The following is a 57,671-nucleotide window of genomic DNA, read 5'->3' as shown; positions in this document are numbered from 1 at the left end:
CGACGACGGCCTGCGGGATGTTGGGCAGGTAGCCGCTGACGCGGTCTCCGGGGCGGACACCGAGGGTGCGGAGCTCGGCGGCGAGCGAGCCGACCTGGCGGCGCAGCTCGGCCCAGGTCACGGGGCGTGGCTCGTGGGTCTCGTCGACGTACAGGAGGGCGGGCTGGTCCGCGCGGTCGGCCGCGGCGCGCAGGGCGTGCTCGGCGTAGTTGAGGGTGGCTTCGGGGAACCACTGGGCGCCGGGCATGGCGCGGTCGCCGAGGACGCGCGCGTAGGGCGTCGAGAAGCGTACGTCGAACCACTCGGTGACGGCTTTCCAGAAGGTGTCCAGCTGGTCCACGGACCACTGGTGCAGGGTGGGGTAGCCGCCTTCGGCCGGGGCGCCGTGGTGCTGGGCGGCCCATGCCTGGAACTGGGTGATGCGGGCCTGGGCGATCCGCTCGGGATCGGGCTGCCAGAGCGGCTGAGGGTTCGCGGTCGACATGGGTGCGGCTCCCGGGCTGTGCGCGTCGTGTGCGTCGGTCCGCGCACGGGCTGGGGTGTGCGCGTGACGCGGCTGACAGGGACGATGCCATGTGATCGACTTCTACACCAGGGTGCGCCCCACATAGTCGGTGTCGTGAAGATGTGGTCCTGGCACGGGTGAACGGCAGTTGAACGACACGCGCGCGTGGGGTGCTCAGTGGCAGGGTGAGCAGCATGGACGGTCGTGACCTGGTGCGTTCGGTGAGTGTGGTCGGTTCGGGGAGGGCGGCTCGGGGGTTGCGTACCGTGCGGGCCGCGTGGCGCAGGAGGCGGATCGATGCCGCCGGGCTGCCGCGGCGGGGGGCCGAGCGGGCACGGGTCCCGGGTCAGGTGGCGGGCGTGGAGGCGGGGCCCGGTGGTGGGCTGATCCGGTTCGGCCGGTCCGAGCTGCGGATCATCGTCGCGGTGAACGGGGCGGTGTTCTGGGGGTGGGACGGGGCGGGTCCGCAGCCGTCGTACGCGCTCGCGGTGAGCTGTCCGGAGCCGGATCCGCGGGCGGTGCTGGAGCCGGACAAGGACGGTGGCTGGCGGGTGGTCGCCGAGCGTGTGACGGTCACCGTCTCGCGGCACGGCGCGGTGGAGGTGTGCACGCCCGGTGGGGTGACCCTGCGGCGGGATCTGCCGCCGCGCTGGTGGGAGCCGGTCGGCGGGGGCACGGCACGGTGGATGCAGCGGTCGGAGGTGACGGCGGACGCTCGCTTCTTCGGTCTGGGCGGCCGGGCGTCGGGCCCCCGGCTGCGGGACGGCACGTACCGGCTGTGGAACACCGATCCCGGCAGGGCGTTCGGGCCCGGCGACGATCCGCTGTATCTGACGATGCCGGTTCAGCTGGTGGTGGCCGACGCCGGTACGCACCTGGTGTTCCACGACTCCCCGTGGGACGGCACGGTGGTCCTGCGGGAGGGTGAGGAGGGCGCCGGGTCCGGGCACGACCGGGCGGGGCGCTGCGAGATGCGGATGGACGGCGGTCCGCTGCGCTGCTGGGTGATGGTGGGTACGCCCGCGCGCGTGCTGCACACCTGGGCCTCGCTGACCGGGGCGCCCGCGCTCCCGCCGTCATGGGCTCTGGGCCACCATCACGCGCGGTGGGGCTTCGGCAGCGAGCAGGAGGTGCGCCGGATCGTCGCGGGTTACCAGGAGCGCGGTCTGCCGCTGGACGCCGTGCACCTGGACATCGACCACTATGACGACCACCAGGTGTTCACGGTCGATGAGGAGCGTTTCCCGAAGCTGCCCCAGCTGGCCGACGAGCTGCGGCGGGACGGGATCCGGCTGGTGTCGATCGTCGACGCGGCCGTGCGGGCCGCGCCGGGCAACGCCGTCTACGACGGTGGCGCGGCCGTGGACGCGTTCGTGCGGGACGGCTCGGGGCGCGAGGTGCGGGGCGTGGTGTGGGCCGGGGAGTCGGTCTTTCCCGACTTCACGCACGCGCGCGTGCGCACGTGGTGGGGCGGGCTGTACGAGGAGCGGCTGGGGCAGGGCTTCGCGGGGTTCTGGCACGACATGAACGAGCCGACGTCGTTCAACGCTTTCGGGGAGCCGACCCTGCCGCGGTCGGCCCGGCACGCCCTGGAGGGGCGCGGGGGCGATCACCGGGAAGCGCACAACGTCTACGCGCTGTGCATGGCGCGGGCGGGTTACGAGGGGCTGCGCCGGCTGTCGCCCCAGGAGCGGCCGTTTCTGTTCTCCCGCTCGGGCTGGGCGGGCATGCAGCGCTACGCGGGCACCTGGTCGGGGGACGTGGCGACGGGCTGGCCGGGGCTGCGGGCGTCGCTGTCGCTGGTGCTGGGCCTCGGTCTGTGCGGGGTGCCGTACTCGGGTCCGGACGTGGGCGGTTACGACGGCAGTCCGTCGCCGGAGCTGTACCTCAGGTGGTTCCAGCTCGGCGCCTATCTGCCGCTGTTCCGCACGCACGCGAGTCTGCGGGCGGGACGCAGGGAGCCCTGGGAGTTCGGTGCCGAGGTGCTGGAGCACGCGCGTGTGGCGCTGCTCGAACGGCGGAGGCTGCTGCCGTACTTCGTCACGCTGGCTCATCTGGCGCGGCGCACCGGCGCGCCCTATGTGCGGCCGTTGTGGTGGGGGGCGCCGGAGGACCGGGCGCTGCGCGACTGCGAGGACACGTTTCTGCTCGGGGACGGTCTGCTGGTCGCCCCGGTGCTGGACCCGGGTGCCGACCGGCGTGCGGTGCAGCTGCCGCGGGGCCTTTGGTACGACACGGTGACGGAGGAGGCCTACGAGGGGCCGGCGCAGGTCCTGGTCGACGCGCCGCTGGAGCGGATACCGGTGTTCGCGCGGGCGGGAGCGGTCATCCCGGTGCGCGGTGCCGACGGGCGCCTGGAGCTGGAGGTGTGGGCACCCGCGCGTGGCCGGACGGGAGGCGGTCTGGTCGTGGCGGACGCGGGCGACGGCTGGGAGGAGACGGAGATCGAGCGCTACGTCGCTCGCCGGCAGGGCGGTGGGGTGGCGGTCACCCGGGAGCGGGTGGACGGTTCCGCCGAGCCGTCCTACCCGGTGCGGGTACGGGGCCTGGGCTGAGCCTGCCCGGGCGGGTGCGAGGACCGCGCTGCGCCGGCCCGACCGGGGTGTCGCTGATCCGCCCCGTGCGAGGGCTGCGCTGATCCGCCCCCCGTGCGAGGGCTGCGCTGGGCCGGCCCCGTGGATCCCGGCCCGGCGGTTCGGCCGGGCCGGTCCTTGGGGTGCGGTGCGCGGCTGGGCCGAGCCGCGTGCCTCAGACGTACCGGCCGCTGAACCAGGCCCGTACGGCCGCGGTGTGCAGCGGGAAGGCGAGTTCCCCGGGCCGGCGCAGCAGCTGCCAGCCCTCGGTCTCGTTCGTGCGAGTGGAGGGCGGCAGTGCCTCCACCGGGCGTTCCGGGAGCAGTCCGAACAGCAGCAGGTGGCCGTCCGGCGAACTCATGGCGTCCACGAGCCGCACATCGCGCGCGGCCGCGTCGATACCGGTCTCCTCCTTGAGTTCGCGTACGACGGCCTGCTTCCAGTCCTCCCGGTCGTCGATGTAGCCGCCGGGCAGCGCCGTGCCCCCGCGCGCGGGGGCGACGGTCCGGGTGATCACGACCAGGGCGGTGCCCTTGGTGTCGTACACGGGCTGGAGCGCGACCGCCACGGGGAGCGGATTGCGGTAGGCGACGGTCCCGCACGACGGGCAGGTGCGCGGCCAGCCGGAAACGCCCTCTCCGTAGGGCGACCCGCAGCTCGAACAGTGGGAGTCCGGTGCGGAGTTGGCAGTGGAGTGCTGAGTTTCGGACACGCGCGGACTGTATCCGATCAGAAGAAGGGCGTCTTCCGCTGTCCGCTCAGTGCCCGCTGATGAGCGACTTCCAGGACACGGGGAAGTCGAAGTACGTGTCCGGATAGGGCTCGGGCTGGTAGGTGAAGTGCCACCACTCCTCGGCGAGGTTCACGAATCCGAGGCTTTCGAGGGTGTTCTTGAGGAGCAGTCGGTTGGTCCTCTGTTCGCCCTGGACGCGCGGGTCCATCGTGTGCGCAAGGGGGTCGAAACAGTCGAAACCCGTGCCCATGTCGACGGAGTTGTCGGGGAAACGCTCGTTCTTGGGCGCGTAGCAGGGGACGAGCGGCTCCCCGGGGTGGTAGGGCCGGGTCGGCCTCGCCGGAAGCCTCACGATCGTGAGGTCCATGGTCGAGCCGCGGCTGTGGCCGGACTTCGCCGCGATGTAACCGTCCTCGAACAGACGGGTCTTGTCGACGTCCGGGTAGAACTCGCCCTTCATCGCCTGGTCGCCGAGGTCCTTGGCCCAGCGGACGAAGTGGTCGACGGCTCGCTGTGGCCGGTAGCAGTCGTAGACCTTGAGGGTGTAGCCCTTGCGCAGCAGCTTCAGCTGGGCCCTGTGGAGGGCGTCCGCGGCCGGGCGGGTGAGGATGCAGATCGGCTGCTCGTAGCCGTCGATGCGCTCGCCGACGAAGTTGTGCGGGGTGAAGTAGCGCATCTCCTGGAGGATCGTCGGGTCCACGGTGGACAGGGCTACGAAGTCCTTCGGCGCTCTGGGCTCCGTCTTCGCCTGGGCCGTGGCGGAGGAGGCGGTGACGGCCAGCAGGGCGGCGAGTGCGGTCACGAGACCGCGGACCGCACGGGTGAGTCGTGTCATGCCCCCTGCATCTATCAGGTGGGCGTGGCGGCCGGGAAGCGATCGGAGGCGATTCCCCCGGAAGCACGGCGGGGCGGCCGGCAACACCGCGGTGGGCACCCTGCCGTTTTCCGGTCGCCCGTGGCACACTCCTGACGCTACGTCAGAAACCTGGCGAGGAGGACCTGTGCCGCACTCACGCACCCCCGCGGTGGCCGGCTGGTTCACCGGCGAGAACGACGACTTCCGGCTCCTGGGCACCCGCTGCCCGTCCTGCACCGCGGTCTTCTTCCCGCGCGAGGACACGCACTGCCGCAATCCGCACTGCGAGGGCGCCTCACTGGAGGAGGTACCGCTGTCGCGAACGGGGCGAATCTGGTCGTACACGGACAGCCGCTACCGTCCACCGTCACCCTATGTGAGCGACCGGGAACTCCCCTGGGAGCCGTACGCGTTGATCGCGGTGGAGCTGCAGGCAGAGCGGATCGTGGTGCTCGGGCAGGCGGCTCCCGGGGTCACCGTCGCCGATCTGACGGTGGGCATGGAGGTGGAGGTCGTCCCCGGAGTGCTCCACGAGGACGCGGAGACCACCTGGACGACCTGGCACTGGCGGCCGACGGAGGTGAGGGCGTGACGAGGGACGTGGCGGTGCTCGGCGCGGGCATGCATCCCTGGGGCAAGTGGGGACGCCCCTTCGTGGAGTACGGGACGACGGCGGCCCGTGCGGCGCTCGCGGACGCCGGCGTCGCCTGGGGCGACGTCGGTTCGGTCGTGGGCGCGGACACCGTGCGTGGCGGCTATCCCGGGTATGTGGCGGGAGCGACGTTCGCCAGGGCCCTGGGCTGGCAGGGGGCCAGGGTCACCAGTGTGTACGCGGCATGCGCCTCCGGAGCCCAGGCGATCGCCGCGGCACGGGCGCAGATCCTCGCCGGCCTCGCGGACGTCGTCCTCGTGGTGGGGGCGGACGCGGCACCCAAGGGGTTCTTCCGGCCCGCCGGCGGGGACCGCCCCGACGACCCGGACTGGCTGCGCTTCCGCCTGCTGGGCGCGACGAACCCGACGTACTTCGGTCTGTACGCGCGGCGGCGGATGGCGGTGCACGGGGACACACCGGAGGACTTCGCCCTGGTCAAGGTGAAGAACGCGGCCATGGGCGCGCTCAACCCGTTCGCGCGCTACCGCAAGCGGGTCACCGCCGAGGAGGTCGCCGCGTCCGCGGTGGTCGCCGATCCGCTGCGGCTGCTCGACATCTGCGCCACCTCCGACGGCGGCGCGGCCCTGGTGCTCTCCAGCCTAGACTTCGCGCGTCGGCACGGTGCGGCCCATCCGGTGCGGATCCGCGCGGTGTCGACGGTGACCCCGCGTTTCCCCAGCACGGTGCTGGACCTGCCGGACATCGCCACCGACCCGGCGCTCGCCGTGCGGCCGTCGGACGAGAGCTTCCGGGCATCCATCGCCCGGGTGGCCTACGAGGAGGCGGGCCTGGGCCCCGAGGACCTGTCCGTCGCCGAGGTCTACGACCTGTCCACCGCGCTGGAGCTGCAGTGGTACGAGGATCTCGGGCTGTGCGGCGAGGGCGAGGGGGCGAAGCTCCTGCGGGAGGGCGCGACGGCCCCGGGCGGCCGGACACCCGTCAACACCAGTGGCGGGCTCGCCTCGTTCGGGGAGGCGGTGCCGGCCCAGGCCATCGCCCAGGTGTGCGAGCTGACCTTGCAGCTGAGAGGCGCGGCGGGCGACCGGCAGATCGCCGGGGCACGGGTGGGAATCTCTGCCAACCAGGGGCTTTTCGGGCACGGTTCGGCGGTGGTCGTGGTGCGGTGACGCGGACCGGGAACCGTTGTGTGACACGAGTGACCAGAGAGACTGTCCACCCTGCGTGATCACCCCGGAATGCTGCGTGAACGTCTTATGAACTGGGCCTGGGGACACGCGGGCGGCGCAATCATGCTCCCGTGCACTCCTGGACGGACACTCTCCGCTTCGCCTTCCAGCCGGTGGTCAACCTGAGGACGGGCGCGGTCGCCGCACTGGAGACACTCGCACGCCCGGAGACCGGTGACATCCTCGCCGAGGCCCGCCGGGACCCCGAACTCGACGGGCACCTCACCGTGTTGGCGCTCCGTGCCGCGACACGCAAGGAAACCCTGCTGCCGCTGCACCTCAACGTGTTCGCGGCCACCCTCGCCGACCTCGGCGGCCTCAGCCCGCTGCACGACGCCGTGCGCGCGGCCGGACGGATGCCCTGGGAAGTGACGCTGGACGTGGTTCCGCCCTACACGCACGTGCCGCAGCAGGCCCTGCTGGAGGCGGTGGCCGCGCTGCGCGAGCAGGGATTCCGGATCAGCGCGGACGGCGTCGGGGACGGCGACGTACCGCTGCGGCTACTCACCGACCTCGCCCCCGACCTGGTCAAGCTCGACGCCCCGCTGCTGGCCCGGCCGGCCGCGGTACGGGCGATGCGCACGCTGTGCGAGGAGCTGGGGGCCCTGGTCGCGGTGGAGGGGGTCGAGACGGAACTGCAGTGTGCGGGGGCGCTGTCGGCCGGGGCGCAGCTGGCCCAGGGCGAGCTGTTCGCGCCGCCGGCCCGGATCCCCGTCGCGGACGTATACGTTCCGCCCCGCTCCCCCGGTGCCGTCGGTGTGCCCCGGTCGGGGCCGTCGGTGCGGGAGTTCGTGCGCCCGGCCGCCGTGCTGCCGGTGACCGCCTCGGCGGGGCAGGTGCGCGCGCTGCTGACCGGCTCACCGGACGTCTCCGGTGTGCTGCTGGCGGACCAGGCAGGCCGGCCCGTGCGGTCGGTGCACCGTTCCCGCTTCCTGCTGTCGATGTCCGGCCGCTACGGGCACGCCCTGTACGCCGACCGGCCGGCGTACAAGCTTGGGGACGCGCCCCGCACGGTCGGGGTCGACGCCACCGCCTGGGAGGTGCTGGACGTCGTCGCGATCGGCTGCCGGGACCGGACCTCGGACGATGTCGCGGTGGTGGACCGGCACGGCCGGTGCGTGGGTGTCGTACGGCTCGCGGACCTGGTGCGGGCGCTGGCCGAGAGCCGGGTCGAGGAGGCGGCCGGGCTCAACCCGCTGACCCGGCTGCCCGGTTCGGACGCGATCACGGGCGAGGTGGACCGGTGGCTCGCGGACGGCCGGACGTTCGCGCTCAGCTGGCTGGACATCGACCACTTCAAGGAGGTCAACGACGGTGCCGGGTTCGCCGCGGGCGACGAACTGATCCGGTCGGTGGGCAGGGCGTTGCAGCGGGCCGTGTCGGGGCACGCGCGCGTGGGGCACATCGGCGGGGACGACTTCCTGGTGCTGGCCGAGGAGCAGGCACTCGATCCGCTGGTCGCCGCCGTGCTCGACGCGCCCTGGTCCGCGGGGGGCCGGCCGGTCACGCTCTCCCTCGCGACCATCGTGTGCGCACCGGGAAGTGTGGGCGACCACCGCCAGGCCGCCGCCCAGCTCGCTCCGCTGAAGAAGGCGGCCAAGGCGCTGCGCGGGGCGAGCTGGGTGCTGGGACGCGCCGGGCTGCCGGGCCATGAGGTCCGGCGCGGCTCGGGTGCGGCCACGGCCCAGGCCGGGTACGCGGCCGCCGAGCCAGGGTGGTGAACTCCCTTCCCGTTTCTGGCCTTCGGCACCCGGCATCGGTGACAGGGCCGCCGGGCGCGTCGCCGTCACCGCTGCCGTCGACAGCCTTGACGCCCCCGTGGCGCCGGTGAACACTTCCCGGTGTCAGCCGACATCGCCGTACATTCTCGGCGTTATCAGGCACTGCGCCACGGGTCTGTCCTGCTCACGGCCCGTCTCTCCTGGCGATACGGCTGCGCCGGCACGCTCGTCACGGACGCCGGGCGGGGCGCGGGGCCTCCCTGCCTCCGGCCGAAGTCGCCACGAACTTTCCTGCACGGAGGCCGGGGCCGAGCGCCCACGGCCGGCGCCAAGGGAGCCGCCATGAGCAATGGAGACATTTTCGTCGGCGAGGTCATCGGAACCGCGATCCTGATCCTGTTCGGTGCCGGTGTGTGTGCCGCCGTCACCCTCAGGTACTCCAAGGCACGGGCCTCGGGCTGGGTCGTCATCGCGTTCGGGTGGGGCTTCGGCGTCCTCGCGGGCGCGTACACCGCCGCTCCCCTCTCCGGGGGCCAGCTCAATCCCGCGGTCACCATCGGCATCGCCGTGGACACCGGGAAATGGGACAAGGTCTGGGTCTATCTGCTGGGCGAGACCGTCGGCGCGATGCTGGGTGCCGTCCTCGCCTACCTGGTGTACTTCGCGCAGTTCCAGGCCAACGTCCGCAAGGAGAGCACCACCGAGGGCACGGCCGACGAACCGGTGCCGACGCTCGGCATCTTCTCGACCATCCCGGAGATCCGGAACCCGATCGCCAACCTCGTCACCGAGATCATCGCGACGATGGCCCTCGTGCTGCCCGTTCTCGCCTTCGGGCTGACGAAGGGGCTCGGCGAGTCCGGCACCACGGTGCTGATCGTCTCGCTGCTCGTGGTGGGGATCGGCCTGTCGCTCGGCGGGCCCACCGGTTACGCCATCAATCCGGCCCGGGACCTCGGTCCGCGCATCGTGCACACGTTCCTGCCGATCCCGAACAAGGGCACGTCCGACTGGGGTTACGCCTGGATCCCGGTGGTCGGACCGCTGATCGGCGGGGCGCTCGCGGGCCTGGTCTACAACGTGGCCTTCTGACCCCAGCGACCGCAACGCGGCCTTCCGGCCATCACGCCGCATGCCCAGCGATCCGACCCAGCGACCCAGCGACCCAGGGACAGCCATGACGGACACCGCCGAGAAGTACGTCGCCGCCATCGACCAGGGCACCACGTCCAGCCGTTGCATCATCTTCGACCACGCCGGTGCCATCGTCGCCGTCGACCAGCGCGAGCACCGCCAGATCTTCCCCCAACCGGGCTGGGTGGAGCACGACGCGACCGAGATCTGGTCCAAGGTGCAGGCCGTGGTGGCCGGGGCACTCGCCAAGGCCGGGCTGCGCGCCGACCAGCTGAGCGCGCTCGGCATCACCAACCAGCGGGAGACGACGGTCCTGTGGGACCGCGCCACGGGCAAGCCCGTGCACAACGCGATCGTCTGGCAGGACACCCGCACCGCGGCCCTGTGCAGGGAACTGGGCGGCGCGGACGGCCAGGACCGCTTCCGCGAGCCGACCGGACTGCCGCTGGCGAGCTACTTCTCCGGGCCCAAGGCGGCCTGGTTGCTGGACCATGTGCCCGGCCTGAGGCAGCGGGCCGAACGCGGCGAGATCGCCTTCGGGACCATCGACTCCTGGCTGATCTGGAACCTCACCGGCGGCCCCGACGGCGGCCGGCACGTCACCGACGTCACCAACGCCGGCCGCACCCTGCTCATGAACCTGGAGACGCTGCAGTGGGATCCGGGCATCCTGAGCGCCATGAACGTGCCCGAGGCGGTCCTGCCCGAGATCAGGTCCTCCGCCGAGGTGTACGGCACGGCGGTCGGGCAGCTCGCCGGCGTGCCCGTCGCCTCCGCGCTGGGCGACCAGCAGGCCGCCGTCTTCGGGCAGGCCTGCTACGACGTGGGCACCGCGAAGAACACCTACGGCACCGGCAGTTTCCTGCTGCTGAACACCGGGAACCGGCCGGTGCCGTCCAAGAGCGGGCTGCTGACGACGATGGGCTACAAGATCGGCGGGGAGGCGCCGGTGTACTGCCTGGAGGGGTCCATAGCGATAACGGGCGCGCTGGTCCAGTGGTTCCGCGACCAGCTCGGGATCATCCGCACCGCCGACGAGATCGAGACGCTGGCGGCGAGCGTCGAGGACAACGGCGGCGCCTACATCGTGCCCGCGTTCTCGGGCCTGTTCGCGCCCTACTGGCGCTCCGACGCGCGCGGTGTGGTCACCGGTCTCACCCGGTACGTCACGAAGGCCCATCTCTCGCGCGCGGTGCTGGAGGCGACGAGCTGGCAGACCCGGGAGGTCGTGGACGCCATGTACCAGGATTCCGGGGTGCGGATCACCACCCTGAAGGTCGACGGCGGCATGACGAAGAACAACCTGCTCATGCAGCACCAGGCGGACGTCCTCGGCGTGCCGGTGATCCGGCCCCGGGTGTCGGAGACGACCTGTCTGGGCGCCGCCTACGCGGCCGGTCTGGCGACAGGCGTGTGGAACGACCTGGACGAGCTGAAGTCGCACTGGCAGCGGGACGCGGAGTGGACGCCGGCGATGGAGCCGTCGGTACGCGACCGCGAGTACCGCAACTGGCGCAAGGCCGTGGAGAAGAGCTTCGGCTGGCTGGAGGAGGACGGCGTGTAGCCATTCACGGCACGCGCGCGTGCGTGCCGCCCTCACCGGACCACGGCCCGTACCCCGGTCGGCGGGGGTACGGGCCGTGCCCGCCGGTCAGCCGAGGGCGGCCTGGCGGCGGTCGGCCGCGTGGTCCATCGCGTGCTGGACCACCCCGATGAGCACGTCCTTCACCGATTCCCGGTCACGCGCGTCGCACAGCAGGACGGGGACGCCCTCGTCCAGGTCGAGGGCCTGCCGGACGACCCCGGCCGGGTAGCGGGACGCTCCCTCGAAGCAGTTGACCCCGACGACGAAGGGGATGGAGCGCCGCTCGAAGTAGTCCACGGCGGCGAAGCAGTCCTCCAGACGGCGGGTGTCGGCGAGGACGACGGCGCCGAGCGCGCCCTCGGACAGCTCGTCCCACATGAACCAGAACCGTTCCTGCCCCGGTGTGCCGAAGAGGTACAGCACCAGGTCCTCGCGGAGCGTGATGCGGCCGAAGTCCATGGCCACCGTGGTGGTGTGCTTGCCCTCCACCCCGCTGGTGTCATCGACCGGACGCCCGGCCTCGGTGAGGAGTTCCTCGGTGCGCAGCGGTCTGATCTCGCTGACCGCTGCGACGAGGGTCGTCTTGCCCACGCCGAAGCCACCGGCCACGAGGATCTTGAGCGTGACCGGCTCGACCGGGGGCTTGCCTCGCTCAGAACGCCCGAAGATCATCGGTCTCTTCTCCTGCTAGATGGGGGTCGGGCGACGGCCGGCCGTGGCCGCCGCCAGGGGGTCCGCCTGGGGTGGCGAGGCCGGGTGAGCCGCCCGGACCGACGTCGGCCCGGCCGCGCGGGCCGGGTCCGATGGCCGTACGACCGGACCGGCGCTCCCGGCCGTCGCCGCCGCTCCTGTGCGCAACCCCCGGCTTCTCGCGCCTGCACGGCGACTGCCGTGCCGGGACTCGGTGTCCGTGCGGCGGGTGCCGGCCTGTCACGGCGGTACTCCGCATTCCGCTTCCGTACCGGTCACAGGGCCCGGAGACCGTTGATCACGTCGCGCAGAATGCTCTCGTCCGGCAGCTCGGCCGGGGGCACCGGACGCGAGACATGGACGAGTTCCGCGTGCACGAGGTCGCCGATGAGGACGCGCACCACGCCGATCGGCAGGTCGAGGTCGGCGGCGAGTTCGGCGACCGACTGCGGTTCGTCGCGGCAGAGCCCGACGATCTCCACATGCTCGGGCGACAGCGTCGGATCCGTTTCCGGATCGCCGGCCTCGGGTTCCGTGACGACCACCGCGATCAGGTCCAGCCGGTGCTGCGCGGTACTCGCCGTGCGGCCGCGCGTCATGGCGTACGGACGGACGACCGGTCCGGCGTCGTCGTCGAACCAGTGGTTTCTTCCCTGACCCTCTCCGCTCATGTCATCCCACTACCCGCCTGCGGGGAGATCGGTGCGGGGCGCCGCGCCCAGATGCACGCCGACCCGCTTGACCAGGAGCGTCATCTCGTAGGCGACCTGCCCGACGTCGGAGTCGGCGTCGGAGAGGACGGCGAGGCAGCTGCCGTCGCCGGCGGCGGTGACGAAGAGGAAGGCGTCGTCCAGCTCGACGACCGTCTGCCGGACGCTGCCCGCTTCGAAGTGCCGGCCCACGCCCTTGGCGAGGCTGTGGAAGCCGGAGGCGACGGCGGCCAGGTGCTCGCTGTCCTCCCTGGTCAGGTCCTTGGACACACCCGTTGGCAGGCCGTCGCCGGACAGGACGACGGCCTTGCGGATGCTGGCGACGCGGTCGACCAGGTCGTCCAGGAGCCAGTTCAGCTCCCCCTTGTTCGTCGCCGTGTGGCCGGTCGCCTTCGGTGCGGTCATCGACCGTCCCCCTTAGTCGTTCCTTGTGCTGTGCCGTTGTGGGCCCCGTCGCCCGCGGCGTTCTCCCGCCGGCCACGCTGCCAGCCACGCTGGAGCGAGGCCATCCGGCTGCGGACCTCCTCGGCGTCGCGGTCGGCGGGCTGCGCGGCGCGTTCGGCGCGCCGTGCGGTGTCCTGCTTGAGCTGAGGGGCCAGGCTGGCCTGGCGAACCCGCCGGGGCAGGGCTCCGGTGGGCGGCTCCGCGCCCGCCCCGGTGCCCACGGGGCCGCCGGTGCCGGTGAGGCCGGTGGCTTCGGTGGGGCCGGTGGCTTCGGTGGGGCCGGTGGCTTCGGTGGGGCCGGTGGCTTCGGCCGGTGGGGTCGTGTCCCGGGTGGTCGGAGGCGCACCGCCGGGCCGGCCCGGATCGGTGCGGAATCCGGCCGCCGGGCCGTCGAATCCCGTCGCGTCGCCGCCGAACCCGGCTGTCTCGCCGGGGGGCCGGACAGGGCCGCCGCTGGGACGGGACTCATAGCCGGTGAGCGCGGCCGCGCCGGCACCCGGCCGGAAGGCTCCCGCGATGGGGGGCTCGGCCGGGTCATCACCCGGCCGGAACCTTTCGCCGGCCGGCTCGGCCGGATCACCGAAGCGGTACCGCCTGCCCGCGGGGTCCACCACTCCCCCGCCGAAACGTCCCTGCTCATCGTGGGGTCCGGCCGCGCCGTCACCGAAACGGACCCGCTCATCGGGAGGCAGCCCCAGGCCCTCGTCCAGCGGCTCCATGAACCCCGGCTCCGGCCACTCCGCGGCACCGGCGGCCGGTCGGCCCGTGACGTCCCCGTCCGGCCGGCCGGTCACGCCGCCGTCCGACCGCGGCGCGGCACCCGCGCCGTCCCCGATGGCCGACCCGGTCCGGGTGCGGCGGGGCAGCGCCGGAACACCGGGGGCCGGGCCGGTGCCGGCGGCGGGAGCCGCGCCGCGGTCCGCGGCGCGATCGGTGAGTTCGGCGGGGCGCCGGGAAACAGTGGTGCGCCGGCGGGCGGGCAGCGGGGCGGGCCCGCCGGTCTCGGGGCGGCGGGGCGCGGCGGCGGCCTGCTGGTCCCCTTCGTCGCGCCGGGTGCGCTGGTCGGTGACGGGCTTGCCGTGCGAGCTGACCAGTTTGGGGGCCTGCCGGCGCGGCAACGGTATGGGGCCGCGCTCACCGGCCTCGTCGCGCGGCATGCGGTCGGCGGAAGCGGAGGCGGACACCGGGTCGTCGGCGCGGGAGCGGGGGCGGGGGCGGCGGGGCCGGAACAGTCCGCCGCGCTCGCTCTCCTCGTCGGCCAGGACGCCGGGGAAGTCGTCGACGGCGTCGAGATCCACGGGCGCCTCCAGCTCGACGGGGCCGTCCAGCAGGGAGGTGGGCCCGCCGGGCAGCTGCGCCGGCACCGCGGAGCGTCCGACGGCACGGTCCGCCGTCTGCCCGGTGCCCTTCACGGGGCGGTCCCGGTCGAGGCGGAAACCGATGCCGTTGGTGTCCGGTACGTCGTCGCTCAGCAGCGCGTCGGGGATGAAGACGACCGCGGTGGTACCGCCGTAGGGCGACGGCTGGAGGGAGACACGGACGTTCTGGCGCTGGGCGAGCCGGCTGACCACGAACAGGCCGAGCCGGTCGGTGTCGGAGAGTTCGAACTCGGGGGTCTCGGCCAGGCGCAGGTTGGCGTCCAGGAGTGCCTCGGCCGTCATGCCGAGCCCCCGGTCGTGGATCTCCAGCGTGAAGCCGTTGGCGACCCGCTCGCCGAGGACCTGTACGGCGGTGTGCGGCGGCGAGAAGACGGTGGCGTTCTCCAGGAGTTCGGCCACGAGGTGGGTGAGGTCGGCGACGGCCGGGCCGGTGACGGCGACGCGGGGCAGGCGCCGGACCTCGATGCGTTCGTAGTCCTCGACCTCGGCGACGGCGGCACGCACGACGTCCATCAGCTGCACGGGGCGGCGCCACTGCCGGGAGGGTGCGGCGCCGGAGAGGATCACCAGACCCTCGGCGTGCCGCCGCATGCGGGTGGTGAGGTGGTCCAGGCGGAAGAGGTCGGCGAGTTCGTCGGTGTCCTCGGTGCGGCGCTCCATGGCGTCGAGCAGGGTGAGCTGTTTGTGCAGCAGCACCTGGCTGCGGCGGGCGAGGTTGACGAAGACCTCGGAGACGCCGGAGCGCAGTTCGGCCTGTTTGACGGCGGCTTCGACGGCGGCCCGCTGAAGGGTGTTGAGGGCCTGGCCGACCTCGCCCATCTCGTTCTTGTCGTACTCCAGGCGCGGCGCCTCGGTCTCGACGTCGACCTGCTCACCGGCGGACAGGCGGCGCATCACGCTGGGCAGCCGGACCCCGGAGGCCTCGTGCGCCTCCAGGCGCAGCTGGCGCAGGTCGCGGATGAGTCCGCGGCCGACCCGGACCGACAGGACGAGGGAGAGCACGAGCGCGACCAGCCCGAGGAGGCCCGCGACGGCCGCCTGCGCGATGACCTCGACGGCCACGGGGCGGGTGCGGTCCTGGAAGCGGTCGCCCACCTGGTCGTCGAGGGCGCCGAGGTCGTCCAGCACGCTCGCGGCGGCGGCGTCCCAGCTCTGCGCCGTGACACCGCGGGGCGTGCCGGAGTCGGTGCCGGCGGCGGCCTGCTCGGCCGCGCGCAGGGGGGCCGTGGTGGCGTTGTTCCAGAAGCGTTCGTAGCGTTCGCGTTCGGCGGCGGGCAGCAGCGGCAGGCTCACGTCGTACAGGACGGTGCGCTGGGCGACGAGGTCGGAGATGTCGCGGGTCTCGTGGCGGGTGAGCCGGCCGACGACGAGGGAGGAGCCGAGCAGGGCGTCCTCGCGGGAGAGCAGTTCGCGGGCGCGGCCGATGTCGACCATCGCGCGGGCCTGTGCGTCCAGTTCGACGTCGTCGATGCCTTCGAGCGCGCCGAGCAGGGTGAAGCAGGGGTCGACGAGGCGGTTGTAGAGGTGCAGGGCCTGAGCGCGGGTGACCGTACCCGCCTCGACGGTGCGGCGCAGGGAGTCGAGGCCGTCGAAGGAGTCGAGGGCGGCGGTGAGGCGTTCGCTGTCGTCCGCGTCCATGGCGTCGAGGACGTCGTGGTCACCGGCGTTCTTCCGGATCCTCGCGATCGCCCGGTCGGTGGCGGTGCGGGTGCGCTGCAGCGCGGAGAGGGCGTCGGCGGCCCGCGGGTCGGCGAGGTAGACGAGGGTCTGCCGGCGTTCCTGCTGGAGGACGCGGACGGCGTCCTCGGCGGGGTAGCCGATGTCCTGTCTGACGTCCGTCACGTGGAACAGCCGGGCGACTTCACGCCCGGTGAGTACCGTTGCGAAGCCCCAGATGGCGGTCAGGGACACCAGCGGCACGAGAAGCAGCGCCACGATCTTCCGGCGGATGGACTTCCCGCGAAAGCGCATGGCCTCCCCCAGCTCGACCCCCGCAGGTCGGGGGTGCACATGTACGTCAACAAACGGCGCGAGCCTACTACCGCCTCACAGTTAACTCGAAGACACGTCCGGAAGGTTAACTTCCGCTCCCGCCGCGAGAGATGGCGAGTTGTCCGGGCATTACGGGAGATTGCCACCGCGATCCGGTATCCACGCCCGGCCCGACCGGGATGTCACGGCCGGGCGGTTGGCTTGTTTTTTTCGCCGGCGGGGAATCTTCCCGTGCTCCCGTGCGTCCTTCTCTACGGGAAATGGGGGCGGAATCGGCCACAGGAGCCGCATCCCGCACCCCGGCGGCGTAAAACAGCGCAAGCCGGGCAGCCACTGGGGAGTCGGAGTCCTGTGACTCCGGGGCGAGCGGTCTGCTGGCGGTGGGGAGTGACACGGTGATGGGCACGGCGGAGCGGCGCGAGGCGCCCGAGGAGAGCGTGGCGGGGCGCTCGACGGCACGGCGGGGTGTGGAGGCGCCGGATCGCGGCATTCCGGCGCCCGGCCGCGCCGGGGAGTTCGCCGGCGAACAGCAGCAGGACCACCGGCCGTTGTGGGTCGAGGAGCCCGCCCGGCGGCACCCGCTGCCGGATCCGGTGCGTACGGCGGCGGTGCGGGCGGTCCTGATCATCGCGGTGACGCTGATCCAGGCGATGGTGGCCTTCCTGTGCACGCTGGCCGGGTCCTGGCTGGCCTTCCCCATGGTGATCAGCGGTGTGGCGAGCACGGTGGTGGCCACCTGGGCCGTGGTCGACGTGTGGGTGACCCGCCAGGTGTGGAGCCAGCGGTATGGCGTGGTGTCCGAGCCGAGCAGCACGGCCCGCGCACTGCGCCGTGAGCGACGCGCCCGCCGCCGCGAGGAGCGCGCGGCCCTGAGCGAGCAGGAGCGGATACGCCGACGGGGCGGCGCCGGGCAGTTGTCGCACCTCTGAGGCGGGGCGCTCAGGCGTGGGGCAGGCATGGCGCCGGCCGCCTGCGCGCCGCGCGATCACGGGCCAGGCGATCACGGGCCGCCGGCGCGGCCCGGCCGGTGCCCGGGCGCCCTACGGGGCGCTCGGGGTCGGCTTCTTGTACATCCTCGTCGCCGTGATCTCGCTGTGCCCCGCTTCTCCCGCCTTGGGCTGCTGGGGCAGGCCGGGCCGGAGGTGTTCCTCCACGCTGATGTACTTCAGGCCCGCCCGCAGGTCGGCGTCGTTGCGCAGGCGGATGACCAGCGGGAACTCGGCCAGGGCGGTCGTGTCGAACAGACCGGTGGTGTAGAGCAGCTGGACGCCCAGCGCGTCGGACACGGCGCGCTGGAGCTCCAGCAGGTACGTGGCGTTGGCGCGGCCGATGGGGTTGTCCAGGAACAGCGTGCCGGCGTGACGGTGCTTGTCCCGCCCCCGGTCGTTCGAGCGCAGCGCGGCCATCGTGCAGTACAGCGCGATGGCCGCCGTGAGCAGCTGGCCGCCCGAGAACACGTCGCCCATCTGTCCGACCGGGACGCGCTCGGCGCGCAGTACGGCATCGGGCTTGAGGATCTCGACGGCCACGCCCTTCGGCTGCAGCGCCGCCGCGACGCCGCGCAGCAGCAGTGACACCCCGTCGCGGCGCAGGTCGGAGTTCTTCTTCACGGCCGCGCGCGTGGCCTCGTCGATGACCTCACCGAGGCGTTCGGTGAGGGTGGCCTGATCGGGTTCCTCGAAGCGGATGCGCAGGAACTCCTGTCCCGACCACTCCCCGAGCCCCTCCGGCAGCCGGGAGAGCCGCTGGGCGGACCTGAGCGTGGCCAGCGCCGACTCCACGAGCCCTCGCAGCCGGTCCACGATCGAGTCGCGGTTGCGCTCCAGCTGCGCCAGCTCGTCGGTCAGGACGCGCAGTCGGGGCGCGAAGGCGTCGGCCCACTTCTGGGCGTGCTCGGGCAGCGCGGACGCGGGCAGCTCGCGGATCTGCTGCCGGGCGGGGGTGCGGACCTGCTCGTAGCGCGTGGAGTTGGCGTGCCGGACGAGTACGTCGCTCGCCTCGCGCACGGCCGCCTCGGCGGCGGACAGGTCGGCGGCGCAGCCACGCAGTGAGCGGCGGGCCTCGGCGGCGGACTGCCGGGCCTCCTCCAGGCTCCCGGGGTACGGCTCCGGTTCCTCCTGCTCCTCCTCGGCGGCGTGTTCGCGCAGCAGGTCCCGGAGCATCGCGGCGATCTCGTCGAAGCCGCCGGCCGCGTCCTCGGCGGCCCGGTGGGCCTCCAGCAGCTCGGCGTGCGCCTCGCGTGCCTCGGCCAGGGCCCCGGTGCGGGCGGCGAGTTCGCCCGTCGCGGTGCGCAGCAGCGCCTGGGCGTGCTCGGCGTCGCGCGGGACGAGCTCCTCGGGCAGCTCGGTGTGCGCCTCGCCGTCCTCGGGGGCGTGCCGCTCTGCCTCGCCGCGCAGCCGGCCGAGCTGCTCGCTGGCGCTGGACGTACGGGTCTCCAGGAGCTGCACCAGCTCCTCCGCGCGTGCGGCGGCCGCCTGCCGGGACGGCCCGTCGGAGCCGTCGGGCGACTGAAGCAGCTGCTCGGCGCGGGTGCGGACCTTGTTGCTGAGACGGTCGAGTTCGGCGCGGGCGGCGCTCTCGTCGCTCTCCGCGCGGGCCTGTTCGGCGCGCAGGTCCGCGCCGACCCCGACCTTCTCGTACACCTGCGAGGCGGCCCGGTAGGCCTCGCGGAGGGCGGGCAGGGACGCCGTGGGGGCGTCCGTGTCCTCGACCGGTACGTCGTCGGGGGCGCCCGCGATCTCGGAGCGCTCGGCCCGCAGGGCACGCGCGGTACGGCGGGCGTCGTCAGCGGCGCGCTGGGCGGCGCGGCGGTCCTCGTCGGCGGCGCGGGCACGCTCCAGGCAGGCCTGGGCACGGGCTTCGGACTCCGCTGCCTCGTCGGCGAGTTCCCGCAGGCGGGCCTGCCAGCCGGCCCGCTCGCGCAGCCGGTAGGCGAGTCCGGCGAGGGCGTCGGCGGCGCGGCGGGCCCTCTGCGCGGCCTCCTGCCGCTCGTCGCGGACCTGTACGGCCTCGGCGGCGACCTCGTCGGCCTCCGCGCGCAGGGTGCGCGCCTCGGCCAGCTCGGCCTCGGCCTCCTCGGCGAACGCGCGGGCTTCCTGGGCGGTCCGGGCCAGTTCGGTGAGGCGTCCGGCGGGGCAGCCGGTGCGCCAGGAGGCGAGCCGGGCCGCCAGTTCGCGGTCCTTGCCGAGGCGGGCGGCCAGGGCGCGGATCTCCTCGTCGCGTGCGGTGGCCCGCGCGCGCAGCGCCTGGCGTTCCTCGTCGGCGGCGTGCTCGTCGTGCATGGCCGGGTTCGGTGGCACGAGGAAGACGTCGCCCGGGGTGGCGTCGGCGGCGGGGGCCGGGGCGAGCAGGGCGGCCGCCGTGCCGACGGCGACGGCGGAGCGCGGCAGCAGGGCGGCGTCGGCGAGTGCGTCACGGGCACGCGCGTGCGTGTCCGGGTCGGTGATGATCACACCGTCGACCAGTTCCGGCCGGGCGGCGAGCACGCGCGCGTGGTCGGCGGGGTCGACGGCCTGGGCGAGATAGCGCCAGCCGGGCAGTGCCGGAATGCCGTGCTCGCCGAGGAACTCCACGGTGGCCAGCACGTCCGGGCCGGGCGGCAGCAGCCCGCCGTCGCCGAGCGCGCCGAGGATGCGGGAGTCGTCGGCGGCGGCGGTGCGCAGGTCGAACAGGTGGCGTTCGGCGGTCGACACGGCGTCGTCGAGCAGCGCGCGCAACTCGTCGGCGAAGCGGTCGAGTTCCTCGGGTGCGAAGGGCGCTTCGGCACCCGTGGTGCCGTCGGCGCCCGGTCCCGTCGGTTCTGCGGATCGCCCGCCCGCGGAGCCGTCCGCTTGCCGGCCGGCGCTCCCCCCGGTCGCGCCGTCCGGGGCCCCCATCGTGTCGTCGGCGCCGGACCGTGGGCCGGGCACCCCGGCGTGCGCGGCCGCGGGCGCACCGGGCAGGCTCAGCAGTTCCGCGAGCCGCTCCTCGGCGGCCAGGGACTCGGCAAGGCGCCGCTCGGCCTCGTAGGCGCGCTCGGTCGCCGTCGCGGCGTCGGCGGCGCGGGCCGCGGTCAGCTCCGCACGGGACTCGGCGGAGGCCGCCTCGCGGGCGTGCTCGGTGACCTTGCGGGCGGCCTCGCGGGCCGCGTCCCAGGCGGTGACGGCGGTCTTCTCGGCGTCGCTGGCGGCGAGCGCGGCACGGGCCGGGTCGGCGTCCGGTGCGCTGTCGTCGAGCCAGCCGGCGCGGACGGCCTCGGCGGTCTCCTGCTCGACCTCGGTGAGCCGCTGGCGCAGATGTCCGGCCTCACTGCGGGCGCGCTGTGCCTCGGTCGCGGCGGTGGTGGAGTCGCGGTAGGCGCAGTCGCTGACCTCCTGGAGCGCGGCGGAGCGCTCCTCCTCCTCGTTGGCGAGGGCCTCGGCGCTCCCGGCGGCCGTGTGCAGGGCCCGTACGAGGTCGACGGCGGCCTTGGCACGCGCGGCGAGGGCGGGCGCGGCGTCCCGCTCGGCCTCCTGGATGGCGGCGGACACACGCGCGACGCGGTCGGCGGCGGCCCGGTGGCGCAGCACGGCCTCGGCGGCCTGCCAGGCGGAGTGCAGGGTGCGCGCGTCGGCCAGCTCGCGCTTCTGCGCGGCGGCGGACTTCTCGGCGGCGGCCAGTGCCAGGGAGGCGTGCCGGTAGGCGAGTTCGGCGGCGATCAGGGCGCTGCGCTCCCGCCCGCCCTCGGAGTGGGTGACGGCGTACGCGGCGGCCGTGACCCGCTGGGCGAGGTCGGCGGCCCGCACCCGCTCCCGCACGGCCCGGGCGGACAGCCGCCGGGCGAGCGTACGGGTGCGGCGCTCGGCGCCGCCGTGCACGTCACGCGCGCGTGAGCGGGCGTCGGCGGCCTCGACGATCCGCCCGAGCAGGTCGACCGACCCGGCGGTGAAGTCCCGCTCGGCGATCAGCTCGGCGCGCCGGCCCAGCTTGTTGCCGAACCCGCTGACGAGATCGGCGAGGCCGTCGGTGTCCCGGGTGTCGGTGACCGCGCGCAGCAGCAGGTCGGTGAAGTCGGAGTCCTTCTTGACCGCGAAGAGGCCGGCCGCCTCTCCCTCGTCGGCGTTCATCTCCCGCTGGTAGCGGAAGAGTTCGGGGTCGAGGCCGAGGTCGCCGAGGTGTTCGATCCAGCGGTCGTGGATCTCCTCCCAGTGCACCTCCAGGTGCGGGTAGGCCTTGCCCGCCTCGGTCAGGGCGTCCCGGAAACCCTTCATGGTGCGGCGCCGGCCCTGGGCACCCGAGGTGCCCTCGGCGGACGGCCGTACCGCGGTGGACTCGGCGACGGGCAGACCGTCCAGGCTGAGCCCCGGGCCGGGCCGGAACGAGTACCAGGCCTCGGCGAACTTGCGGGGGTCGTTGGAGACCTGCCGGCCACGCCATTCGCTGACCTTGCCGACGACGACGCACTCGCCGGTCTGCACGTGCTGCCACTCCAGTGCCACGTGCCCGCAGTCGTCGGCGAGCAGGAACTTGCGCAGCACACCGGAGCTGGCGCCGCCGAGGGTGTTGCGGTGGCCCGGGAGCATCACCGAGAAGATCAGCTTGAGCAGGACGGACTTGCCGCCGCCGTTCTCCAGGAAGAGCACGCCCGCGGGCGCCGGCCGGCGGGGCGGGCCAGCCGGCTCCTCCTCGAAGAACTCCGCCTGGGTGGGCGCCGGGTCGGGCACGGGCTCTCCGACACCCCGCAGGTCAAGCACGGTGTCGGCGTAGCGCGCACCGGCGGGACCGATGGAGTAGAGGCGGACCCGGGACAGCTCGTACATGGCGGACTCTCGTCGTAAGTCTTCGTAGGTGTGCGGAATCGTGCGGTGGTGCGGGGGTCAGGAGTGGAACGGCAGCCCGGCGTCGGCCACCAGGTCCAGGTCCTCGGTGTCCTCGGCGGGCAGCAGGCTGGCCGTGCCGTCGGTCACCGGTACGACGCCCAGCTCCAGCAGTTCGGCCAGGGCGGCGCTGCCGGCCAGGTCGCGGACCTGGAGCTGGTAACGGGCGGTGGTGCGGTACGTGCCGCCGCTGTCCTCGCCGGTGCGCTGCAGAAAGCCCGAGTCGGTGAGGAAGGCGAGGGCCTTGGCCACGATGCCGGTGGTGGAGGCGGCGGGCCGGCGGGCGTCCTTGGTGGCGCCGGTGGCGCTGCGTCTGGCCCAGATCCGCCAGGCGGCCTCAAGGCCGGGCGCGTCGGTCGCCGGGTCGGTGTTCTCGCCCAGTTCCTCGGCGCGCTCCTCCAGGCGCCGGCAGGCCTGCCTTACGAAGGCGTCGACGCCGTTGACGGTGACGCGGCCGATGTAGGAGTCGTCGGCCAGGTCCTCCGGACGCGGGAAGGCCAGTGCGGCCGCGGCGAGATGGGCGAGGCCGTGCAGGAAGCGGTCGCCCGAGTCGGCGGTGGTGCGACGCGCGTAGTCACCCATGCGGACGGCGAACACCGAGTCCTCGGCGGCGGTCACGGCCATGCCCGCGCGCGGGGACACCTCCAGCACGACGAGCCCCAGACCGGCGGCGACGGCGTCGGCGAGCCGGGCGAACGCCGGGTCGTCGCGGTACCGGCGCAGCAACTCGGTGTACTCCTGGTCCCGCGCGGGCTGCAGCTTGGGCTGCAGCCCGAAGGCGACGAGCCGCGCCGCGTCGGCGGCGTCGGCAGGGGTGACGGCGGAACCGGCCGGCGCGGCGGCGGGCTCGGGCTCACTCCGGTCGACGTGCTCGGTCACGGACACAACTCCTTGATCTTGAAACTGAGGGCGGGTGCGGCGTGTTCAGGGGCGCGGGACGGAATCGGGCCGCGGCCGTGCCGCGGGGCCCGGCGAGCCGCGGCGCACCCGCACGCGCCCACCGGCGCAGCCATCACGCCGCCTCCGTCCTGTCCGCGGCCATCCCCACCGCGTCCAGCAACGCGGTCCCCACGATGAGATCCGCCCCGCCGAACTCGGGATCGTCCAGCTCGGTCCCGTCGTCCACGGCGAACAGCAGCTTCTCCTCGCCCTGCCGGTAGGCGGTCCCCACGGCGGGGCTGGCCGCGTGGACGGCCAGCAGCGCGACCAGGTACGCCAGATCGGGATCGCCGGTCCGGCGGGCCTCGGCCAGCAGGCCCGACAGCCTGCGCGGTGCGTCGGCCGGCAGATCCAGCAGCTCCGTCGCGGCGGCGAGCTGCTCCTCGCTGAACCGGCTGTCGTCCGGTGTGGCGATCAGATCCGGCTCCGGCATCTCCGCGCCCAGATGCTCCCGCTCCACCGGTGGGGTCAGCAGTATGTCGACGAGATCGGCCACCCGTACGGACACGGGCGTGCGCAGCCCCGTGCCGTGCGCGAAGAACGCGTCGGTGACGTGGATCGCCTGCTCCAGGGGCAGCGGCAGGACGGGGGCGACGAGGTGGCCGTACAGGTCGATCCCGGACGTCGTCGCCGGGGTGGCGAAGGCCTGCCGGTCCTGCTCGGCGCGGAAGAGCGGGCCCGCCTCCAGCAGCCGCGACTGGAGCTGGGTGTGCCGCCGGATGCAGTCCTTGACGATGTCGACGAGTTCGGCGGCCCGGCGCTTGTGCTCGGGCTCCTCGGTCTCGTCGCGGGCCTTGCGGATGTTGGTGAGGATCGCGTTCTCGTGGCGGTAGCGGTCGGCGACGTGGTCCAGGGCCTCGGCGATCATGTCGGGCACCGAGTTGAGCCAGTCGACCGCGCGGACGTTGCGCCGGGTGGCCTCCAGGGCGCGGCGCAGCGTCTCCGAGTACTGCACGGTGCGGTAGCGGGCCTGCTCGGCGGCGAGCTGTGCGTCGGCGAGCCGGCCGCGGTTGATCAGGACCTCCAGCTTGACCTCTGCGGCGATCTGGGCGCTGGTGACGTCGGTGTCGAGGGCGCCGACCAGGACGTTGACCGCCTCGTCCGTGGTGCGCAGGTAGACCGTGCCGCCGGGGCCGGGGACCTCTTCGATCAGCTTGAAGTCGTAGTCCCTGCGGACGTACGTGCCGTCCGGCGCGAAGGTGCCGTAGACGGCGCGGAAGCCGCGGTCGACGCTGCCGACGTTGATCAGGTTCTCCAGCACCCAGCGGGCCACGCGCTCGTGCTCGGCGGTCGGCCGGTGCGGGGCCTGGGCGGCGATGCGCGGGACGAGCCGGGCGACGATCTGCTCGTGGTCGGCGCCGGTGTCGAAGTCCATGTTGAGCGTGACCAGGTCGATGGCGGCGAGGGCCACCTCGGCCATGCCGTACACCGAGTACTCACCGGCCAGGTTGGCCTTGCGCGCGTCGAGGTCGTGCAGCGGCGCGGTGCAGGCGAGCGCGCGCAGCCGACGTGCCAGCCCCTCGTCGGCGGCCGGGCCCGGTGCCGGGCGCGGCCCCGCGCTGAGCTGGGGCGGAACGCTGTCCGTCGATGCAGGCGAAGTCACGGTGCACAGACTAGGTCCTTGGTCTGACATCGACCCAAACGGTGCGGGTCCGCCGGTTCGGTGGGCAGCGCTGTACGTCTTCGCCGACCGCGCGGATCGGTTCCCCGGTGGGGCGCGCGCCCCGCGACGGAGCCGTGGATGGATAGGGTCCCGCGCTCCCTACGGGGCGACGCGCCGCCGGTACACCTCGACCACCCGCTCCAGCGAATCGGTGAGGTACGTCTCCAGCAGCCGCTCCGCCTCGCCCTTGTCCCCGTCCTGCAGCGCCTGCAGGATCTGCCGGTTGCGGACCAGGTAGGGCTCGTGCAGCCGGCGCGGGTCGTCGACGACGTGGAAGGCGAGCCTCAGTTCGGCGAAGACGCTGCGCATCAGCTCGTCGGTGCGTTCGCTGCCGGCGAGGGCGACCAGTTCCCGATGGAAGTGGATGTTGGCGGTGCCCAGGGTTTTCCAGTCCGTGCCGGCGGACGCCGCCTCTCCCTCGGCGACCGCCGCGGCGACACCGTCCAGCCGGTACGGCGCCTCACCGAGCCCGCGGACGACGGCGCATTCGACCAGGGCGCGGGTGCGGTAGATGTCCTGGACGTCCTCGACGGTCAGGACCCGCACGAACACCCCGCGGTTGAGTTCGTGCACCAGCAGGCGTTCGTGCGTGAGCAGCCGGAACGCCTCGCGCAGGGTGTTGCGGGACACGCCGAGCGCCCCGCCGATGCCGTCCTCCGACAGCCGGGTGCCGGGCGGGAAGAACCCGTCGGCGATACGACTGCGGAGGATGTCCGAAACCCGCTCCGCCGTGCTCGTACGCCCCAGGAGCGCCCGGTCGTCGGCCAGTGCCGTCAGCTGCTCTGCCATGCCCGGAATTCAACCGCACGCACCAGGACGAAACAACATGCGTATCGGAGGATCGTTCAACGATCCTCCGTCTGCCCTTCCGGCACGCCGACGTCCGGTGTCGTCGCTCCCCGGCCACGGTCGGGCCGCGGTCGGGCGCAGGCCCGGGCGGGTGCGCCGGTCCGGGGCGGGTGCGCCGGTCCGGGGCGGGTGCGCCGGTCCGGGGCGGGTGCGCCGATCCGGGGCGGGTGCGCCGATCCGGGGCGGGTGCGCCGATCCGGGGCGGGTGCGCCGATCCGCGCGGGTGCGCCGGTCCGGCGCGTCGGGTCCCGCCCGCGCTCGGCACGATCCAGGTGCCACCGGGAACGCGTCCCGGCACTGTTCCCGGCCGGCCCACCGGCCGCCCTATCCGGTGATCACGCCGGTCCCCGCCACCGCCCTCCCGCTGACCGCACCGGCCGCGTCCGGGACCGGCGCCTCAGCCGCCATGGCCGTCGGCGGGGCCGCGCGGACGGGCAGCGTGACCGCGTGCGCCGCGCCCGGCACCGCCGCCCCGCCGACCGGAGCCTGCGCGGTGGCCGCGCCCGGCGTCACACCCGCACGCCCCGGACCAGCGAACGGCCCCGGGCCGGCCGGGTGCCGCCGGGAACCGGCGCATTCGCCGTCGCGCTCCGCCAGGGCCTCCAGCGCCGCGGAGGCCGCCTCCGAGGCCCGCAGGTCGAGGAGAGCGCCGGTGCCCCGGGCCCGGTGGTGCAGCTCGTCGGCGGCCAGGTGCAGCAGCTGCGGCAGCAGGTCCCGGCAGCGCCGGGCCACCCAGGCGGTGCCCGCCGTGGCCAGCCACAGCAGGCTCGCCGCCCGGGTCGGAGCGGGGAACTCCGGTACGGACGACGGTGCCTGTCCCGTCGCACGGCCCGCTTCGGTGAGCAGCGCGTGGAAGCGGACGGCGAACTGTCGGTGGCCACGCTCGCCGGGGTGCAACCGGTCCGCGCTCCACAGGGACCGGTCGGTGATCCAGGCACCGTCCGCGGCGTGCAGGTGCACGGCCCCGTAGCGTTCGGACAGCGCGTGGACGACCGTGTTGACGGCCCGTTGCCGGCGGGCCAGCGGGCGGGCCAGGGCACCCGGCAGGCCCAGCATCGCGCCGGGGTCGGGCAGGCAGGCCGTGAGCACGGTGGCGCCCTCGCGGGTGAAGGCCGCGTAGACGTCGTCGAGGTGGGTGGCCACCGCCCGGATGTCGAAGGTGCGGCGCAGCGTGTCGTTGACGCCGATCACCACCGACACCAGGTCGGGGCCGAGTCCGCGGGCGGCCGGCGTCTGCCGTTCCCGTACGTCCTGGGTCTGCGCACCGCTGACCGCGAGGTTGGTGAACTCCACGGTGCCGGGGGTGGCGGCGAGGGAGGGCGCCAGCAGCGCGGCCCAGCCCCGCCAGCCGTCACCGACGGGATCGCCCACGCCCTCGGTCAGCGAGTCCCCCAGGGCGACGAAACGGACGGGTCTCATGCCACACCCTCCGGCAGCGTGCGACGCACGGCGGCGGGGCGGAGCACCTCCGCGTCGTGCGCCGCCAGGAACGCCTCCACGGCCGCTCCCCAGCCGAAGCACTCCGCACGCGCGCGTGCCGCGTCGCGCCGGGTGCGCACGTCGCGGTCCAGGAGCAGTTCCACGGCGTCCGCGAACGCCTCACCGCGGTCCGCCGCGGTCGCCCCGGCGGAGCCGATGACCTCGGGCAGCGCGGAGGACGCGCTCGCCACGACGGGCGTGCCGCAGGCCATGGCCTCCAGGGCGGCGAGCCCGAAGGTCTCGGCGGGACCGGGCGCGAGGGCGACGTCCGCGGTCGCCTGGAGGGCGCCGAGCGCGGTCCGGTCGGAGACGTGCCCGAGAAACGTGACGGGCAGCCCGCGCTCCCGCGCGCGCTGCTCCAGCCGGGCCCTGAGCGGCCCGTCCCCGGCCACCACGAGCACCGCCCGCCGCCCGCGCCGTATCAGGGCGTCCAGGGCGTCCAGCGCGATGCCGGGGCGCTTCTCGACCGACAGCCGGGAGCACATCACGAGCAGCGCCTCTCCCCCGCGCGCGTGCAGGGTGCGCAGGCCCGGGTCGTGCAGCGCGGGGTGGCGTTCCATCAGGTCGACGCCCAGGGGGGCGCGTACGACGTTGCGCGCGCCGATGCGCACGAACTCGCGCTCGGCGAACTCGGTGGTGCACACCACCCGCGAGTAGACGTGCGCGGTGCGGGTGTTGAGGGCATCGGCCGCCCGGCGGGAGAGGTTCTCGGACAGGCCCCAGGTGCGCAGCACGCCGTCGGCGGTCTCGTGGGAGACCATCACGGCGGGCACGCGCGCGCGGCGGGCCCAGCGGCCGGTCCAGCGCAGGGTCGTGCGGTCGGAGACCTCCAGGCGGTCCGGGGCCAGCTGCTCCAGGAGGGCGGCCACGCGGCGCTTGTCGGTCAGGACGCGGTAGCCGCCGGTACCGGGCAGCAGCGGGCCGGGCAGGGTGATGACCCGGCCCTGGTCGGTGTCGCGGTCGGTGTGCCGTTCGCCGGGCACGATGAGCACGGGTTCGTGGCCCGCCAGCTGGAAGCCCCTGCCCAGCTCGCGCAGGGCGGTGCGCAGGCCGCCGGAGGCCGGGGCGACGAAGTTGGCGAGCCGGACGATGCGCAGGGACTGGCCGGTCATGCCGCCACCGCCGTCCTGCGTGCCGCGAGGACGTCGCCGTAGTGGGTGATCAGCTGGTCGCCGACGGCGGCCCAGGTGCGGCCCTCGACCATCGTGCGGGCGGCGGCGCCGAACGCGGTCCGCCGGGCCGGGTCGGCGGCCAGGGTGCGGACGGCCTCCGTCACGGCGGTGGCCTCGCGCGGTGGGACGAGGAGTCCGGTGCGGCCGTGGGCGACCAGGTCCAGCGGGCCGCCGGCGGCGGGCGCGACCACCGGTACCCCGCTGGCCATGGCTTCCTGGACGGTCTGGCAGAACGTCTCGAAGGGACCGGTGTGCACGAACAGGTCCAGTGAGGCGAAGATCCGCGCGAGGTCGTGGCCGGTGCGGCGGCCGAGGAAGACGGCGCCGGGCAGCGCCTCGGTCAGGGGGGCGTGGCTGGGGCCGTCGCCGACCACCACGGCCTTGACGCCCTCCAGGCCGCAGGCACCGGCGAGGAGTTCGACGTGCTTCTCGGGGGCGAGCCGGCCGACGTAGCCGACGATCAGCTCGCCGTGCGGGGCGAGTTCGCGGCGCAGCGCCTCGGAACGGTGCTCTGGCCGGAAACGTACGGTGTCCACGCCCCGCGGCCACAGCCGGACCCGGGGCACACCGTGCGCCTCCAGGTCACCGAGGGCGGCGCTGGAGGGGGCCAGGGTGCGGTCGGCGGCGGCGTGCACGGAGCGGATCCGCCGCCAGGCGGCCGCTTCACCGGCCCCCATGTAGGTGCGGGCGTATCCGGCCAGGTCGGTCTGGTAGACGGCGACGGCCGGGATGCCCAGCCGGGCGGCGGCGGCCATGCCGCGGACGCCGAGGACGAAGGGGCTGGCGAGATGCACCAGGTCGGAGCGGTGTTCGAGGAGCGCCGCGGCGAGCCGTCGGCTGGGGAGGGCGACCCGGACCTGAGGGTAGCCGGGGAGCGGGAGGGAGGGGATCCGGACGACCGGGCACGGGGCGTCCGTGTCCGGTCCACTGCCGGGAGCGGGGGCGGGGGCGACGACGAGCGGATGGTGACCGCGATCTACGAGGTGCCGGGCGGTCTGGAGCGCGCAGTGGGCCACGCCGTTCACATCGGGGGGAAAGGATTCGGTCACGATGACGACACGCATACGGGTGTTGTCGCCGCGCAGGACGTGGCCGCGTCAACTTCGATCTTTCCGCCCGGGGAACGTCCCATGAGCGTTGGGCTGCACACCCGAGCAGGTCAGACGGCCGTCATGACCGCCTGACCTGCGGGACACCCGGTGTTCACACGGCGGGCGGTCGTCCGCCCGGACCGATGTGCGTGTGCGGGGTCAGCCGAGGGCGGCGTCGGGTCCGAAGCGGCTGCGCACCGCCGTCTGCACTTCCGCCTCCTCGGCCGGATCGGCGGCCAGGCGGCGAAGGCGCTCCACGACCCGGGCGTCACCGGTCTCGGCGTGCCGGGCGGCGATCTCGCGTGTGGTCTCCTCGCAGTCCCACAGGCATTCGACGGCGAAGCCGGTGGCGAAGGAGGGGTCGGTGGCGGCCAGGGCGCGGGCCGCGCGGCCGCGCAGATGGGAAGAGGCGGTCTCGCGGTAGACATGGCGCAGCACGGGGGCCGCGCAGGCGATGCCGAGGCGTCCGGCGCCGTCGACGAGCGTCCACAGGGTCGGCGCGTCGGGACCCTCGCCGCGCACGGCCTCACGGAGGGCACCGAGGACGAGGTCGCGGTCCTGGACGCCGCCGCGGCAGGCGAGCATGCGTCCGGCGGCGGCACCGAGCACGTCGGGGCGCTGGGCCCAGCGGCGCGCGCGGTCGACGGCGGCGACACTGCGCATCCGTTCGAAGGCGTCGACGGCGGCCTCCACGACGACGGCCGTGCCGTCGGCGACCGCGGCCTCGACCAGGTCGAGGGCGTCGGGGTCGTTGCTGTCGGAGAGATAGCGCAGGGCGGTGCAGCGGGCCCCGTCCATCCCGGTCCGCGCCGCCTGGACGATCTCCGGCCGGTCCTCGGGGCCCGCCACGGCCACCAGGCAGCGGGCGGCCGGCACATGGAGGGCGGCACCGCGCTCCATGCCCTGCTGGGCCCATTCGAACACGGCGCGCACACTCCAGCCGGGGCGCGGACCGCTGGGCCGCATCTGACGCTGCCAGCGGTCGAAACAGCCGGTCTCCTGTGCGGCACGCACGCGCGTGGCGATCGATTCGCGCGGATCCTCCGCCCACAGCCGCCAGGGCCTCGGCTCGAAGGCGTCGCGCACGGCGGCGGCCAGCTCGGCCTCGCCCTCGGGGTCGGTGGTGAAGCGGGCCAGGACGGGCGCGGCGAGGGCACGCAGGCCGGCGTCGTCGTCCCGCAGGGCCAGCTCGTCCAGCGCCCAGGCCCAGTTCGACCCGTGGGCGGCGTACCGGCGCAGGAGTTCGAGCGCGTCGAGCCTGCCGTAGGAGGCGAGGTGCCCGAGGACGGCCAGGGCGAGGCCGGTGCGGGACTCGTCGGTGTCGAGGACGTCCTCGGAGTCGAAGAGGTGCGCCTCGATGGCATCCAGCTCGCCGTTCAGGTCGAGGTAGAGCCGGGCGTAGTAGAGGGAGCGGTTCTCCACCTGCCAGTCGTGGCGGGGATCGCGCAGCACACAGTGGTCCAGGGCCGCGAGCGCTTCGGCGCGCGGGGCGGTGAGCGCGTGCAGCGTGCCGTCGCCGCGGCCCCGCTGGAGCAGGCCGAGCAGCGTACCGCTGGGCGCTATGACCGGATCGAACATGGGAAACAGCCTCACATCAAGCGTCGACGCAACCGGAGAACACGCACTACCTGGCCGCGTGACACAACGTCGGAGCGCCCGCCGTCTCTTGCTTGCTGAAGACCATTTCTCTCTGCCTCTCGTCTGTGGCCCAGGCGGACCGCATCACGGTCCGCGCGGTGCGGCAACACCTGCCCAGCCATCGCGTCCGTGAATCACGTCGTCATGATGACCCGGCCGTTTGCGCTGCCGCGACCGTATTTCCGGCGGCCCTTTACCGCCTCCCCCGTTTTCTGTGTCGTACCTGGTCAGGACATGCGCGTCAGTGCGCGCCGAACAGCTCCAGGAGTTCTGTCTTGCCGAACATGCGGGCGGTGTCGACCGCCGACGGCGTGCCCGCGGCGGGGTCGGCTCCACCCTCCAGAAGCGCCTTGATCACTGCGGTCTCGCCCTTGAAGACGGCACCCGCGAGCGGGGTCTGGCCCCGGTCGTTGATCTGGTCCGCCGCGGCACCCCGGGTGAGCAGGGCACGCACCGCGTCGGCGTGGCCGTGGTAGGCGGCGAGCATCACCAGGGAGTCACCGCGGTCGTTGGTGAGGTTGGCCGGAACGCCGGCGTCGACGTACGCCACGAGCGCCTCGGTCTGCCCCTGCCGGGCCAGATCGAAGATCTTTGTCGCCAGCTCCACGACCTCGGGGTCGGGGGCTTCACTCATCGGCGGGACCGCCTCTCCTCAAACTTCGGGGACTGCAGGGAGCGTACGGCAGCGAGCGGGACACGGCCGTACGAGTGAATCGCCAGCGTACTGGCTGGCGCGGCACATGACCCGATGTGCCGGAGGTAAAGATCAGCGACAGACGCCCCTGGACGCAACAGGCCTGGCCCGCCGAAGCCGGGGCGGCTCCGTCGGGTGGGCGAAATCAGTCGCATTTCACCCAGTTGCACCTTTAATCGTATGGATACATCCTGTGATCCTGGAAGAACTCATGGTGACTGTCCCCCACCTTCGACACCAGGAGGCCCGAAATGATCCTCTCCCTGTCTGGCGTGTTCCTGCTCGGCGTTGTCGTGTTCCTCTTCTTCCGCAAGGACGGCCTGAAGGGCTCGCACGCCACGGTCTCGGCCCTGTTCGGCTTCTACCTGTCGAGCACGGCCATCGCCCCGAGCATCAAGGCCGGCGGCGAGAGCCTGGCCAGTCTCCTGGGCGGCCTCAAGTTCTGATCCCGCCCGTCCCACCCGCACGCACGACCAGGAGTCAGCAGTGGCCCGGCGCCCTCTCCCCCGCATCCTGAGCAAGGACAGCGCCCAGATCGCCCGGATGCAGCTCGCCCGGAGCCGGGAGCTGGCCCGGACGGCGGCCGACAGCGCCACCGACGTCCTCCACCCGCTGATCACCGTCACGCGCGGGCTGCGCCGGCTGGCCTCGGCCGGGCGGCGCAGATGGGTGGACACGCCGAAGGACAGACGCGGGCCGCTGCTGTTCCTGGTGGCCTCCGTGATCCTGGCCGTGGTGCTGGTGCCGTACGGGCCGCTGCTCGCCGTCATCACCCTGATGTCGGCGGCGGCCTGGCAGGGCCGCGACCGCACGCCCCCGGCTCCCGAAGGGCCCGACGAGTCCCAGACCGTACGGCTGCAGTCCCTCTACGACGCCCTGGTGCCGTACTTCTCCGGCGCCGAGGACCCGGCGCCGCTGTACGCGTACGGCGGGGAGTGGGAGAAGGCCTTCCCCGCCCACGAGTTCGACGACACCGGGCGCGTCGGTCAGCTCGTGATCCGCTACCCCGCCTACTTCCCGGACGGCGAGCCCGACGCCCGCGCGCGCATCGAGCAGTTGCTCACCGCGAAGGCCGGCCGGGGCCGCGAGTACCACTTCACATGGGACGAGGAGGGCAACCAGCTCACCCTCACGGTCCTTCCGCCGCTGCCCGCCGACATCCCCGCCCAGCACTTCGTCACCGCGCCTGGCGAGACCGTCCTCGGCTTCACCGACCCGAGCGAGGTCCACCGCACGCTCCCGCTCTCCTACGGCAAGGAGCGGATCGACGTCCCACCGGTCGTCTGGCGCACCGGCGTGCGCTCCACCGAGCCGCATCTGCTGGCCATGGGCCACCCCGGCAGCGGCACCTCGACCCTGCTGCGCTCGATCGCCCTGCAGGCCCTGCGGTACGGGGACGTCCTGATCGTGGACGGCGGCGGCACGGGTGAGTACGCGTGCCTGACCGGCCGGGACGGTGTGCTGGCCGTGGAGTGCGCGCTGCCCGGTGCGCTGGCGAGCCTGGAGTGGGCCGCGCAGGAGACCGAGCGGCGGCTCATCGCCATCAACCTGGCCCGGCAGGCGGGCGACCCGCCACCGGCCGACGCCCGGCGCCCGCTGTGGATCCTGCTGGACCGCCCGTCCGTCTTCACCCACCTCGCCGGGTCCGAGGGCCGCAAGGACCCGCAGACACTGCTCCAGGTGCCGCTGCGGCACGGCCGGGCGGCGAACGTGACCGTCGCGGTGGCCGAGCAGTTCGACAGCGCGGAGGTACTGAGCGACGCGGTACGGCAGCACACACGCGCGCGTGTCGTGCTCGGGCCTGCGGCGCCCCGGCAGGTGGAGGCCGCCCTGGGGGCTCCGCCGCACACCACACCGGTGGGGCACGTGCCTCCCGGGCGGGGGTACGCCCGGCTCGGGGTGGGAGCGGTGCATCGGCTCCAGGTGCCGCGCACGCCGGACCCCTACGACGACGCCACCAGCGACGCCGACCGGCAGGCCGTGCTGGAGCTGCTGCCGCCACGGGCCACTGCCGTGGAGGCCGAGCCGACGGATCTCACGAAGCCGGCGGCCGGAAGGGCACCGGCGACCGCGGAGGCGGCCGGGTAGCCCGTCGGGGTCCAGGCCGTCCGCCGGGGGCGGGTCGGCCCGGCCGCTCACGCGGTTCCCCGCGCCCCGTCGGGGCCCTGCGCGGCGTCGGTCTAGGCCACGAAGGTGCGCGGCGCCTCCGTGCCCCCCGCACCCCCGTTCTCCACCAGGCGGGCCGCCGCGGCCAGCCGGACCGCCGCCTCCTCCGCCACCGCTCCCCCGACGGTGAACGGGAGCCGCACATAGCCCTCGAAGGCGCCGTCCACGCCGAAGCGGGGGCCGGACGGAACACGGACCCCGGTCCGCTCACCCGCTTCGGCGAGCCGCGAGCCGGACAGGCCGCCGGCGCGGACCCACAGGGTCAGGCCGCCCTTCGGGGTGTCGAACTCCCACGCCGGCAGTTCACGGCGCAGCGCCGCCACCAGCGCCTCCCGGTTCTCCCGGGCCTGGGCGCGGCGCAGTTCCACCGCCTGCTCCCAACCGCCGGTGCTGAACAGCCAGTTGACGGCGAGCTGTTCGAGCACCGGCGTCCCCAGGTCGGCGTAGGCCCGCGCGGCGACCAGGCTGCGGATGACGTCCGGAGCGGCCCGTACCCAGCCGATGCGCATGCCCGCCCAGAACGCCTTGCTGGCCGAGCCGACCGTGATGACGGTCGAGCCGGACGGATCGAAGGCGCAGACCCGGCGCGGCATACCGCCGCCCGCGAACTCGTCGTCCAGCCACAGCTCGCTCATCGTCTCGTCGGCGACGAGCACCGTGCCGGCCGAACGCGCCGCGTCCACCAGCCGGCGCCGCTGGTCCTCGTCGGCCAGCGCGCCCGTGGGGTTGTGGAAGTCGGCGACGACGTAGGCGAGCCGGGGCGCGGCCTCGCGCAGGACCTGGCGCCAGCGGTCCATGTCCCAGCCGGACAGCCCCTGGGCCATCGCGACGGGGACCAGGCGGGCGCCGGCCTCCCGCATCAGCTGCAGGATGTTGGCGTAGGAGGGGGACTCGACCGCGATGCGTTCGCCGCGGCCCGCGAAGAGGTGGCAGATCGCGTCGATGGCGCCCATCGCGCCGGTCGTCACCATGATCTGCTCGGGCATGGTGGGGATCCCGGAGGCGGTGTAGCGCTCGGCGATCATGGACCGCAGTGCGGGCAGGCCGGCCGGGTAGTCGCCGTGCGTGTGGGCGTACGGCGGCAGCTCCTCCAAGGCGCCCTGGACGGCGCGGGTGAGCCAGGGCTCGGGCGCCGGGAGCGAGGCGCAGCCGAGGTCGATCACCGAGCCCAGGGCCTCGGGGGGCAGGGGTTCCAGGCCTCGGGCGGGCAGCGGGTTGCCGGCCGGTACGGCCGTCCAGCTGCCGGCGCCCCGGCGGGACTCCAGGAACCCCTCGCTGCGCAGCGCCTCGTAGGCGGCGGCCACCGTCGTGCGGCTCACGGACAGGGCGAGGGCCAGCTCGCGTTCCGCGGGAAGCCGGGCGGCCACGGGCACGCGCCCTTCGAGCACCAGCAGCCGGATGCCGTCGGCGAGGGCCCGGTAGGCGGGCGGACGGCGGGTGCCGGGACCGGCCGGGCGTTCCTGCTGTGAGTTGAGGAGCCGGCCGAGCTGCGCGGCCCCCATGGCAGAGGTCCACTGCGCCATGAAGATCAGTCCACCTTCCCCGAATTGGCCATGGATGGCGATTCATCCCAAGCCACAGAGTGACATGCGTCAGGCCACCGCCACCACCCAGGGGGTATCTCGTGTCCACTCGGCACCGTCTCGGACGACGGTTGATCCAGCTGTACGCCGGTCTCGCGCTCTACGGTGCGAGCGCGGCGCTGCTCCTGCGGGCGGGCCTGGGCATGGAGCCCTGGGGCGTACTGCACCAGGGGCTCGCGAAGCTCACCGGGCTGACCATCGGCGTGGTCTCGATCATCGTGGGCGCGGCGGTGCTGCTGCTGTGGATCCCGCTGCGCCAGCGCCCGGGTCTCGGCACGGTCTCCAACGTCTTCGCCGTCGGCCTCGCGATGGACGGCACGCTCGCGCTGCTCCCGGACGCCCGTTCCGTCGTCGTACGCGTCCCGCTGCTGCTCGCGGGCATCGTGCTGAACGGCGTGGCGACCGGCCTGTACATCTCGGCACGCTTCGGACCCGGTCCGCGCGACGGACTGATGACGGGTCTCCACCGGCGCACCGGCCGGTCGATCCGGCTGATGCGGACGGGGATCGAGGTGGCGGTGGTGGTCACCGGGTTCCTGCTGGGCGGCACCGTCGGGATCGGCACCGTGCTGTACGCCGTGTCCATCGGGCCGCTGGCGCAGCTGTTCCTGCGGGTGTTCGCCGTCCCGGCGGCATCGGGCGGCAGCACGGTGGTTGCCGCCGCGACACCGGAGGGAGTCATACTGCCGCCGTGACCCTCACGACACCGCCCCTACGCCACCCCTACCTCGACCATCCCGGCCCGATCGCCTTCGCCCACCGGGGCGGGGCCGCCGACGGGCTGGAGAACACCGTGGCGCAGTTCCGGCGCGCGGTCGAACTGGGCTACCGCTACATCGAGACCGATGTGCACGCCACGGCCGACGGCCGGCTCGTCGCCTTCCACGACTCGACCCTCGACCGGGTCACCGACGGCGCCGGCCGCATCGCCGACCTGCCGTGGGAGGACGTACGGCAGGCGCGCGTGGGCGGCCGGGAACCGGTGCCGCTGTTCGAGGAGCTGCTGGAGACCTTCCCCGAGGTGCGCTGGAACGTCGACATCAAGGCGGAGCCGGCCCTGCGCCCCTTCCTGGAGCTGATCGAGCGCACGGACGCCTGGGGGCGGGTCTGCGTGGGCTCGTTCTCCGAGGCGCGGGTGCTGCGCGCCCAGCGGCTGGCCGGGCCGCGGCTGGCCACCTCGTTCGGCACCCGCGGGGTGCTGAGTCTGCGGCTGCGCTCATGGGGCCTGCCGGCCGCCGTACGCCGGTCCGCCGTCGCCGCGCAGGTGCCCGAGGCCCAGTCGGGCGTCCCGGTGGTGGACGAACGCTTCGTCCGCGCCGCCCACGCGCGCGGGCTGCAGGTGCACGTGTGGACGGTCAACGAACCGGAGCGCATGCACCGGCTCCTGGACCTGGGGGTCGATGGCATCATGACCGATCACATCGACACGTTGCGCAAGGTCATGGAGGAGCGCGGCGTCTGGGTCTGACCCCGGCCGCCGCGTCCGAGCCTTCGCAGTTCAAGCGGGGAAGCGAGGGCACGGGTGGCAACCGACACCGCGCGGACGCAGGCGCCGGACGAGGCCGCCGGCCTGCGGCGCGAACAACGCGGCTGGTACTTCTACGACTGGGCCTGCTCGGTCTACTCGACGAGCGTGGTGACGGTCTTCCTCGGCCCGTACCTCACCGCGGTCGCCGAGCGGGCCGCGGACGCCGACGGCTATGTGCACCCGCTCGGCGTCCCGGTCCGGGCGGGCTCCTTCTTCGCCTACACGGTGTCCCTGTCGGTGATCCTGGCGGTCGTTGTGATGCCGCTCGTGGGCAGCGCGGCCGACCGCAGCGGCCGCAAGAAGCCGCTGCTCGCGGCGGCGGCGTACACCGGGGCCGCCGCGACCACGGGCATGTTCTTCCTGGACGGCGACCGGTATCTGCTCGGCGGGGTGCTGCTGGTGGTGGCCAACGCCGCGCAGTCCGTCGGGATGATGCTCTACAACTCCTATCTGCCGCAGATCGCCCCGCCCGAGGAGCGCGACGCGGTCTCCTCGCGGGGCTGGGCCTTCGGTTACGCGGCGGGCTCCACGGTCCTCGTCGCCAACCTGGTCCTGTACTCGGCGCACGACTCCTTCGGACTGACCGAGACGACCGCCGTCCGCGTCTGTCTGGCCTCGGCGGGCCTGTGGTGGGGCGCCTTCACGCTCGTGCCGCTGCGCACGCTGCGCGACCGGCACCACGCGCGCGTGGAGCGCGCCACGGCAACGGGGCTCAAGCAGCTCGCGGCGACGGTCCGGGACATGCGCCGGCACCCGCTGACGCTCGCCTTCCTGCTGGCGTACCTCATCTACAACGACGGCATCCAGACGGTGATCTCGCAGGCCTCCGTCTACGGCTCGCAGGAACTGGGACTGGGCCAGTCGACGCTCATCGTGGCCGTGCTGCTGGTCCAGGTGCTGGCCGTGGCCGGGGCACTGGCGATGGGGCGGCTGGCACGGACCTACGGCGCCCAGCGGACGATCCTGGGCTCGCTGGTGGCCTGGACGGTCACGCTGGCGGCCGGATACTTCCTGCCCGCGAAGGCACCGGTGTTCTTCTTCGTGCTGGCAGCCGGGATCGGCCTGGTCCTCGGCGGCAGCCAGGCGCTGTCCCGGTCGCTGTTCTCCCATCTCGTACCGCCCGGCAAGGAGGCCGAGTACTTCTCGGCGTACGAGATGAGCGACCGCGGGATGAGCTGGCTCGGACCGCTGCTGTTCGGCGTGACCTACCAGCTCACCGGGAGCTACCGCTCCGCGATCATCTCCCTGGTGGTGTTCTTCGTCATCGGATTCGCCCTGCTTGCACGCGTGCCGGTGCGCCGGGCGATCGGCGAGGCGGGCAATCCGGTTCCGGAAAAGATTTAGCCTCGATTTAGCGCTCAACACAAAAGGGCGGTAGTGTACGCCTTTGGCCTGCCAGGCGTACCGTTACTGCGCGTCAAAGATGCCGAAACGCTGGGTGACATCTGCTAGCAGATGTGACAAACCGGGCGCCGGTGGGTACAACAAGGGGCGGCTACGACGGCGACGCATGACCCGGAACGGGACACGGAACGGGAATCTTTACCGCCGACCGGACGTTGACCGGATGACGACGACAGCGACACCTGTCCTGTGGGCGACAAGCCCGGGAGGCACGATTCATGAGTGAGCGAGCTCTTCGCGGTACGCGCCTCGTGGTGACCAGCTACGAGACGGACCGCGGTATCGACCTGGCCCCGCGCCAGGCCGTGGAGTACGCATGCGAGAAGGGGCATCGCTTCGAGATGCCCTTCTCGGTCGAGGCGGAGATCCCGCCGGAGTGGGAGTGCAAGGTCTGCGGAGCCCAGGCACTCCTCGTCGACGGCGACGGCCCTGAGGAGAAGAAGGCCAAGCCCGCGCGTACCCACTGGGACATGCTGATGGAGCGGCGCACCCGTGAGGAACTCGAAGAGGTCCTTGAGGAGCGCCTGGCGGTTCTGCGCTCGGGGGCGATGAACATCGCGGTTCACCCCCGGGACAGCCGTAAGTCGGCCTAGTCCCTGCGGGCTGGGCGAAGACACAGCACATACGAAAACCGCGGGTGCCGTACGAGACCGTACGGCACCCGCGGTTTTCGTATGTCCGGAAACGGGCTCAGCGGGACAGCGGCGGGCGCTGCTGGTCTCCCGGCTCGGTCCGGTCCTCCCTGATCACCTCGCCCGGCACCACCTTGCCGTCGGGGCGGTGGATGCGGACCTGCTGGAAGGCGTCACCGAAGCTGCCCGGGGCGGCCGTGCGCAGCCTCTTGTCCAGGGCGTTCTGGGTGTATCGGCTCACGGCCTGCTGCACCGGCGGGAGCAGCAGGAGCAGGCCGGCCACGTCGGAGACCAGACCCGGGATCATCAGCAGCAGGCCGCCGAGCATCATCAGGCCGTTGCCACCGCCGCGCTCCGGTGAACCACCGCGCTGCAGTGCCTCGTTGAGGCTCTGGAAGGCGCGCCGGCCCGCCCGCTTGATGACCACGGAACCGGCCACGGCGCCCGCGACGAGCAGCAGGAACACGGTAGGTCCGCCGGCCGCGCCCGCGACCACGGTCAGCAGCCAGATCTCCAGCACCAGCCAGGCCGCGACCCCGAGCGGCAGATACCTGCGCAGCCGGGAGCGCCGGGGCCGGGCGGTGGGGTACGGAGAGGTCGGAGCGCCAGTCGTCATGCTCCCAGTGTGCCTGGCGGCGGCTCAGCACGGGATAAGGGGATGATCGACCAGAACGCCCCAGAGCGGCGGGGAGGTCCGGCGCCGCCGGAATACCCGGAACCGCCCGGAAGCCCGAACCGCCGGGGCCCGCGGCCGCCGCTGACCTACGAGGTCCGCTTGTTCTTGCCGGTGATCTTGGCGAACCGGTCCCCCGCGCCCCAGGCGGTGACCCGCCACAGCGCCTCGACGAGGATGTCCTTGCTCATCTTGGAGTCGCCGAGTTCGCGCTCGACGAAGGTGATCGGGACCTCGACCACGTGGTAGCCGGCCTTGACCGAGCGGCGGGCCAGGTCGACCTGGAAGCAGTAGCCCTGCGAGGCGACCTCGTCCAGTCCCAGACCCTCCAGCGTCTCGCGGCGGAACGCGCGGTAGCCGCCGGTGATGTCACGCAGCGGCAGGTCGAGGGCGAGCCGGGAGTAGAGGCTGCCGCCGCGGGAGATGAACTCCCGGGACTTGGGCCAGTTCACCACCCGGCCGCCGGGCACCCAGCGGGAGCCGAGCACCAGGTCGGCGCCCTTGAGGGCGGTGAGCAGGCGGGGCAGTTCCTCGGGCTGGTGGGAGCCGTCGGCGTCCATCTCGACCAGCACGCCGAAGTCGCGCTCCAGGCCCCAGCGGAAGCCGGCGAGGTAGGCGGCGCCGAGGCCTTCCTTGCCCTTGCGGTGCAGCACGTGGACGTTGTCGTCGTCGGCGGCCAGCTCGTCGGCGAGCTTGCCCGTGCCGTCGGGGCTGTTGTCGTCCGCGATCAGCACGTGCGCCTCGGGGACGGCCTTGCGTACCCGGCCGACGATGGTCTTGATGTTCTCCGCCTCGTTGTAGGTCGGGATGATCACCAAGGCCGTGCCGATCGGACCGAACTGCCTCCCCTGGGCCTTGGCCGCGAGGGTCCCGTCGCCGTCGTTCACTGCTGCCCCTTCTGGTTGTACGCAGGGATCCACCATAGTGGCCGCCCGCAGGAATAGACGTGCCGGCTTGTACGTATGGCGGTGTCGATTCCACAAGAGTGGGGTAAGAATGTGGTTTTCGGCATGTTCGAGCCGCACCCTCGACGACTTCCCGCCACGACGGATGGGGGCCCGGCGCCCTTCGGGCCGACCTGGGACCCGCTGGCTGCGGATCGACCGAAAGCCGTTGTCTACTGAGCGCACGGGCCCCACCCGGGTCACACCTTGCCGGGCCGGAACGTTCCCTCGGCGGCGCGGACGCTGAGCCTGGCTCCCAGCGACGGTGCCCCGGTACGGCACACCGTCCTGACCCAGCGGCGCTGCGACGAGTTGCGTGAACGCCCCCGGTCGGGCGTCCGGTGGTGGACTCGGACGAACCTACCGGCCCGCGGGCGCCGACTGTCAACAGTCCTCTGACCTGCTATGACAGCCCGAATGGGCCGACCGCGGCAGAGGATGCGCAGGTCGGGCGGCGCGGCGGCGGCGCCCCGCCGGCGCCGCGCCACCCCCGTAGATCACTCGCCCGGCCGTACGAACACCGTCCGTCCGCCCACCACGGTGCGCAGGCAGACCGGCAGGTCGCGGCCCGGAGTGAGATCGGGCAGGCCGGGCGTGCCGGAGCGCGGGTCGGTCGACCAGCGGGCGACGCGGTCGTCGGGGGCCTGGACGATCAGCTCGTCGGTGCGCCAGACCGCGTAGTCGGCGGGCGCGCCGGGCACCAGGACGCCCGCGTCGTCCCGTCCGACGGCCCGCCAGCCGCCGCGGGTGTGCGCCGTGAACGCGGCCCGTACGGAGACCCGGTGCTCGGGCGTGCGGTGGAACGCGGCGGCGCGGACGGTGCCCCAGGGGTCGAGCGGGGTGACCGGGCTGTCGGAGCCGAAGGCGAGGGGCACACCGGCCCGCAGGAGGGCCGCGAAGGGGTTGAGGGTGCGGGCCCGTTCGGTGCCGAGACGCCGGGCGTACATACCGTCCTCACCGCCCCACAGCGCGTCGAAGGCGGGCTGGACCGAGGCGGTCAGCCCCAGCTCGGCGAAGCCGGCGACGGTCTCGGGGGTGAGCATCTCGGCGTGCTCGACGCGATGGCGGGCGGCGCGGATCCGGGCGAGACCGAGCTTCTCGGCGGCGGCGCGCACGCCCTCGACGACGGCGCTCACGGCGGCGTCGCCGATGGCGTGGAACCCGGCCTGCAGGCCCGCCTCGGTGCAGGCGACGACGTGGGCGGCTACGGCCTCGGCGTCCAGGTAGGCGGTGCCCGCGTGGTCGGCGTCGGCGTACGGCTGGTGCAGGCAGGCCGTGTGCGAGCCGAGGGCTCCGTCGGCGAAGAGGTCGCCCGCGGCGCCGACGGCGCGCAGTTCCCGTGCCTTCGCCACGCCCTCGTCGGCCCGCTCGGCCCAGTACCCGACGACGCGGGGGCCGGGCACCTCGGCGGCCAGCTCCAGCAGGCCGGTGAAGTCGTCCTCGGAGGAGATCTGCGGCCCGCCGCACTCGTGCACCGAACCGATGCCGAGGGAGGCCGCGTGCGCGAGGGCGGTGCGCTGGGCTTCCGCGCGCTGGGCGGGGGTGATGGCGGCGAGCGCGGCCGCGCGTACGGCGTGATGGGCGTCCCGGGTGAGCGGCGCGTCCTCGCGCGGGACGTCGCCGGGGATCAGGTCCAGCAGGGCGGTGGTGACGACCGCCGAGTGCACGTCGATACGGGAGAGGTACAGGGGGCGGCCACCGGTGGCCTCGTCGAGTTCGGCGCGTGTGGGCGGGCGGCCACCGGGCCAGCGGGCGGCGTCCCAGCCGTGACCCAGCAGGACGCGGTCGTCCGGGCGGGCGGCGGCGAAGTCGCGGACCAGGGCGAGGGCTGCCGCCAGGGACGGCGCGCCGGAGAGGTCGAGCCCGGTCAGGGCGAGGCCCGTGGCGGTGGTGTGCACATGGGCGTCGGTGAAGGCGGGGGTGACGAGGGCGCCGTCGAGGTCGATCACCTCGTCCACGCCGTCGGCGAAGGCGTCGGCCGCGCCCTCGGAGCCGACCCAGGCGACTTGGCCGCGCTCCACCACCATCGCGGTCGCGAAGGGGTCGGCGGGGCTGTGCACCTCGCCGCGGCGGAGGAGGACGGTCCCGGGGGGCTGGGGGTCGGCGGTGCGGTCGCTCATAGCGGACAGTTTCTCCTGCCGGCCGCCGGTTGCCGCACCTGGGGCGGCTCAGCCCGGCGCCGCCGGCCGTGTCCACCCGTTCCACCCCGCGGAACGACCGCCCGGGGCGGGAAGCGCGGCTGCGGCATGCCGCTTCACACCCGCGGCGGCCGCGCCTCGTACGGGGTCGACAGCACGACCGTGGTCCGGGTGGAGACGCCGGCCAGGGAGCGCAGCCTCGCCAGCAGTTCCTCCAGTTCGTGCGGTGTCGCCACGCGCACCTTGAGGATGTAGTTCTCGTCGCCGGCGACGCTGTGGCAGGCCTCGATCTCGGGGACGCCGGCGAGGCGGTCCGCGATGTCGTCGGGGGCGCTGGGGTCGAACGGTTTCACCGAGATGAACGCGGTGAGCGGCAGCCCGACGGCCTCGGGGTCGACCACCGCGGCATAGCCGCGGATGACGCCACGCTGTTCCAGCCGGCGCACCCGCTGGTGCACGGCCGACGTGGACAGGCCCGTGGCCTTGCCCAGGTCTGTGTAGCTCATCCGCCCGTCCTTGACGAGCAGCTGCACGATCTGTCGGTCCAGCTCCTCCATGGCGCCAAAACCTACAGTGCGCTTGATCTCCTCGGATAGCCGAGAGCGCAGGTCATAGCCGGTTCGATACAAAAAGCACCGCATAAGGCCCGCAGCGGGCACCTGCACACGGCATGTGACGAACGCCACACAACCCGAACGGGCTCCGTGATGTTCTCGTGATTACCGTCGAGGGCGGACGGGAAGTGCTTGCTGTGGTCGAGGCCGCAGCGCCTTCACGGCCCAGCCTTAGGGGGAGAATCCCATGCAGAGTGTCCATCGCCCTGGTCGATCCACGTCCAAGCGGCAGCAGCAGGTCGCCGAGCCTGAGCCGGAGTGCGTCGAATCCGACGCCTTCGACGACGGACCGGACGCCTACGACACCTTCGAGATGTACCGGGTGATCTGCCCGGACTGCACCCAGCCGATCGCGCTGCTGGCGGACGAGCAGGTCCTGCCGGAGCACGCGCTGTGCGCCTCGCCGTGGAACCCGTTCGGTCTCACGGTCTGTGCGGGTACGGGCCGTTCGGCCGCCGAGGCCCGTCCCGCGGACGAGTCCGTCGAACCGCAGGAGCAGGACACCGCCCTGCTGCTGACGCTCCCCCAGGGTCTGAACTGGCGGACACAGCCCTTCTCGCACGCCGGTGGCCCGGGTTCGCGCCCGATGCGCGTGCCGGCGATGCGCCGCCAGGCCGCCTGAGCCCACCTCACCGCTTCCAGTAGGTGCCCTGCACCATGGCGCGCAGACTGTCGTGGTGCAGGATCAGCCTGTCCGGGTCCGCCGGTACGGCGGCCTCGCCGAAGTACACCTGGCGGTAGGCGACGCGCAGCATGACGATCGCGTGCCGCAGCGCGGCGTAGAGGGTGTGGAAGTCCATGTCCCGCGGGGTGTGACCGGTCAGCCGTGCGTAGCGGTCCTCGACGCGGTCGCGACGCAGCAGGTCCGGCAGCCCGTGCTGCCCGGAGGCGACCGTGAGGTCGTGGAAGAAGCGGTGCAGGTAGATGGTCCAGCCCAGGTCCACCTCGCGTGGGGCGAGCGCCGCCATCTCCCAGTCCAGCACCGCGACGGGCTCGAAGCCGTCGTAGACGATGTTCCCGATGCGCGCGTCCCCCCAGCTGAGGACCGGTTCGCCGGGCTCGCGCGGCCACAGCTGTTCCAGCCGGTCGAAGGCGGCCTCGATGAGGGGTGAGCGGGGCAGGCCGTCGATGACCCAGGCGTAGTAGGCGCGTTGGGCGCTCACGTGCCGGCGCAGCGCGTCGCCTTCCCCGGGCACCGTCAGGAATCCGGCCTCTCCGGGCGGCACCTGGTCGTGCAGCCGGGCCAGCAGCCCGATCGTCGCGGCCTCCAGGTGGGCGCGTTCGGCGTCGCTCGCCCTCTGCAGCCAACTGCCCTCGTAGGTGTACGGCATGACGTCGGGGGGCACGCGCCCGGCGACCCGCTCCATGACGAGGAAGGGCGCCCCGAGCGGACCCGGATCCTCCTCCAGCCACAGCACCCGGGGCACGGGCACGTCCGTCCGCTCGGCCACCAGGCGCAGGGTGCGGTACTGGCGGGCCATGTCGTACTCGGAGAAGACGGTGTACGCCCGTGGGTCCGCGGCCAGCCGCAACGCACAGGCCCGTACGGGGGCTTGGGGGTGTTCGAGGTCGAACAGCAGGGTCTCGCTGGACATGCCGTTGGAGGCCGGGACGGTGACGCCGGTGGCCTTGGCGCCGGGCAGCCGGGTGCCGAGCCAGGCGGTGAGGCGCCGGTCCAGGTCCTCGGGGTCGCGGGTCGTGGTGCGGGGACGCGGTGCCGTGGCCATAGCGGGTTCCTCCCTCAGGGCGCGACCGAGTCGAAGCCGGTGAAGCCACTCGGGTCGTGCCGGCCGAACGAGCCGTGCTCGAAGATGCCGTGACCGGTGCGCCCGTCGAGGCGGAAGCGGGCGGAGTGGTCGGTGACGCCGTAACCGGCCAGGGGATGGGGCAGGGTCATGTCGTACGTACGGCGGTCGGTCCATCCGGGCCCGCGCCAGCTCCCGTGCTGCCAGTCGTCCGCCGGCGGGTAGCCGGCGCCCAGCGCGAGCGGCGAGGAGGCCAGGATCTCGACGTCCAGCTTCTGCGGCCCCCGGGCGTCGCCGAGACGGATGACCGCCCGTTCCGGATGGCGGGTGCCGGAGCGATAGCCGATCTCGGCCCGCGGCCAGCCCAGTTGGCGGTCCCGGTGACCGGGCCGGACGAGGGTGGCGTCGTTCAGCGAGCGGTAGCCGTCGGCGTCCTCCTGGGTGATGACCATCAGGAAGCGGTCCTCGAAGCGGACCGGGCACCAGATCCAGTGGAAGCCCTCGGTGGGGTGGTCCGCGGCGAGCCGCCCGCCGTCCTCGCCGGGTACCGGCCGCACACCCCAGCTACGGTCCCGGGTGCCTGTCCAGTCGTCGGCCGTGACCCGGAACTCCTCTCCCCCGGCCCGGATCACGCCCTCCGCGGTGCCTGCCTGGACGAAGCGGCGGCCCTCCAGGGTGAGCCGGTCGCCCCGGCGCTGGAGGTGGTGCGGCTCCCAGAGGGCGGGGAAGGCGGCCGTCCAGGTCAGGTCGTACGACAGCTGCTCGTCCTCACAGATCAGACGCAGCTCCTGGAGCGGCCGCGGGACCTCGACGCGCAGGGGGCCGACGGCGAGCCGCATCCGGTCCTCCCCCAGGGCGTCGGAGGCGCGGACGGCGTGCAGGGTGTCCCCGGTGCGCAGGGTGGCGTAGGCGTCGATCACACCCAGGTTGGGGTAGACGCCGAGGCCGAGGATGAGCAGGGCGCGGCCGGCGTGGTCGACGACGTGGAAGATGCAGCGGTCGTAGGCGTTGCGGTCGCCGGTCGCCACGTGCTTCATGGACAGCGGCACCTGGTGCACCGGGTATTCGTCGAGCGGTACGGGACGGTCGTCGGCCACGGACACCCCCTGAACGATGGTCAGCTGACGGTACGTCAGACGACCGGAGGTGGCCAGAGAGCGAACCGGACGTGCCTGAACTGACGCTCTATACCGCGTACCGGTGACCTGTACGGCCACTGCCGCGTTGCCCGGGTATGACCCCCACGTACACGGCCATCGGGCGTCAGCGGCGCATCTTCGTGCCCCGGCCCGCAGAATCGGTTCCGCCGCCCCTGCCGCAGGACCCGCCCATCTACCGCGACCTCATGCGGGTCTGGGCCGACCGGGGCCGCACCCTGCCGGGCCGCCACGACCCGGAGTGGATCAGACTGGCGGCCCCGACGGTCCTCACGGGCCAGTTCAGCGACCTTCGGGTCCCGCCACGTGACGGGCGATGACCATCCGCTGGATCTGGTTGGTGCCCTCGACGATCTGCAGGACCTTGGCCTCGCGCATATAGCGCTCGGCCGGGAAGTCGGTGGTGTAGCCGTAGCCGCCGAGTATCTGCACGGCGTCCGTGGTGACCTTCATGGCCGTGTCGGTGCAGTGCAGCTTGGCCATGGCGGCCTGCTTGGCGAACGGCTTGCCGGCGTCGCGCAGCCGGGCCGCCGCGAGGTAGAGCGCCCGGCCGGCCTCGATCTGGGTGGCCATGTCGGCGAGCATGAAGCGCAGGCCCTGGAAGTCGGCGATCGGATGACCGAACTGCCGGCGCTGGGTGGCGTAGCCGACCGCCTCGTCGAGCGCGGCCTGGGCGAGGCCGATCGCGCAGGCCGCGATGCCGAGCCGGCCGGAGTCGAGGGCGGACAGGGCGATGGAGAAGCCCTGGCCCTGCTCGCCGAGCCGGCGCTCGTCGCCGACCCGGACGCCGTCGAAGTGGACCTGGGCGGTGGGCGACCCCTTCATGCCCATCTTCTTCTCGGGCACCGCACCGCTCAGACCCGGCGCGTCACCGGGGACCAGGAAGGCGCTGATCCCGCGCGGGCCGTCCTCGCCGGTGCGGGCCATCACGGTGTAGAAGTCGGCGATGCCGCCGTGCGTGATCCAGGCCTTGGTCCCGTTGATCACCCACTCGTCGCCCTCCTGGAGGGCCTTCGTGCGCAGCGAGGCCGCGTCGGAGCCGGCCGACGGTTCGGAGAGGCAGTAGGCGCCGAGCAGGCCGCCGCCGAGCATGGCGGGCAGATGCTCGACCTGCTGCTGCTTGGTGCCGTAGGTGGCGAGCGCGTAGCAGGCGAGCGTGTGCACGCTGACGCCGAGGCCGACGGTGAGCCGGGCCGCGGCGAGCTCCTCCAGGACCTGGAGGTAGACCTCGTAGGGCTGGTCGCCGCCGCCGTACTCGGAGTCGTAGGGCAGGCCGAGCAGGCCCGCTTCGGAGAGCAGGGTGAAGACCTCGCGCGGGAAGCGCCCCGCGTCCTCCTCCTCGGCCGCCTTCGGCGCGATCTCGCGCTGGGCGATGTCCCGGACGAGCGCGAGCAGATCCCGCGCCTCCTCCGTCGGCAGCTGACGCTCCACCGGCTGCGGGTCGCGGTCGGACATGGCGTCGGTCTCCTCCCTGTTCGGGCGCCGGCGGTCCGGCCCGTCGGGTGGGGGCGGGTCCGCCTGGTCGTTCCGTGATGGCCGAAGGCGCCCGCTCCCGGGTCTCGGAAGCGGCTGACCAGCGGCTGTGCGCTGTGAGTATGCCCGATCAGCGACCTCCCGTCACCAGTTAACGACCGCTTACTTCAAGAATCCAGCCGGAACTGCTCGCGAGTCAGGGAGCGCGACCCCACCGCCGCCGAGATTGGTCCGAACCATTGACGCAGTGGTCTAGTCCTCCTACTGTGCATGACCAACGCTTTACCGCGTTCATGCCAATCGGCGCGCGTTCCCCTCCCCCCACGAGGAGACACCCGATGCACACTCCCCACCGCTCCCGCCTGCGGGCGCTCACGGCCGCCGCGTGTACCACCGTCCTCGGTGCCGCACTGCTGGCCGGCACCGGCACCGCGACCGCGGCTGCCCCGGCCGCTCCCCAGGTCAAGGCCGGCTCGAAGGTCGTCGGCTACTTCACCGAATGGGGTACCTACGACCGCAAGTACTACGTCAGGAACATCGAGACCTCCGGATCGGCGGCCCGGCTGAGCCACATCAACTACGCCTTCGGCAACGTCACCGGCGGCAAGTGCGCCATGGGCGACTCCTACGCGGCGACCGACCGGGCCTACACCGCCGCCGAGTCGGTGGACGGGGCCGCCGACACCTGGGACCAGCCGCTGCGCGGCAACTTCAACCAGCTGCTGAAGCTGAAGAAGAAGCACCCGGGTCTGAAGATCCTGTGGTCCTTCGGCGGCTGGACGTGGTCCAGCGGCTTCGGCGAGGCCGCGAAGAACCCCTCCGCCTTCGCCCGGTCCTGCTACGACCTGGTGAAGAACTCCAAGTGGGCGGGCCTGTTCGACGGCATCGACATCGACTGGGAGTACCCGAACGCCTGCGGCAACACGTGCGACACCAGCGGCCGGGAGGCGTTCCGGAACGTCATGGCGGCACTGCGGTCGAAGTTCGGTTCCGGTGGCCTGGTGACGGCCGCGATCACGGCGGACGCCTCCAGCGGCGGCAAGATCGACGCGGCGGACTACGCGGGCGCCGCCCCGTACGTCGACTGGTACAACCCGATGACGTACGACTACTTCGGCGCATGGGACGCGAGCGGCCCGACGGCCCCGCACTCCCCGCTGACCTCCTACGCGGGCATCCCGAAGGAGGGCTTCAACACCTCGGCCACCGTCGCCCGGCTCAAGGGCCTCGGCGTCCCGGCGTCCAAGCTGCTGCTCGGCATCGGCTTCTACGGCCGCGGCTGGACCGGGGTCACCCGGGCGGCACCCGGCGGGACGGCCACCGGCCCGGCGGCGGGGACGTACGAGCAGGGCATCGACGACTACAAGGTGCTCAGGACCAAGTGCCCGCCGACCGGCACCGTGGGCGGCACGGCCTACGCCAGGTGCGGCAGCGACTGGTGGAGTTACGACACCCCGGCCACCATCGCCACGAAGATGGCGTACAAGAACCAGCAGGGCCTCGGCGGCACCTTCTTCTGGGAGCTGAGCGGCGACACCGCGAACGGTGAACTGATCAAGGCGATCAACTAGACCCCGGGACGGGGACCCGGGAGCGGGGGACCACGAGCCTCCGCTCCCGGCGGGTCAGCCGTCGCGGCGGGCCGGCCGAGGCGCCGGGTAGGCGGGGTCCAGCTCCTCGACGGCGCGCAGGGCCCCGCCGAGCATCTTCACCAGGAGCTCGCGCATGGTCTCGCGGGACAGCTCGGGGCGGTCGATCCAGTCCAGGGCGGCGCCCTCGACGCCGCACACCCAGGACAGCAGACCCATCCGCACCAGCGGGGGGACGTCACCGCGGCCGTAGGCGCCCTCGGCGATGGTGGTGATGATCGCCTCGCGCACCCCGTCCCGGATGGCGTGCACCTCGGTGTCGAAGCCGACACCACCGCTGACGATCGTGCGGTAGGCGGCCTGGTGGTGCTCGGCGTAGCGGAGGTAGCTGTCGATGGTGCGGTGGACGCGGTCCACGGCGGGCAGGCCCAGGGCGCTGGACGCGAAGGTGACCAGGTCCGCGACGGAGTCCTGGATGATCGCCAGGTAGTAGCCGCGCTTGGACCGGAAGTAGTAGTAGATCAGCCCCTTGGCGACATGAGCCTGGCGGGCGATGTCGTCCATGGACAGCGCGTCGTAGGACGTGTCGGCGAACAGCTTCCGCCCGATGGCGATGAGTTCGGCGCGACGCGCCGCCGAACGCTCGGTGCCGCGTATCCGGGCGGGGGTCCCTGCGCGCGCGGAGTCGGGGGCTGGGCGGCGGACGGCGGCACGCTGCTGCGGCATATTCAATTTCGGCCCTGTTCCAGGCGGTCGGCGGGACCTCCGCAGTATGTCAGAACATGCCGCACACGTGAGCGGTCGGTTCAGAGCAGACCGAGCTGGGTCACGAACATCGCGACGACGGCCACGAGGACCCAGCCCATGACGTGTTCGAGGATCTTCGGGCCGTCTTCCTGGGGGCCGCCGGTGCGGACGCGGGTGGCGGTGGCCGGGTGTGCGGTCATCGTGGTACTCACAGAGGTCGGACGTACAGAGCGGGTCCCCCACCCGTTTGTCCACCTTGCCACCCGCGGCGCCATGTGCGGCGATGAGCTTGCTCACACGGTCAGCGCACGCCCACCGCCTCGAGCGCCTTGCGCCGGCGCGGGCTCGGATGGGCCGGGAAGTAGAGGTAGCAGATCCCGCCGGTGCCGGAGACGACCTTCCCGGAGGCGTTGTACCGCTTGGTCCGGAGCCAGATGTTCTCGAACTCACGGCGCAGATAGACCCGCCGTACCGCGTCGTCGCCCGGCGAGGCCGGATCGTTGGCGATCACATCGCCGTCCGCGGTGAAGCCGATCACGGTCATCAGATGGCCGGAAGTGCCGTAGCCGGCGCCGGTCAGCTCCGTCTTCAGGAACGACTGGGACGTTATGGCCGGGATGCCGGCCGCGATCAGCGTCTCCAGGTCGGTGAGCGAGGCGAGCCGTGTGACCACACCCTGCAGGCCCTCGAAGGTCGCCGCGTAGGCCGCGTTGAACGGCCAGTTGCCGCAGCCCTCGTACTGGTAGTCGTAGGTGAAGCGGGCGGCGTTGTCGACCTGCGGGTCGGCGTAGGCGGGGTCGACCCAGGACAGCTGCTCGGGGGTGAGCCGGCCGCCCCAGTACTCGACGATCATCTGCGAGGAGGTGGGGCTGCACCAGGCCTCGCCGCCGTTGTCGTACTCCGGGTACTGGCCCTTGTGGATCTCCTGCGAGTAGCGCGGGACGACCAGTTCCTGGGCCAGGCCGGGGGTGGAGGCGGGGACGGTGAAGCGGTCGGGGATGTCGGAGCCCATGGCGCCGAGCCGCCACACGGTGGGGGTCAGACGCGTGCCGGGCCGGCGGTACAGGGTGAGGCGCAGCCGGTACGACGCCAGGCGCAGGCCGGTGCTCGCGTCGCCGATGGCGAAGGTGTCGGTCCAGACGGTGCTCTTGCCGTCGGTCTGGCCGTCCACCGAGGTCCGCTTGATGTCCTGGTCGCCGGCCGCCCAGCGGCCCATCACGTACCACGGGGTGTCGGTGCCGTCGGAGTACGTGCCCTGCAGTTCCACCTGGAGCCAGGTGCCCTCCGGGGTGTGGGCGTTCCAGGAGGCGACGGCCTCGGTGGCGGGCACGGTGAGCCGGTGGACCGGAGAGGTCCAGACGGCGTATTCCCAGGTGGCGGTCGTGCCGGTGTGCGGGTCGGTGTAGTCGCTGCGGCCGGCGGGGGCGCCGATCACGAGGCCGGGGCGGGGTCCGGCGACGGCCCGCACGCCCTGGGAGGTGCCGAGGCGCCACTCGCTGTACGTGGTCCAGGCGTGGTAGTCGATCGGGCGGGCCGGCGGCCCGCCAGGGCCGTCGGCCTCGGCGGCGGGCCGCTGAGCGGCGGCGGCAGCGGGGGCCGTTCCGCCGGCCACCGCCGCGGCGACGGCGGCGGTCAGGACGGTTCTGCGGGACGGCTGTTCGGCTCTGCTCATGGGCGCGATTACCCCCAGGTGTGTGGTGCGGTCGGGGCTGATCTGCTGCACGTGTGCGCCAACTATGGAGCAGCGGGCATGCCCCTGCCAGCACTTCGGCGCATGCCGCGCGATGAATATTGGTCTGATCCAGTGGAAGATCTCATGAGCGGCTGGACGGAGCCCGCGCGGGCCGGGGGCGGCGGCGCCGGCCGGGTGCCGCCGCGCCCCGGAGACCCACGGCGGTGCGGCTCCCCGAGGGGCGCGGGGAGCCGCCGGAGCAGCCCCCGCGCAGCCGACCGGGCCGCACCTCCGTCAGACGAGGTCCATCGCCGCGACCTCGTCGGGGCCGCCGTAGCTGATCGGCCCCTGGAAGCGGCGGCGGGCCGTGGCGAACCACCACACCGTCGCCACGACCAGCACGACCGCGAGGGCGATCGGCGCGTAGTTGAACGAGTCGGCGGTGATGGGCGAGGCCTGCGGCAGCATGAACAGCACGCTGCTGAGCACGATCCAGACCACCGCCAGCCAGCCGACCGGCCGGCCCCAGCGGCCCAGGTGCCAGGGCCCCGGCTGGAACCCGTCGCCGAGCCGCAGCCGCAGGAAGATCGGCACGGCGTAGGCCAGGAAGAGACCGACCACGTTGACACTGACGATGGCCGTGAAGGCGGTGTGGGACCACCAGCCGGGCACGACCAGGGCCAGCGAGCAGACCACCGCGAGCCACACCGCCTTCACGGGCGTACGGGTGCGCGGCGAGACGGAGTGCCACCAGTGGGAGCCGGGCATGGCACCGTCCCGGGAGAAGGCGAAGATCTGCCGGGTGTTGCTGGTGAGGTTGGCGAGACCGCAGAAGAGCATCGCGCCGATGACGATGAGGAGCATGACCTTGGCGGCGCCCAGTCCGAGGCCGTCGATGAGAATCTGGACCGGCGGCGCATCGGAACCGGCCACCTTGGAGTAGTCGCCAATGCTGTAGACCAGTGCCAGCATCAGGATCAGACCGGTGATCGCCGAATAGCCGATGGCGCGCGTGATGCCCCGGGGCGCGTTGACCGTCGCGCGGACCGTTTCCTCGGACATGTGGAAGCTGCCGTCGAACCCGGTGAACGTCCAGCTGGTGACCAGCAGCCCGAGCATGCCTCCGTAAAGTCCGCTCGTGAAGCCGGTGTTGTTCTCGAAATGCGTCACGAACGACACCGGCTGATGGTGATCCGGCATCACTATGAGTGCGCCCACGATCACCACGAGTCCGATCAGCAGCCACCACACGGAAATGCGGTTCAGGACGGCGACGAGCTGGACCGTGTAGGTGTTGGCGAGGCCCTGCAGGACGATGATCAGGGCCGTGATCAGCACCGTCTGGTGCGCGGTCGCCTGGTACGAGGGCCACTGCAGCTGCACGAAGGCCTGGACGAAGGTGGCGGCCGCATAGCCGGTGGCGGCGGTGCCGCCGATCTGTCCGACGAAGTTCAGCCAGCCCGTGTACCAGGACCAGGCACCCTTGTGCCGCTTTGCAAGTTTACCGGCGGAGAAATACAGCGCGCCGCTCGTCGGATAGGCGGAGGCGACTTCCGCCATGGCCGCACCAATGAGCAGCACCATGACGCAGACACCGATCCAGCCGAACACGAGAATACGGGGGCCGCCCGCGTTCATACCGAATCCGAAGGACGAGAAAATACCCGAGAGGATATTGATGATGGTGAAGGAGATCGCGAAATTGTCGAACGCCTGGAAGCGCCGGGTGAGTTTCCGCGGATAACCCATCGCGTGCAGGGTGGCGTCGTCGTCGAGCACGACCGGGTCTTCACCGCCGCGGGCCTTGGCCCGTGGCGTCGACATCCGTTCCGACACAGATCGGCCTTTCTCTCGTTGGGGAGCGGGGACGAACAGGAACGAGCGGGACCGGCCCGCCGGATCAGTCGGGCCGCGGGACGGGCAGGCCGCAGGCGCGCCGGGCCCGGGAGAGCTGCTCGGCGGGGTCGCCGAAGGCACTCCAGGGCATGCGCGAGGCGTACGGACCCATCGCGGTGAACACCGCCCGGGCCTCGAACTCGCGCTGGGCCATGACCAGCGCGTGCGCGAGGTAGGCCAGGTCGAGCACCGGTGTGAAGCGGTAACCGGCGACCGCCGGCAGCCAGTTGTGGTAGATCGCCAGCGCGGTGGAGCGCCACTGCGGCTGTTCCCAGACGCGGTCGGCGAGCAGCTGGGTGGGGTTGTAGCTCTCCACCAGGGCCACCAGGGGCAGCAGCCGGAGGGCGCAGTCGGCGGGCGCCCGCTGGCTGAGGAAGGCGGCCACGTCCCAGGCCGCGTTGACCGAACCGCCGTGGCGCGTGAAGAAGAACGACAGGAAGCGGTGGTGGGCCTCGCGGTGCCAGGGATCGAGCGAGAGGATGTGCGCGAACAGCCGCCAGGGCCCGGGCGGGGCGGTGAGCAGGCCCTGCGGGGCCGGCTCGCGCAGCTGGTGCAGCCGGGCCATGGCGAGCTTGGCGACCCAGGGCGTGGGGTCCTCGGGGGCCAGGGCGGCGGCCCGGTCGCAGGCGGTCAGGGCGATCCGCTCCAGCGCCTCGGCCCGCTCGTCGCGCGCGTCGGCGGCCCGCAGCGCGCGCTGGACCGCGACCCGGGCCCACATCAGCGCCGCCTCGGGCGTCGGCTCCTCGGCGAGCCAGCGCTCGACCAGATCGGTGCCGGCGGCCTCGGAGGCGAGGACCAGCGAGCGATGCGCGCGCAGGGCGAAGTCGGAACGCGTCTCGGCGAGGGCCTCGTACGCGTATCGATAACGTCCGGCGCGCACATCGACGCATACGCTCGCCAGGACACGGTCGTCGGCCGCCGGATGCCACACATAGTGCCCTTCGAATAACTCCGCGGCCATGTCCCCCCGCCAGTCCCCGTACGACGCACACCGGTTGCGCTGGAGGCACCATACTCAGTTACGGGCACACCCGGAACGCCGAATTCGACATATCGGTCAGGGGATTCGCGAATGTTTATCCTGGTCATTGACTGGCCGCCAGCCGATGATTCAAGCCCCCACCTATTCCGGTCCGGCGGCCTCGACGCTCCGGCCACTATGGGCCACTACTAGACTGTTTCCGGAGAACCGCCCACACCGACCCACACCGGGGACCCACCATTCTCGACCTCGCCGCCCGGCTGCGCGGGCTTCCCCCCTCCCTCGGCCCGGTCCGGCTGCTCGGCGTCGACGGGCACGCCGGCTCCGGAAAGTCCACCTTCGCCGGGCGGGTGGCCGCCGCGCTCGGCGGGGCTCCGGTGCTGCACCTCGACGACATCGCCAGCCACGAGCAGCTCTTCGAGTGGACCGACCGGCTCATGGCCCAGGTGATCCGGCCGCTGGCCCGCGGCGAGAGCGCGCACTACACGCCGTACGACTGGCAGGCCCGTACGTTCACCGCACCGCTCCCCCTGCCCGCGGCGCCCGTGGTCCTCGTCGAGGGCGTGGGGGCCGGGCGCCGGGCGCTGCGCCCGCACCTGGCCCTGCTGCTGTGGATGGAGCTGCCCCGCCAGGAGTCCTGGGCGCGCGGCCGGCGGCGGGACGGGGCGGAGCAACGGGAGTTCTGGGACGGCTGGGTGAAGGCGGAGCACGCGCACTTCGCCGAGGACCCCTCGCGCCCCCATGCCGATCTCCTGGTACGACAGGCGCCGGAGGGGTACGAGGTGCTGCCGGGGCCCGCGTCAACCGGTGGACCGGACCAAAGCGTGACCCAGAGTAACAGCCCTTCGTCATTGTGGTGAAGCTGTGAAGACACGTACGGAGGAACTTCCCCGAAGGCCTCAACTCGGCTTGACCGGGGCCCCGTACAGGACTTACGTTCTCAATGTGCGGCCAATCGGCGCCGCCCCCAGACGCGAAGCCCCCGGTTGTTCCCCCGTGATCGGGGGCTTCGTTCTGCCCGCGGACGATTTTCCGGGCGCCCCATGCACCGATCCGCTCACCGTCGGTCACGAAACCCTGTGCGCCCCGTCTGCTCCCACCTCGTCGAACGGCCTGCGCGGCACCCTTCGGCACGCGGTCATCGCGCGGGTACGATGCCCTCGGTGCGACCTTCGAGGCTGCCTCGCGCACCGGTAACTCCGGTCCGCGGCACGGCGGTTCGACTGCGGCGGCCGTCGGGCGACTGCCCGGTGGTGAACCACGGGGGCACGGTCTGTGGGGGGACGGGATGGACTTCGGCACGCAGGGCCCCGAGGCCCCGGCCGACCTGGCCTGGCTGCGCGGGGTGGACGCCTACACGATGGGCGCCTATCCGCAGGCGGAGGAGGAGTTCCGCATCGCGGTGCGGATGGACCCGGGAATGGCCGACGGCTGGCTCGGGCTGCACGCGCTCCGGGTCGACACGACGACCTCGCTGCTCAGGATGTTCCGGCACCGCGACCGCTTCGGCGAACAGCGCGCCCGGCACCGCCGGACCCTCAACTCCTGGTACTGGCTGGGCTGGTGGGTACAGCCGGTGCTGGAGAGCCCGCGCGATCTGCTGCTGGCGCACGCCTCGCACTGGCTGGACGGCCGGCACGTGCCCGAGCTGGACCGGGCCCTCGCCGGGCTGCCCCCGGTCGACACCGACCCCCAGGTCCGCTTCCTGCACGCGTGCCGCGCCTATCTGGTCAAGGACTGGGAGCAGCTGGTGCGGCACACCGACTCGCTGCTGGACGATCCCATGCTCGGCATCGAGGCCGGACTCTTCGGCGGCATGGCCCGGGTCCGGCTGGAGACGTACGGACAGGCCGAACCCCTGCTGTCGGCGGCGCTGATGCGCTGCCGCAGCGAGCAGCCCCAGCGCAAGGAGCTGCGCTACTGGCTGGCCCGGGCGCACGAGGGTACGGGCCGCAGCGCCGCGGCGCTCCCCCTGTACCGCGCGGTGCACCGCGTCGACCCGGCGTTCATGGACACGTCGGCGCGGCTCGCGGCGATCGCCGAGGGCGACGGGTACGACGACGCCGCCGACCTCGCCGCGATCACCCTGGCGGGGGCCGGGCAGGACAGCGTGGACGGGCCGGACGCGTATGACCCCCTCTTCGGCGCCGACGGCCGTGATCTGCGGCTGCCGGAGCCCGATCTGCCGACCGGGCCCCTGCCCTCGGTGACCGATCCGGCGGTGCGGCTGAAGACGGGTGTCCCCTCGTCGCCGATCCCGGCCGGTCCGACCGATCCCGCGCTCCTTGAGGAGGCGCTCGCGGAGCTGGAGCGCATGGTGGGGCTGGAACCGGTGAAGCGCCAGGTCAAGGCGTTGTCCGCGCAGTTGAACATGGCCCGGCTGCGGGCCGGGCAGGGACTGCCGGTGCAGCCGCCGAAACGGCATTTCGTCTTCTCGGGGCCCTCGGGGACCGGGAAGACCACCGTGGCCCGGATCCTCGGCCGGGTCTTCTACGCCCTCGGGCTGCTCGGCGGTGACCACCTGGTCGAGGCCCAGCGGGCCGATCTGGTCGGCGAGTACCTCGGGCAGACGGCCGTGAAGGCCAACGAGCTGATCGACTCCGCGATCGGCGGGGTGCTGTTCGTGGACGAGGCGTACTCGCTGTCCAACTCGGGTTACGGCAAGGGGGACGCGTACGGCGACGAGGCCTTGCAGGTGCTGCTGAAGCGGGCCGAGGACAACCGGGACCATCTCGTGGTGATCCTCGCCGGCTACCCGGAGGGCATGGACCGGCTGCTGGCGGCGAACCCCGGGCTGTCGTCCCGTTTCACGAGCCGGGTGGACTTCCCCTCCTACCGGCCGCTGGAACTCACCGAGATCGGCAGGGTGCTCGCGGCGGAGAACGGGGACGTGTGGGACGAAGAGGCGCTGGAGGAGCTGCGCTCGATCGCGGGGCACGTGGTCGATCAGGGGTGGATCGACGAGCTGGGCAACGGGCGGTTCCTGCGGACCCTGTACGAGAAGAGCTGTGCCTACCGGGATCTGCGGCTGTCGACGTACGCGGGTTCCCTGTCCCGGGAGGACCTGGCGACGCTACGGCTGCCGGACCTGATGCAGGCGTACGGGGAGGTCCTGTCGGGGCGGGGGCCGCACGATCCGTCGGGCATGTAGGGCACCGCGCGGGGGTGCGGGGAACCGCGCGATCGGCCACGGCACACCCCGCGGCCG

General features: G+C 73.0%; 45 protein-coding genes and 1 pseudogene (1 of these 46 running past the window's edge). 17 read left to right on the top strand and 29 right to left on the bottom strand.

The annotated features are described in order from the left end of the window. On the bottom strand, window positions 1-484 hold the 5' end (the start) of the coding sequence (locus tag IE244_RS35745) for an acetoacetate--CoA ligase (RefSeq protein WP_191877739.1). Its footprint begins 1,493 nt before the window's first position; the window shows 484 of its 1,977 coding nt (coding positions 1-484); it begins with the start codon at window positions 482-484; the stop codon falls past the left edge of the window. A gap of 215 nt (window positions 485-699) precedes the next feature. Between IE244_RS35745 and IE244_RS35740 the strand changes: the two genes are divergently transcribed. Continuing rightward, window positions 700-3,060 (top strand): glycoside hydrolase family 31 protein, encoded by a 2,361-nt coding sequence (locus tag IE244_RS35740; RefSeq protein ID WP_191877738.1) that lies wholly within the window; start codon window positions 700-702, stop codon window positions 3,058-3,060. A gap of 193 nt (window positions 3,061-3,253) precedes the next feature. Here the strand turns inward: IE244_RS35740 and IE244_RS35735 are convergent, their stop codons facing one another. Together IE244_RS35735 and IE244_RS35730 are read right to left on the bottom strand one after the other, a co-directional pair. After that, the gene (locus IE244_RS35735; RefSeq protein WP_191877737.1) at window positions 3,254-3,790 is read right to left on the bottom strand and encodes an NUDIX domain-containing protein; all 537 of its coding nucleotides are present in this window, start codon (window positions 3,788-3,790) and stop codon (window positions 3,254-3,256) included. A 46-nt stretch (window positions 3,791-3,836) separates the two neighbouring features. Next, complete coding sequence (locus IE244_RS35730) at window positions 3,837-4,646, bottom strand: M15 family metallopeptidase (protein WP_191877736.1); 810 nt, start codon at window positions 4,644-4,646, stop codon at window positions 3,837-3,839. Between the two features lie 166 nt (window positions 4,647-4,812). On the opposite strand from IE244_RS35730, the gene IE244_RS35725 reads away from it, so the two are divergent. From IE244_RS35725 to glpK, 5 genes are all read left to right on the top strand, one after another. After that, complete coding sequence (locus IE244_RS35725) at window positions 4,813-5,259, top strand: Zn-ribbon domain-containing OB-fold protein (protein ID WP_191877735.1); 447 nt, start codon at window positions 4,813-4,815, stop codon at window positions 5,257-5,259. After that, window positions 5,256-6,446, top strand: a complete 1,191-nt coding sequence (locus IE244_RS35720; protein WP_191877734.1) for a lipid-transfer protein — start codon at window positions 5,256-5,258, stop codon at window positions 6,444-6,446. The genes IE244_RS35725 and IE244_RS35720 overlap by 4 nt, the downstream gene beginning before the upstream one ends. A gap of 131 nt (window positions 6,447-6,577) precedes the next feature. Continuing rightward, entirely contained in the window at window positions 6,578-8,227 is a 1,650-nt protein-coding gene (locus tag IE244_RS35715; RefSeq protein ID WP_191877733.1) for a GGDEF domain-containing protein, read from the top strand. A gap of 342 nt (window positions 8,228-8,569) precedes the next feature. Then, window positions 8,570-9,319 carry an MIP/aquaporin family protein gene (locus tag IE244_RS35710; RefSeq protein ID WP_191877732.1) on the top strand — a complete coding sequence of 250 codons (750 nt, stop codon included), beginning with the start codon at window positions 8,570-8,572 and terminating at the stop codon, window positions 9,317-9,319. 85 nt (window positions 9,320-9,404) lie between these two features. Beyond that, entirely contained in the window at window positions 9,405-10,925 is a 1,521-nt protein-coding gene (gene glpK, locus IE244_RS35705) for a glycerol kinase GlpK (protein ID WP_191877731.1), read from the top strand. An 87-nt stretch (window positions 10,926-11,012) separates the two neighbouring features. On the opposite strand, the gene IE244_RS35700 is transcribed toward glpK, so the two are convergent. The 4 genes from IE244_RS35700 to IE244_RS35685 form a co-directional block, all read right to left on the bottom strand. Continuing rightward, window positions 11,013-11,618, bottom strand: coding sequence for a GTP-binding protein (locus IE244_RS35700; protein ID WP_191877730.1), 606 nt, complete (start codon window positions 11,616-11,618; stop codon window positions 11,013-11,015). Window positions 11,619-11,911: 293 nt separating this feature from the next. Next, window positions 11,912-12,307, bottom strand: a complete 396-nt coding sequence (locus tag IE244_RS35695) for a DUF742 domain-containing protein (RefSeq protein WP_191877729.1) — start codon at window positions 12,305-12,307, stop codon at window positions 11,912-11,914. A gap of 9 nt (window positions 12,308-12,316) precedes the next feature. Further along, the gene (locus IE244_RS35690) at window positions 12,317-12,751 is read right to left on the bottom strand and encodes a roadblock/LC7 domain-containing protein (protein WP_031174404.1); all 435 of its coding nucleotides are present in this window, start codon (window positions 12,749-12,751) and stop codon (window positions 12,317-12,319) included. Beyond that, a complete protein-coding gene (locus tag IE244_RS35685) occupies window positions 12,748-16,140 on the bottom strand; it encodes a sensor histidine kinase (protein WP_191877728.1) in 3,393 nt (1,130 codons plus the stop codon). The genes IE244_RS35690 and IE244_RS35685 overlap by 4 nt, the downstream gene beginning before the upstream one ends. Before the next feature lie 419 nt (window positions 16,141-16,559). On the opposite strand from IE244_RS35685, the gene IE244_RS35680 reads away from it, so the two are divergent. Continuing rightward, entirely contained in the window at window positions 16,560-17,090 is a 531-nt protein-coding gene (locus IE244_RS35680; protein WP_191877727.1) for a hypothetical protein, read from the top strand. A gap of 111 nt (window positions 17,091-17,201) precedes the next feature. Here IE244_RS35680 and IE244_RS35675 read toward each other — a convergent pair whose 3' ends face one another. The 9 genes and pseudogenes from IE244_RS35675 to IE244_RS35635 form a co-directional block, all read right to left on the bottom strand. After that, on the bottom strand, window positions 17,202-21,938 hold the full coding sequence (locus IE244_RS35675; RefSeq protein ID WP_191877726.1) for a hypothetical protein: 4,737 nt from the start codon (window positions 21,936-21,938) through the stop codon (window positions 17,202-17,204). Window positions 21,939-21,995: 57 nt separating this feature from the next. Next, entirely contained in the window at window positions 21,996-22,874 is an 879-nt protein-coding gene (locus IE244_RS35670; RefSeq protein ID WP_191877725.1) for a hypothetical protein, read from the bottom strand. 133 nt (window positions 22,875-23,007) lie between these two features. After that, the gene (locus IE244_RS35665; protein WP_191877724.1) at window positions 23,008-24,537 is read right to left on the bottom strand and encodes a hypothetical protein; all 1,530 of its coding nucleotides are present in this window, start codon (window positions 24,535-24,537) and stop codon (window positions 23,008-23,010) included. A 159-nt stretch (window positions 24,538-24,696) separates the two neighbouring features. Next, window positions 24,697-25,386, bottom strand: a complete 690-nt coding sequence (locus tag IE244_RS35660; protein WP_191877723.1) for a GntR family transcriptional regulator — start codon at window positions 25,384-25,386, stop codon at window positions 24,697-24,699. A gap of 651 nt (window positions 25,387-26,037) precedes the next feature. Beyond that, window positions 26,038-26,865: pseudogene (locus IE244_RS35655) on the bottom strand (SGNH/GDSL hydrolase family protein); the annotation flags it as partial. Next, complete coding sequence (locus IE244_RS35650; RefSeq protein WP_191877722.1) at window positions 26,862-28,037, bottom strand: glycosyltransferase; 1,176 nt, start codon at window positions 28,035-28,037, stop codon at window positions 26,862-26,864. The pseudogene IE244_RS35655 and the gene IE244_RS35650, both read right to left, overlap by 4 nt. Continuing rightward, window positions 28,034-29,161, bottom strand: a complete 1,128-nt coding sequence (locus IE244_RS35645; protein ID WP_191877721.1) for a glycosyltransferase family 4 protein — start codon at window positions 29,159-29,161, stop codon at window positions 28,034-28,036. The genes IE244_RS35650 and IE244_RS35645 overlap by 4 nt, the downstream gene beginning before the upstream one ends. 186 nt (window positions 29,162-29,347) lie before the next feature. Continuing rightward, the gene (locus IE244_RS35640; protein ID WP_191877720.1) at window positions 29,348-30,766 is read right to left on the bottom strand and encodes a HEAT repeat domain-containing protein; all 1,419 of its coding nucleotides are present in this window, start codon (window positions 30,764-30,766) and stop codon (window positions 29,348-29,350) included. 301 nt (window positions 30,767-31,067) lie between these two features. Then, window positions 31,068-31,460, bottom strand: coding sequence for an ankyrin repeat domain-containing protein (locus IE244_RS35635; protein WP_191877719.1), 393 nt, complete (start codon window positions 31,458-31,460; stop codon window positions 31,068-31,070). A 311-nt stretch (window positions 31,461-31,771) separates the two neighbouring features. Between IE244_RS35635 and IE244_RS35630 the strand changes: the two genes are divergently transcribed. Together IE244_RS35630 and IE244_RS35625 are read left to right on the top strand one after the other, a co-directional pair. Further along, entirely contained in the window at window positions 31,772-31,966 is a 195-nt protein-coding gene (locus IE244_RS35630; protein WP_031174416.1) for a hypothetical protein, read from the top strand. A 40-nt stretch (window positions 31,967-32,006) separates the two neighbouring features. Next, complete coding sequence (locus IE244_RS35625; RefSeq protein ID WP_191877718.1) at window positions 32,007-33,608, top strand: hypothetical protein; 1,602 nt, start codon at window positions 32,007-32,009, stop codon at window positions 33,606-33,608. Window positions 33,609-33,700: 92 nt separating this feature from the next. On the opposite strand, the gene IE244_RS35620 is transcribed toward IE244_RS35625, so the two are convergent. After that, window positions 33,701-35,209 (bottom strand): SCO1417 family PLP biosynthesis transcription factor, encoded by a 1,509-nt coding sequence (locus IE244_RS35620; protein WP_191877717.1) that lies wholly within the window; start codon window positions 35,207-35,209, stop codon window positions 33,701-33,703. A 101-nt stretch (window positions 35,210-35,310) separates the two neighbouring features. On the opposite strand from IE244_RS35620, the gene yczE reads away from it, so the two are divergent. The 4 genes from yczE (at window position 35,311) to IE244_RS35600 (ending at window position 38,794) form a co-directional block, all read left to right on the top strand. Next, on the top strand, window positions 35,311-35,964 hold the full coding sequence (yczE, locus tag IE244_RS35615) for a membrane protein YczE (RefSeq protein ID WP_191877716.1): 654 nt from the start codon (window positions 35,311-35,313) through the stop codon (window positions 35,962-35,964). After that, window positions 35,961-36,737 carry a glycerophosphodiester phosphodiesterase family protein gene (locus IE244_RS35610; protein ID WP_191877715.1) on the top strand — a complete coding sequence of 259 codons (777 nt, stop codon included), beginning with the start codon at window positions 35,961-35,963 and terminating at the stop codon, window positions 36,735-36,737. Before yczE ends, IE244_RS35610 begins: the two co-directional genes overlap by 4 nt. Window positions 36,738-36,791: 54 nt before the next feature. Next, window positions 36,792-38,141 (top strand): MFS transporter, encoded by a 1,350-nt coding sequence (locus IE244_RS35605; RefSeq protein ID WP_191877714.1) that lies wholly within the window; start codon window positions 36,792-36,794, stop codon window positions 38,139-38,141. Between the two features lie 278 nt (window positions 38,142-38,419). Continuing rightward, window positions 38,420-38,794 (top strand): RNA polymerase-binding protein RbpA, encoded by a 375-nt coding sequence (locus tag IE244_RS35600; RefSeq protein WP_003977404.1) that lies wholly within the window; start codon window positions 38,420-38,422, stop codon window positions 38,792-38,794. A 97-nt stretch (window positions 38,795-38,891) separates the two neighbouring features. On the opposite strand, the gene fxsA is transcribed toward IE244_RS35600, so the two are convergent. The 4 genes from fxsA to IE244_RS35580 form a co-directional block, all read right to left on the bottom strand. After that, window positions 38,892-39,449 carry an FxsA family membrane protein gene (fxsA, locus tag IE244_RS35595; RefSeq protein ID WP_191877713.1) on the bottom strand — a complete coding sequence of 186 codons (558 nt, stop codon included), beginning with the start codon at window positions 39,447-39,449 and terminating at the stop codon, window positions 38,892-38,894. 146 nt (window positions 39,450-39,595) lie between these two features. Then, window positions 39,596-40,393, bottom strand: coding sequence for a polyprenol monophosphomannose synthase (locus tag IE244_RS35590; RefSeq protein ID WP_191877712.1), 798 nt, complete (start codon window positions 40,391-40,393; stop codon window positions 39,596-39,598). Window positions 40,394-40,947: 554 nt separating this feature from the next. Further along, window positions 40,948-42,570: an amidohydrolase gene (locus IE244_RS35585; protein WP_191877711.1), complete on the bottom strand. Its 1,623-nt coding sequence runs from the start codon at window positions 42,568-42,570 to the stop codon at window positions 40,948-40,950. A gap of 134 nt (window positions 42,571-42,704) precedes the next feature. Next, the gene (locus tag IE244_RS35580) at window positions 42,705-43,145 is read right to left on the bottom strand and encodes an Lrp/AsnC family transcriptional regulator (RefSeq protein WP_031174425.1); all 441 of its coding nucleotides are present in this window, start codon (window positions 43,143-43,145) and stop codon (window positions 42,705-42,707) included. Between the two features lie 244 nt (window positions 43,146-43,389). Here IE244_RS35580 and IE244_RS35575 point away from each other — a divergent pair, with 244 nt between their 5' ends. Beyond that, the gene (locus IE244_RS35575) at window positions 43,390-43,824 is read left to right on the top strand and encodes a hypothetical protein (protein ID WP_191877710.1); all 435 of its coding nucleotides are present in this window, start codon (window positions 43,390-43,392) and stop codon (window positions 43,822-43,824) included. A 7-nt stretch (window positions 43,825-43,831) separates the two neighbouring features. On the opposite strand, the gene IE244_RS35570 is transcribed toward IE244_RS35575, so the two are convergent. The 3 genes from IE244_RS35570 to IE244_RS35560 all read right to left on the bottom strand — a co-directional run bounded on the left by IE244_RS35570 (window position 43,832) and on the right by IE244_RS35560 (window position 47,559). After that, on the bottom strand, window positions 43,832-44,929 hold the full coding sequence (locus tag IE244_RS35570) for a phosphotransferase family protein (protein ID WP_191877709.1): 1,098 nt from the start codon (window positions 44,927-44,929) through the stop codon (window positions 43,832-43,834). A gap of 14 nt (window positions 44,930-44,943) precedes the next feature. After that, the gene (locus IE244_RS35565) at window positions 44,944-46,044 is read right to left on the bottom strand and encodes an Rv3169 family protein (RefSeq protein ID WP_191877708.1); all 1,101 of its coding nucleotides are present in this window, start codon (window positions 46,042-46,044) and stop codon (window positions 44,944-44,946) included. Between the two features lie 342 nt (window positions 46,045-46,386). After that, window positions 46,387-47,559, bottom strand: coding sequence for an acyl-CoA dehydrogenase (locus IE244_RS35560; RefSeq protein ID WP_191877707.1), 1,173 nt, complete (start codon window positions 47,557-47,559; stop codon window positions 46,387-46,389). A 356-nt stretch (window positions 47,560-47,915) separates the two neighbouring features. Between IE244_RS35560 and IE244_RS35555 the strand changes: the two genes are divergently transcribed. Continuing rightward, a complete protein-coding gene (locus tag IE244_RS35555) occupies window positions 47,916-49,148 on the top strand; it encodes a glycoside hydrolase family 18 protein (protein ID WP_191877706.1) in 1,233 nt (410 codons plus the stop codon). Between the two features lie 54 nt (window positions 49,149-49,202). Here IE244_RS35555 and IE244_RS35550 read toward each other — a convergent pair whose 3' ends face one another. The 5 genes from IE244_RS35550 to IE244_RS35530 form a co-directional block, all read right to left on the bottom strand. Further along, entirely contained in the window at window positions 49,203-49,898 is a 696-nt protein-coding gene (locus IE244_RS35550) for a TetR/AcrR family transcriptional regulator (RefSeq protein WP_373305809.1), read from the bottom strand. 74 nt (window positions 49,899-49,972) lie between these two features. Beyond that, entirely contained in the window at window positions 49,973-50,113 is a 141-nt protein-coding gene (locus tag IE244_RS35545) for an SCO1431 family membrane protein (protein ID WP_107069516.1), read from the bottom strand. A 101-nt stretch (window positions 50,114-50,214) separates the two neighbouring features. Then, window positions 50,215-51,585, bottom strand: a complete 1,371-nt coding sequence (locus IE244_RS35540) for a C39 family peptidase (RefSeq protein WP_191877704.1) — start codon at window positions 51,583-51,585, stop codon at window positions 50,215-50,217. Window positions 51,586-51,879: 294 nt separating this feature from the next. Continuing rightward, the gene (locus tag IE244_RS35535) at window positions 51,880-53,409 is read right to left on the bottom strand and encodes an amino acid permease (protein WP_229854610.1); all 1,530 of its coding nucleotides are present in this window, start codon (window positions 53,407-53,409) and stop codon (window positions 51,880-51,882) included. A gap of 76 nt (window positions 53,410-53,485) precedes the next feature. After that, a complete protein-coding gene (locus IE244_RS35530; protein WP_191877702.1) occupies window positions 53,486-54,442 on the bottom strand; it encodes a hypothetical protein in 957 nt (318 codons plus the stop codon). A 260-nt stretch (window positions 54,443-54,702) separates the two neighbouring features. Between IE244_RS35530 and IE244_RS35525 the strand changes: the two genes are divergently transcribed. Continuing rightward, window positions 54,703-55,323, top strand: coding sequence for a uridine kinase family protein (locus IE244_RS35525; protein WP_191877746.1), 621 nt, complete (start codon window positions 54,703-54,705; stop codon window positions 55,321-55,323). Window positions 55,324-55,751: 428 nt separating this feature from the next. Beyond that, window positions 55,752-57,614: an AAA family ATPase gene (locus tag IE244_RS35520; RefSeq protein WP_191877701.1), complete on the top strand. Its 1,863-nt coding sequence runs from the start codon at window positions 55,752-55,754 to the stop codon at window positions 57,612-57,614. Window positions 57,615-57,671: the final 57 nt, after the last annotated feature.

Origin of the sequence: Streptomyces filipinensis (assembly GCF_014649495.1) — a bacterium.
Classification (GTDB): domain Bacteria; phylum Actinomycetota; class Actinomycetes; order Streptomycetales; family Streptomycetaceae; genus Streptomyces; species Streptomyces filipinensis.
The sequence above is the reverse complement of the archived record's forward strand: the minus strand, read 5'-3'. Positions and strand labels throughout refer to the sequence as shown.

Coding starts and splice junctions, on each gene's coding strand:
- IE244_RS35530 (WP_191877702.1), bottom strand. CDS start 54,442: ATGGCCGCGGAGTTATTCGAAGGGCACTATGTGTGGCATCCGGCGGCC.
- fxsA (WP_191877713.1), bottom strand. CDS start 39,449: ATGACGACTGGCGCTCCGACCTCTCCGTACCCCACCGCCCGGCCCCGG.
- IE244_RS35690 (WP_031174404.1), bottom strand. CDS start 12,751: ATGACCGCACCGAAGGCGACCGGCCACACGGCGACGAACAAGGGGGAG.
- IE244_RS35520 (WP_191877701.1), top strand. CDS start 55,752: ATGGACTTCGGCACGCAGGGCCCCGAGGCCCCGGCCGACCTGGCCTGG.
- IE244_RS35660 (WP_191877723.1), bottom strand. CDS start 25,386: ATGGCAGAGCAGCTGACGGCACTGGCCGACGACCGGGCGCTCCTGGGG.
- IE244_RS35600 (WP_003977404.1), top strand. CDS start 38,420: ATGAGTGAGCGAGCTCTTCGCGGTACGCGCCTCGTGGTGACCAGCTAC.
- IE244_RS35560 (WP_191877707.1), bottom strand. CDS start 47,559: ATGTCCGACCGCGACCCGCAGCCGGTGGAGCGTCAGCTGCCGACGGAG.
- IE244_RS35630 (WP_031174416.1), top strand. CDS start 31,772: ATGATCCTCTCCCTGTCTGGCGTGTTCCTGCTCGGCGTTGTCGTGTTC.
- IE244_RS35640 (WP_191877720.1), bottom strand. CDS start 30,766: ATGTTCGATCCGGTCATAGCGCCCAGCGGTACGCTGCTCGGCCTGCTC.
- IE244_RS35740 (WP_191877738.1), top strand. CDS start 700: ATGGACGGTCGTGACCTGGTGCGTTCGGTGAGTGTGGTCGGTTCGGGG.
- IE244_RS35680 (WP_191877727.1), top strand. CDS start 16,560: ATGGGCACGGCGGAGCGGCGCGAGGCGCCCGAGGAGAGCGTGGCGGGG.
- glpK (WP_191877731.1), top strand. CDS start 9,405: ATGACGGACACCGCCGAGAAGTACGTCGCCGCCATCGACCAGGGCACC.
- IE244_RS35645 (WP_191877721.1), bottom strand. CDS start 29,161: ATGCGTGTCGTCATCGTGACCGAATCCTTTCCCCCCGATGTGAACGGC.
- IE244_RS35570 (WP_191877709.1), bottom strand. CDS start 44,929: ATGGCCACGGCACCGCGTCCCCGCACCACGACCCGCGACCCCGAGGAC.
- IE244_RS35545 (WP_107069516.1), bottom strand. CDS start 50,113: ATGACCGCACACCCGGCCACCGCCACCCGCGTCCGCACCGGCGGCCCC.
- IE244_RS35575 (WP_191877710.1), top strand. CDS start 43,390: ATGCAGAGTGTCCATCGCCCTGGTCGATCCACGTCCAAGCGGCAGCAG.
- IE244_RS35695 (WP_191877729.1), bottom strand. CDS start 12,307: ATGAGCGGAGAGGGTCAGGGAAGAAACCACTGGTTCGACGACGACGCC.
- IE244_RS35675 (WP_191877726.1), bottom strand. CDS start 21,938: ATGTACGAGCTGTCCCGGGTCCGCCTCTACTCCATCGGTCCCGCCGGT.
- IE244_RS35700 (WP_191877730.1), bottom strand. CDS start 11,618: ATGATCTTCGGGCGTTCTGAGCGAGGCAAGCCCCCGGTCGAGCCGGTC.
- IE244_RS35635 (WP_191877719.1), bottom strand. CDS start 31,460: ATGAGTGAAGCCCCCGACCCCGAGGTCGTGGAGCTGGCGACAAAGATC.
- IE244_RS35710 (WP_191877732.1), top strand. CDS start 8,570: ATGAGCAATGGAGACATTTTCGTCGGCGAGGTCATCGGAACCGCGATC.
- IE244_RS35535 (WP_229854610.1), bottom strand. CDS start 53,409: ATGTCGACGCCACGGGCCAAGGCCCGCGGCGGTGAAGACCCGGTCGTG.
- IE244_RS35580 (WP_031174425.1), bottom strand. CDS start 43,145: ATGGAGGAGCTGGACCGACAGATCGTGCAGCTGCTCGTCAAGGACGGG.
- IE244_RS35620 (WP_191877717.1), bottom strand. CDS start 35,209: ATGGCGCAGTGGACCTCTGCCATGGGGGCCGCGCAGCTCGGCCGGCTC.
- IE244_RS35540 (WP_191877704.1), bottom strand. CDS start 51,585: ATGAGCAGAGCCGAACAGCCGTCCCGCAGAACCGTCCTGACCGCCGCC.
- IE244_RS35650 (WP_191877722.1), bottom strand. CDS start 28,037: ATGACCGGCCAGTCCCTGCGCATCGTCCGGCTCGCCAACTTCGTCGCC.
- IE244_RS35555 (WP_191877706.1), top strand. CDS start 47,916: ATGCACACTCCCCACCGCTCCCGCCTGCGGGCGCTCACGGCCGCCGCG.
- IE244_RS35685 (WP_191877728.1), bottom strand. CDS start 16,140: ATGCGCTTTCGCGGGAAGTCCATCCGCCGGAAGATCGTGGCGCTGCTT.
- IE244_RS35730 (WP_191877736.1), bottom strand. CDS start 4,646: ATGACACGACTCACCCGTGCGGTCCGCGGTCTCGTGACCGCACTCGCC.
- IE244_RS35585 (WP_191877711.1), bottom strand. CDS start 42,570: ATGAGCGACCGCACCGCCGACCCCCAGCCCCCCGGGACCGTCCTCCTC.